The following is a 52172-nucleotide window of genomic DNA, read 5'->3' as shown; positions in this document are numbered from 1 at the left end:
TCCAGGGCGCCAGGTGCGGGTGTTCCTTGATCAGGTCGTCGACCGTCACGTAGAGTGCGGTAGCGAGGGAGTCCAGGTTATTCAAACTTGTTGCCACACAACGAGTCTGGACTCCCTCGCTTTCATGTCGACCGCGAGGGGCCCGACCCGACCCCAATCGACCCCTAGGAATCAACCATCTAGTGGTGGGTGGGGGCTAGGGAAGGCCGGTCCCGGCCGGACCCCGCGCCGGGACACTCCCGGAAGCGGGTGATCCGCGCCCATCGGGCCGACCCCGATCGCCCGGGGCCGCTCCGCCGCCCATTACAGGTCCAGCTTCGCCAGTTCCGTGCGCGAGGAGACGCCGAGCTTCGGGTAGGCGTTGTACAGGTGGTATCCCACCGTCCGCGGGCTGACGAACAGCTGCTCGCCGATCTGGCGGTTGGTGAGGCCGTCGGCGGCGAGGCGCACCACCTGCAGTTCCTGCGGTGTAAGGAGTTCGGCGAGGTCCGGTTTGGACTCGACCGCCGTCGAGTCGCCCGCCGCGCGCAGTTCCCCTTGGGCGCGTTGCGTCCACGGCACCGTGCCGAGCCGCTCGAAGACCTCGGTGGCCTCGCGCAGGTGCGCGCGGGCCTCGTTGATGCGGCGCACGCGCCGCAGCCACTCGCCGTACAGCAGCTCGGTACGGGCCCGCTCGAACGGGTCGATGTCGTCGGCGCGGTGCAGCTCCACGGCCCGCGCGAAATGCGTTCCGGCCTCGGCCTCGGTCGCGAACAGCGCCCGGCAGCGCTCCACGAGCGCCTCCCAGTAGGAGCGGCCCGTCGCGTCCGCCCAGTCGGCGAACCAGTCGAACGCCTCCTTGACCTCGGGGAGCCGCCCGGACCGGAACGCGGCCTCCACGAGCGTGGGCACCTGCATCAGGACCTCCATGGGCGTGACGCCCTCGGCAATCCGCAGGAGCCGCTCGAACGCGGCCTCGTAGCGGCCGAGCCCGAGCTCCAGGAGCCCCAGCGCGGTGTCGGCCGGGATCACCGAGTCCTCGGGCGCGTCCTGGATCGCGGCGGCCACGAGTTCGCGGCAGCGCCGCTCCTCGCCGCGGATGGCCGCGATCGGCAGCAGCACCCAGATACGGCCCTGCATGAGGGCCCGGCGGTCGTTCTGCTCGTGCGCCAGCTCGATCGCGCTGGAAGCGGACGCCTGCGCGTCCGCGTACCGTCCATAGTGGAACTGCGTCTGGGCCTGCACGAGCAGCGCCTGCACGAGCGGGCTCATCGCGCCGCGCTCACGGCACGCCCGCACCTGCTCGGCCGCCGCCTGGTACGCGGCGGGCACGTCGCCGGCGAGGAACCGCCAACGCGCGGCCAGGACCTGGTCGAACGCCTGGAAGTCCTCATGGAGCGGCTGGTAGTAGTCGTAGAGGGAGCGCAGCGCGTCGACCGCCTCGCCGGCGGTGTCGTCGGGCTGGCGGTTCAGCCCGGCCGCGGCGCGGGCGAGGCGGCGCACCCAGGCGTTGTTGGAGCCGCCGTACTTCGAGGCGAGCCCGGACGCGTACTTCACCTTCGTGAAATCGCCGGTCTCCCAGGCGTTCCAGACACCGCGCAGCAACGGGTAGCCGGTGTTCTCGTGGCCGGTCGCGGCGTAGTGCTCGGCCGAGTCCATCCACACGTCGAAACCCTTGGAGTTCCCCGCCCAGGAGAGGATCGTGGCGCGGATGAGCGCCGTGCGGGCGAGGAGCACGTGGTCGTCGGTGAGCCGCTCGGCGGCCTCGGCGAGTTCGACGGCCTTGCCGGTCATGCCTGCGACGTAAGCGCATTGGGCGGCCTCGGTGAGGCGCCGGGCCCGGCGGCAGGGGTCGGGGGTGAAGCTCGCGGCGCGTTCGAGGGCGGCCATCTCGGCGACGCAGCCGCCGCGTTCGGCCTCATAGGACGCAATCGCTTCGAGGGCGGCGGCGGCCTTCTCGTCCAGGCCCGTGGTGGCGGCGGCGAGGTGGCGGGCGGCGCGGATGTCGCCGTCGCCGAACGCCTCGGAGAGGGCCCGGTGCGCTTCGATGCGGCGGGCGCGGGGCGCCGAATGGTAGGCGGTGGAACGGATCAGGGGGTGCACGAACTCGATGCGGCCGCGGTGGTACCGCAGCAGATCGTCCACTTCGGCCGGTTCGAGGTCGTCCAGGCTCGCGCCCAGTTTCGCGGCGGCCTGGGCGATCACGGCGGTCTCACCGGTCTCCTCGGCGGCCGCGAGCAGCATGATCGTGCGGGTGCCCTCGGGGAGGGCGATGATGCGCTCGGTGAACGCCTGCTTGATGCGCGAGGTCGTGGAGTAGCGGCTGTTCGAGGTGTCGGCGCGCAGCAGCGACTCCTCGTTGTCCGCGGCCGGGAGCTCCAAGAGCGCCAAGGGGTTGCCCTCGGACATGCGCAGGATCCAGTCGCGGCCGGTGAACGGGATCTCGTCGGCGCGCATGTCCAGGATCGCCTGCGACGCATCGAGATCCAGCGGACCGAGCGTCAGCTCCGGGATGCCCGGGGCCGGGAAATCGGGGGCGAAGCCGTCCCGCACGACCAGGACCATCGTGATCGACTCGGTCGAGAGGCGCCGGGCGGCGAACAGCAGCGCGTTCGTGGAGTCGCGGTCGAGCCAGTGCGCGTCGTCGATGACCACGTACACCGGCTGCTTCGCGGAGGCGTCCACGAGCAGGTTCAGCAGGGCGAGCCCGACCTGCAGCGAGTGGGCGCGGCCGGTGCCGTCGCCCATGCCGAGCGCGGTCCGCAGGGCCTCGGACTGGGCCGCGGGAAGGCGGTCGATCCGGTCGAGCAGCGGGTGCAGCAGCATCTGCAGCCCCGCGTACGACCATGTGTGCTCGGCCTCGACGCCGAGGGTCCGCAGGACGGTGAACCCCTCGGCGCGCGGGATGACCGCGTCGACGATCGCGGACTTGCCGATCCCCGGCTCGCCGCGGACCACCAGCGCACCGCCGTGGCCGACGCGGGCGCCGTCGAGAAGGGCCTGGATCGAGTCGAGCTCCACGTCGCGGCCGTACAGAACCGGGCGGTCGGCCTGCTCGGACTCCTCCAGCAGCGAGGGGGCACCGCGTTCGGCGACGCCCAGGCGCGCGCGCGTGGGGTGGGCGATGGGTTTCACGGCGGCTCCATCCTCAGGACGACCGGGGACTCCCCCAGCGTAGCCACGGGCACCGCCGACTCGCATCTGTCATTCGACTGGGGTCGACTGGGGCGCCCGCCACCAGGTCGAACGCCCGCGCCGACCGGGATCCGCTCCCAGTCGCCGAGCCCAGTCGTCCGACCGGGGCGCGCGCGCCCTTCCGCGCCTAGCGTCAATGGCATGACCGCACCGACAGAGACCCAGATCCCAAGGGACGCAGCGCCCGCCCGGCGCACGCTCCGCTGGGCGCCGGCGCTGTGGGCGGCTTACGCGCAGGCCGTGGCCTTCGCTGCCGCCGCGGTGACCGCGTTCCTGGTCACCGACATCGCCGCCGGCCTTGACGCTTCGCCGGGGACCCGGCTGTGGCCGCTCGGCGCCTTCGCGATCGGACTGGTCGTGGCGGCGAACGCGACACGCCGCACCGGCGCCCTCGGACACGCCCGCTACACCGGGGCGATCGCCTTGGGCGCGTTGGCACTCGGCGCGCTCGCACTGGCGCTCGCGCCGACGTTCGGCTTCGCCGTGGTCGCGGCCGGGGTCTTCGGCATCGCCGCTGGGAAGACGATCGCGCTGGCGGGGCGGGTGGTGTCGGCCGCTGAGGTCGGGGACGGCTCGGGCTCGGTCGCGCTCTCCGCCGGGGCGCTCCTGGCCGGGATCGCGGCGGGGGTGGGGTCGCTGTTCGCGGTGCCGTTGTACGGCTGGCGGGGCGTGTTCGGCCTCGTGGTGGTCGCGGCGGTGCTGGCGGCGTGGAAATTCGCGGAATATGTCCCGGATGATGACGCCGCGTTAAGGAAATGTGACGTGAGATTCGTCTGAGTTCCATGGGCACTCTGGGGTTTCGATGTCACGATGAGGTCGTCCGGGTATTCGGAGGTTTTACCCGGCACGCGGGCACCGGCCGTCCTGTGGCGGTGTCCGGAAGAAGGCCCTGGGGAGGTTCGAGACCCCGGGGCCTTCACCATGTCCGCCTGCGGTTCCCGGCCGCGCTGCCGATCAGTGCCGACCCAGTTCGGTGCGTCTCAGGGCATGCCGCTTCGACCAGGCCGGCCATCCAGCTCCCTGCTTCCTGAAGACGGCTTCAGCCGCCTTCAGCCTGGCTTCAGGTTTCCCGCGTCAGACTCGTCCTGAGTCGAGTTTCGACTCGCATGTTTCGTCGAACGGGGCCCGGCGCGAAGGACGCCGGATTCGAGCGGACGGCCCACGATCTCCTGGGCGAGTTCGGCAGTGCGGATGAGGGCTTCGAGGTCCACACCGGTCTCCACACCCATGTCGTGGAGCATGTGGACCACTTCCTCGGTCGCCACATTGCCGGAGGCGCCCGGAGCGAACGGGCAGCCGCCGATCCCGCCGACACTGGCGTCGAACTCCACGACGCCGCGATCGAGCGCAGTGAGGAGGTTGGCCAGGGCGGTCCCGCGGGTGTCGTGGAAGTGCATGAGCATCGGCAGATCGGTGTCGATGGCGTCGAGCAGGTCCGTGACGCGGCGAGGGGTCCCCATGCCGGTGGTGTCGCCGAAGGCGACTCGACCGGCGCCCGCGGCCTCGGCCGCCTCCACGATCCGGGCGACCTTCGCGGGCGCGATGTCGCCCTCGAAGGGGCAGCCGAAGCTCGTGGCGATGATGACCTCGACCGAGGCCAGGCGCTCGCGCGCCTGGGCGCAGATGTCGGGCAGTTCGGCGAGCGACTCGGCGACACTGCGCCCGATGTTGGCGCGGTTGTGGGTCTCCGAGGCCGAGACGACCAGCTCGACGGCGGTGAACCCGGCGTCGAGGGCCCGCTGCACACCTCGGGTGTTCGGGGCGAGGGCGCTGTAACGGATGCCGGAGTGCTTCTCGACGGCCGCCCACACTTCGGCGGCGTCGGCCATCTGCGGCACGGCCTTCGGGCTGACGAAGCTCACGGCCTCGATGCGCGAGAGCCCGGTGCGCGAAAGCGCGTCGATGAGCCGGATCTTGTCCGCGGTCGGCACAGGGGGTTCGTTCTGCAGGCCGTCGCGAGGAGCGACCTCGCGCAGTGAGACCCGATCCGGCTGGTGCATGTCCGCCTCCCCGCGGCCGCGACCCATTGCGGCCCACCAGCCCATGCTAGCCCCCGATCCCGAAATACGGGACGGACGCCGACAGGAAAGGAGTCGCCTTCACGACCAACGACGAATAGAGACCGGAAGCGGCCGAGCGCTGCGCAACGGCCGGCGCAACCGGACGGGGAACTCGACGCCCGCAGCGCGGGCGCTAGAAGCGCGCCTGATCCTTGCGATCGCTCCGGCTCGGTCGAGCGACCTCGACCAAGCCGACAGGCGGGCAGACCGCGTCTTCCGGATGCGGCATCGCCCCGGCGATGCGCAAGACGGCAACGAGTACTCGTGGTCGGTGGTCTCCGGCGGCGAGCATGCCGACCGAGATGGATCGGCGCTGCCCCGACGCGGACGCGCGCCGGCGTGGCAACGAGCGCGGGCCATGGCGCGCGCATCGCGGGTGGTGGCGAGGCGGGTGGGCGGGGCGGGGGGAGGGCCCCGAAGCGGTCGCTGCTCGCCGAGCTAGCCCGGGTCGAGGACCCGCGACGCTGCCGCGTGCCGGGCGAGGCGCCCGGGCCGAGGTCTGTACGGCTGGCCTGGGTCGAGGAATCGCGGAGCGGCCGACCGGCGGGTCGAGGCCCGCAATGCTGCCGCGTGCAGGCGGTTTGCGCTGGTCGGGAACCTGCGGACCGCTGCGTACCAGGCGGCTAGCCCGGGTCGAGGGCTCTGAGGGCTGCTGCCCGCAGGAGGGCCGCGGTCTCGTCGGCGCTGACCTCGTCGCCCAGGGACAGGTACGGGGTCGAGTTCATGAGGCCGAAGGCGCCGTGCGCGAGGACGCGGGCCTGCTCGGGTTGGAGGCCGGGGCGCAGGCGGCACAGGACGCCCACCCACTCCTCGACGTACACGCGCTGAAGCTTGCGGACCTGCCGCCGCGGCTCCTCCGGGAGCCGGTCGAGCTCGTGCAGGTGGAGGATGACGATCTCCGGCGAGTCGATCACGACCTCGAGGTGGAAGTCCACCAGCGCCTCGAGCGCAGCCTGCGGGTCCTCCGAGTGCAGCGACGCCCAGTGCCGCCCGCCCGCGAGGAGCCGCTCCGAGACCGGGATGAGGGCGTCGGCGAGCATCTGCTCCTTGCCGCCCTTGAAGTGGTGGTAGAGCGCGGGCCCGGTGATGGAGGCGGCCGCGCCGATGTCGTCCATCGACACGCCGTGGTATCCGTGCTTGGCGAGCAGTCTGACGGCGACATCGAGGATCTCGCGGCGGCGTTTCGAGCCGCCCCGGCTATCGGCATTCATCTCCACCTCGATGAGGCTACTCGTGCGTACTCGGCCGAGCAGGGAGCAAAAGCCCACTTTCGCCAGGGCGCAGGACGTGAATCGCCCCGGACGCGGGCCGGCCGCACCCCCGCCGGTGAATGCGGGAGTGCGGCCGAGTGTCGAGCAGTGGCTGTTCGTCGCCGTGCCGCGCTAGGTGAACCGCTGCGGGAGACCGGACACATCGCCTCCCGCGGCGCTCGCCTATGGCTCGTTCGGCGGCATCGGGCGGTCGCTCTCGACGCCCGGGCCGGCGCTCGTGCCGCGCGGCCGGGCGCCCTCGGCCATCGCGCCGCCCATGGTGCCCGCCTCGCCCCTCGCGCCCGCCGCCGGGGCCTGGGTGTCGGTGCGGGCCCCGTACCGGTCGGAGCTGTAGGTCTGCGACATCGACGAGGTCGCGTCGCCGCTCGCCCCGTTCGAGGTCTTCATCTTCCCGGCCTCGTCCTCGGCGCTGTGGAGCATCCGCTCCCAGCGCTCGCGCATAGGGCCGACGAGTCCGCCGCCGACGCCGACGATGACGACGCCCGCGACCATCGCGAGCACGGTCCACATGATCGGCGTGGTGACCGTGGTGGCGATGCCGACCTGGCCGAACGCGGCGACCGCGCCGAAGAAGACGATCGCGACCTGGCAGATCCGCGCCACCGTCCTGCCGTAGCTGGTCTCTTCGAGCGTGCCGCTCACCAGGCCGTACACGGCGTTGGCGATCGCGAACGCCACCACGACGATGACGAGCGCGATGAACAGCTGCGGCAGCCAGCCGACGAGCTGGTTGAGCAGGGTCGACACCGGGTTGTTCCCGAACGCGCCGAACGCGAGCTGCAGGGTGAACAGCAGCAGCGCGAAGTACACGAGCTTGCCGAGCAGGTCGCTCAGCTCGAATTTGCCGGTGAATCGGCGCAGGCCCGATTTGTCGCCGACCTTGTCGAGGCCGACCTTGTGGAGCAGCTTGCCGACGAGTTTGCCGATCCACTTGCTGACGATCCAGCCGACGATGAGGATCGCCAGGAACGCCAGCGCGCGCGGCAGGAACGCTACGACGCTGTCCATCATGTTCTGGAAGCTCTGCGAGATGTCCATCTCCGCAGGCTAAGCCGGTTACCGCCGCTATTCGGGCGGTTTGGCCGAGAAACATCCGTCACTTGTGCAACTCGAAACGGCCATCGGGGACGTCGCGCCCTACGTGGGCCAAGTGCGCCAGTGCATCCACGACTTCGACGGGGTGGGGCCGCGCTGGTCCTGGTAGCGGGAGAAGTTCGCGCCCGCGCCGTACGGGTTCTCGGCGGGGCTGGTGAGGCGGAAGACGCAGAGCTGGCCGATCTTCATGCCGGGCCAGAGCGTGATGGGGAGGTTCGCGACGTTGGAGAGCTCGAGGGTGACGTGCCCGGAGAAGCCGGGGTCGATGAACCCGGCGGTGGAGTGGGTGAGCAGGCCGAGGCGGCCGAGGCTGGACTTGCCTTCGAGGCGCGCGGCGAGGTCGTTCGGGAGGGTGAAGACCTCGAGGGTGGAGGCGAGCACGAACTCGCCGGGGTGGAGGACGAACGGCTCGTCGTCGCCGACCTCGACCTCGGCGGTGAGGTCGTCCTGCTGCTTGGAGGGGTCGATGTGGGTGTACTTCTGGTTGTTGAACACCCGGAAGCGCCGGTCGAGGCGGACGTCGATGCTGGAGGGCTGCACGAGTTCGTCTTCGAACGGCTGGATGCCGAGGCGGTCGTTCTTGACGGCATCGAGGATGTCGCGGTCGCTAAGCAGCATGCGCCCAGGTTAAAGGTGGCCCTTGGGCGCAGACCCACTGGCCCGGGGGGTGGGTGCGCGGCTCACGGTCCGGCGGGCGGGAGGGCGTAGCCGACGGTGCCGAGTTCGTGGTACTCCCAGCCTGCGGGGACGAGGTTCGCGCATTCGTCGAGGTCCTCGGCGCAGACGATGGCGTCCATGGACGCGGGGTCGGGCGGGGTCTGGCCGGGGACGATCGACTGGAGGGCGTAGAGCTCGGCGTCCTCGGGAAGGAGGATCCACCACGGGTACTCCCAGGAGTCGTTGCCCTGGACGATGCCGACGCGCTCGGGGTCGGCGGCGGCGACCGCGGCGGCGGCCTCCTCGTACTGGGGCAGCCATTCCTGGCGGCGCACGAAGCGCTCTTCGAGGTCGGTGACGCTGAAGACGGACCAGGTGCCGGCGAGGCGGCGCGGGTAGCCGTAGGCGACGGTGAGGAGGCCGGCGAGGGAGGCGACGACGGCGATCACGGTGACGAGGACGCACGCGGCGCGGCGGCGGCCCCGTTCGCGGGCGGTCGCGGCGAAGCCCTTGACGAGGGCGGCGGCGAAGAGTCCGGCGGCGGGGGCGCCGAGGACGACGAGGAACATGACGAGCCGGTTCACCCAGGGCTGCCAGGAGACGGTGCAGACGACGCCGATGAAGGCGACGGCGAGCGCGGCGGCGTAGGCGCGGCGCAGCCCGGGGCCTTTGACCGCGAACCAGACGAGGCCGGCGAGGGCGGCGAGGCCGGTGATGGGGAACGCGGCGCGGTCCTCGTCGGGGTACCAGGCGCGCACGGGGAACGTGCTGGTGCCGAAGGTGATCCGGGGGTCGTTGGGGTCGACGCCCATGAGGTTCGCGAGGCCGTTGATCGCGGCGGCGAAGGCGTCCGAGAGGAAGAAGAGGGGCGTGTCGAGGTTGGTCTGGGCGATGCGCAGGCCGTTGACGAGGAGCAGGCGCGGGTCGAGGGTCTGGACGCCGATGGATTCGCGCAGGATCTCGGGGCCGAGGGGGTGGCCGAAGGCCTGCTGCATGCGCAGCATGAACGGCCCGACCAGGAGCAGGGCGATGGCCAGGACGGCGAGTGACGCGGCGATGGTGCCGGTGCGGGCGGTGGCGGTCCGCGAGGCGTCGGCGCGGGAGCACCGCTGGGGGCTGCGGCCGCAGAGGCAGGGGCGGCGGCGCCTCCCGTCGCGCATGAGCCGGCCGACGCCCCAGATGAGGAGGAGCGGGGCGGCGGCGAGCAGTCCGGTGCTCTTGGTGACGGCGATGAGGCCGAGGGCGAGTCCGAGGTAGAGCGCGTCGGAGCGGGGCGCGGGGGTGCACAGGAGCGTCTCGCCGGGCCGGGTGAACTCGTCGAGGACGATCGTGGCGAGGCACGCGACCCAGGCGGCGGCGACGAGGTCGACCTGGGTGCTGGAGGCCTGGAGGAGCACTTCGGGGGTGGTGGCGAGGATGAAGACGGTGGCGAGCTGCGCGACGGGGCCGCCGCCGAGCTGCGCGGCGATCCGGGAGGCGGCGAGGGCCGCGCCGATCGCGGCGAGGAACTGCAGGAGGTTGTAGGCGCCGTCCCCGCCTGAGAGGAGCCGCAGGTGGGTGAGGAGGTATTCGGAGCCGGGGCCGATGTCGACCTGCCGGTGGATGTCCGTGGGGTAGACGGCGACCGAGGCGTTCTGGATCCAGTGCTCGATGCGCGGCAGGTGGTAGGTCTGGGAGTCGAAGTTGTTGGGGGACGAGCTGATCGCGAGGACGGCGACGCTGATGGCGAGGATCGCGATGACGCATCCGAGACCCCACTGCCAGGCGGGGGCCGCGGCGGCGGCGGACTTGGTGCGCCGCCAGGTGCGGCGGGTGGCGCCGCGGCGCGAGCGCAGTTCCTCGCGGAGCGCGTCGAAGGGCTGGCCGCGCCCGCCGGAGCCGCCATCAGGGGTTACGTCCCGAACAGCGCGCACGAGCACGGCGGCGACCACGGCGACGGTGGCCGCGACCCATGCGATGAGCACGGTCAGGGTGGTCAGCGCAGTGAAGGCGGAGGCGGCCTCCACGACGCCGATCGCGTACGCCCCCAACAGGATCGATGCCCGCACGACAGCGAGCCGCGCAGGGGCGAGGACGGCCCCGTCGCGGGGGCGGAGGGCGTAGGCGAGCGCCGGAAGCAGTATCAGGAGCCACATGACGAGCAGCACGCGTCCATTCAACACGACCAGGTTTCAACACGACCCGTCCGGCCGATGCCGTCCTGGCATGAGCGCGTTATGGTTGTGCAATCTTGTTCGATCCGCGGGATGGGGCAGCAATGCTGTTGTCGATTCTCGTTCCGGTCTTCAATGAGGAACGCCTCGCTGCCGGAACGTTGAAAGAGCTGCTCGCAGTGGAGTTCCCCTGCGAGACCGAGATCGTTGCCGTCGACGACGGCTCCCGCGATCGCTCCTGGGAGGTCCTCCAGACCTTTGAGGACAATCCACGGGTGCGGTTGATCCGCCACGACCGCAACAAGGGGAAGGGCGCGGCGATCCGCACGGCGGCCAAGGCCGCCCACGGCGACCACGTCGTCGTGTTCGACGCGGACGGCGAGTACGACGCCAACGACCTGCCGCGACTCCTCACGCCGGTCCTCGACGGCAAGGCCGAGGTGGTCTACGGTTCGCGCTCGTTCGGCTCGCACTCGGCCTACTCGTTCTGGTACGTGATGGGCAACAAGGGCATCACCCTCGCCGCGAACATCCTGTTCAACTCCTACATCTCGGACCTGGAGACCTGCTACAAGCTCCTCCCGCGCCAGATGTACCTGGACTTGAACATCCGTTCGGGCGGCTTCGGCATGGAAGCCGAACTGACGGCGAAACTCCTCAAAATGGGCATCCGCCCCTACGAGGTGCCGATCTCCTACACGGCGCGCAGCCGCGAAGAGGGCAAGAAGATCACCTGGACGGACGGCGTCCAGGCGCTCTGGCTCCTCGGCCGCGAACGGGTCCGCCGCTCCAAGCGCTAGCAGCCCCTCACTCGGCGGCGGTGCGCCATTCCTGCTGCTCGTCGCCTTCGTTGCAAGGGCTGAGCGTCGGCGCGCCCTCGACCGCGGCCAGGCAGAAGTTCCCGCCGCCCTCCGCGCGGACCTTCCAGAAGTCGGCCTGCTCCGCATCGTCCGTACGCACGTACGTGAACTCCCAGGTCGTGCCGTCGCACCCGGCCGCGAAGCCGAGCTGCTCGGCGTCCCACTCGATGCAGCCGAGCGGTTCACCGTCCGCACCCGTGTCCGTGGCGCTGATGCGCAGCGCCTCGCCTTCGGCGGCGAACGCGAACTCGTCGATCCCGTCCTCACCGCACGCCCCCATCGCGGTACTCGGCGCGGCCGCGTCGGCGTAGCCGAGCAGGCAGTCCCCGCTCGCCGCGTTCACGAGCGGCCCGGTCCCCGGGGCCGCGGGCGGCGTCCCGGCGGGGGCCGCACTGGTCGCCGCTTCGCTGTCCTCCGCCTCCGGCGATGACGAGGCACCGCCCGTAGGGTCGGCGTTCGCGCTCTGCCCTTCCGGTTCGTCCTCGCCGAAGAACTGCATGGCGCCCAAGGTCACTGCGACGGCGGCGACCACCGCCGCGAGCCCCAGCAGCACGCCCCGGCCGCGGCGCTGCCGAGGCTGCGGCGGTTCCGGCGCGACAGCGGCCGGCATGGGCGCGGTCGAGCGCGGCGGCGAGGACGACACCAGCAGGTCCACTGTGGTGCGATTGGGTTCGGGGGGCGACACCGGTTTCGCATGGGCGGCCGCGACTCGGCACTCCTGGGCGAACATCGCCGCCGAGGCCGGGCGGTCCTCCGGGTCCTTCGCCATCGTCCAGTCGATCAGCTCGGCCACCGCGGACGGCACGCCCGCGGGCAGCGGCGGCGGGGCCTCGTGCAGGTGCCCGGTGATCACGGCCGCGGGCGAGTTCCGGTCGAACGGCCTGGCGCCGCTGAGGCACTCGTAGGCGATGACGCCGAGCGAGTACAGGTCCGAGGCCCCGGTCAGCGCCTCTCCGCGCAGCTGCTCCGGCGAGGCGTAGCCGACGGTGCCGAGCACGGTCCCCGTGGCGGTCAGCGCGGCGCTGTCGCGGCGCAGTGCGATCCCGAAGTCCAGCACCGTGGGCGCGCCCTTGGCGTCGATGATGATGTTGGCGGGCTTCACGTCCCGGTGCACGATCCCGACCCGGTGCGCGGCCTCGAGCGCGTCCGCGATCTGCGCGAGCAGCGGCAGCGCCCGGTGGGCGGGCATCGGCGCGTGCCGCTCGATGACGGCGTGCAGCGACGGGCCCTCCAGGTACTGCATGACCAGGTAGGTGATCGCCTCGCCGTGCTCGTCGCGTTCGGCGCGGATGTCGAAGACCTCGACCACGCCGGGCGCGTGCAGAGCCGCCACGGTGCGCGCCTCCTCGACGAAGCGCTGCCCGAAGCGCTCGTCGTCCGAGAGCGCCGCATGCAGGACCTTCAGTGCGACGATGCGGCGGAGCATGGTGTCCTCGGCCCGCCAGACCTCGCCCATCCCCCCGGCGCCGATCCGTTGCTGGAGCAGGTAGCGGCTGCCAAGCAGCACACCGGGTCTCGTGAAGAGCATGGCGCCGATTATGACCGGCTCCGGCCACTACGGCGCGTTCATTCCGCATCGGCAATGCGTGACGTGCCGGGCTCCGATCGCGAGGAGGAGTGGGGGCAGCCTGGTCGGCAGCGCCCCGCCGCATACCAGGGGCAGGCGGCGGGTTGCGGCCGTGTCCCTGGTGCGGTCGGTTTCGGTCAGGGTTCAAGCAGTCAGCGACGAAGAGGCGGGATCGGGGCGCGGGTTGGTGGCGGGGCTGCGGGTTCGTTTCGGGACAGGCGGGCATCAGGCTTGGGGAGTTTTCTTGCGGCGCAGTGGGTCCGGGCGGAACATGAGGGTCTTGTACGCCTGTGGGTGATGACGGCCGGGGTCTGGTTCGGAGATAATTGAGGTACGTACAGGGACAGGAAATTTGTACAGGTGTCGGGGTAGGTGCAAGCAGACTACGACAAGCCTCTGGCCGATCCGACAAACCGACTTGTTTCGAGGCACTCAGCCCCATCGGGGTTCCAGATCTCATCCCTTGCCATCGTCCGCAGCTGTCCGCGCCCCCGAAGGGCCGTGACTGGGTGGACGATCCTGGTCCGGATCACCCTCACCAGAAGGAAGCGCCTCACACGGAGGCATCTTCAAACGAGTAAGACCCGCCAGCGCGAACGGCAGCGCCCGGCCAAGCAATTGAGGACTTGGCCCGGTGGCACCGCACACGTCCATGGCGAGCACCATCCCGTCCGAGCGCCACCATGCGCGCTGGAGGCCCTGCCTGCAAGGACGGATCCAAGCCAGGTCTTCGCACGATCGGCTACGAGAGCGTGAAAGGAGATGAATCGACAATGACGGATGCGGCTATGCCCCTGAACCGGCGCATCGAAAACCACCGCGACCGCGAACCGATCTTCGCGACTACACGCATCCGACCGGCCATCGCCATGCCGCACAATAACAGCGTCGGCGTGCCATCGCGACGCCCCGCGACGGCGGCGCCAACCGGCCACTGCCGCCAGCCAGTCCGGCCCGCCACCCCAGCAGCGACAGCGACTCTGGCGCTGGCCGGGGTCCCTGATGCGGCCCTGCGGCCCCAACTATTGCAGGGAACCCGAATCCCGTCAGCGCCGTCGCTGACTGCTTTGACCGCTACCAACCGCGCGACCCGCCACCACAGGCACGACAACGACCCCGTCGCCGGCCAGGATCCCAAGTGCGGCCCTCGCGACGACAGGGCACCCGAAACCCGCCACCACCGTCGCCGATCGCTCTGACCGCCATCGGCGACAGCGCTCGCAGCGGCATCATTTCCTCAATCCGATCCTCGCCGTGCTGTCGCCGACTGCTTGAACCGGGACCGGAGACCGGCCCGACCTCGCCATACGGACAGGGCACTGGTCCAGTCTCCGCCGTTTCGCGCAGGCCACCGCCCGGCCCCCGCGTGCGCGTCTGGCACACCAGCAGCACGAGCACCGAACACCGAGCACCGAGCACCGAGCACCGAGCAGCCCGATCGTGGTGGCGAAGCAGGCGACCGATTTCAGTCGTCGAGCAGGACGACGTCGAGGCGGCGCGGGCCGTGCACGCCCTCGACGCGCTGCAGCTCGATGTCGCTCGTCGCCGAAGGCCCCGAGATCCAGGTCTGCGGGGCCGTGGGGTCGAGCATCGGCAGCGCCTCCGCCAGGTGGCCCACGATCTGTTCCCGCCGGACCACCACCACATGGTGGTCCGGCACCAGTGTGATCGCCCGGCGGCCTTGGGCCGCACCCGTGTCGAGCATGATCGTGCCGGAGACGGCGACGGCCGCGGCGCAGCCGGTGAGGACCGCGTCCATGCCGTCGAGGTCCGCAGTGGACAGACCGGTGTCGGGGACGAACTCGGCCCCGCCGATCCGCCAGTCCGCGGGGAGGTCGGCGGGTACGACGACGCGCTGCGCGCCGCCGAGGGCCGCGCCGATCGCGGCGAGGCCGTGGTGGACGTTCGCCTTGTAGTCGACCAGCCGGTCGATGAGCATCGCCGTGATGTCGGTGCCCGCATCCAGCAAACGCCGGTATGCGCGCGGCGACCCAGGGGCCGCGCCCGCCCCGTCCAGGGCTTGGCGCATCCGCGCCAGGATCTCCTCGCGCGCCGTCGATCTCGCGGTCATCGCCCCCGCTCCTTCCACCAGTCCCGGAAGTCCTCCTTCGGCGGCACCGGCAGGTCCCGGCTCACCGTCCACCGCGAGCCCGGCCACGGCAGCCGGCGCATGAATCCCTTGCGGCGCCATGGCATCGACCCCAGGCGCGCGCCCCGCAGCGCGGCCCGCCACAGCCGCGGCCGGGCCATCACCGCCGTCGCCGCCCGCATCGCGGCCTGCTCCCCCGCCTGGTGCGGGCCCTGCTGGCGCAGGTGCACGAGCACTTCGGGGATGTTGATCTTGACCGGGCAGACCTCGTAGCAGGCCCCGCACAGGCTCGAGGCGTACGGCAGGTCGTCGTGGCGCCCCGGTTCGAGCTGCGGCGCGAGGATCGCGCCGATCGGGCCCGGGTAGACGTGGCCGTACGCGTGCCCGCCGGTGCGCTCGTACACCGGGCACACGTTGAGGCACGCCGAGCAGCGGATGCACGAGAGCGCCTGGCGCCCCACCTCGTCGGCGAGCACGTTCGTGCGGCCGTTGTCGAGGAGGATCACGTGCACGTCCTTCGGCCCGTCGCCGCCGCGGGAGCCCGTCCACACCGAGGTGTATGGGTTCATTCGCTCCCCTGTGGACGAACGCGGGAGGAGCTGCATGAAGACCTCGAGGTCCGTGAAGCGCGGCAGCAGCTTCTCGATCCCGACGATGCTGATCAGCGTCTCCGGCATCGTGAGGCACATGCGGCCGTTGCCCTCGGACTCCACGACGACCAGCGAACCGGTCTCGGCGACGGCGAAGTTCGCGCCCGAGACGGCCACCTTCGCGGAGAGGAAGCGCCGTCGCAAGTGGAGCCTCGCGGCCTCGGCCAGCGCGGCCGGCTCGTCCGTGAGACCTGCCGGCGCGTCGCCCATCTTCTGGTCGAAGATCTCGCGGATCTGGGTGCGGTTGTAGTGGATCGCGGGCACGAGGATGTGGCTGGGCTTGTCCTCGGCGAGCTGCACGATGAGCTCGGCCAGGTCGGTCTCGTAGGCCTTGAGGCCGACAGCCTCGAAGTGCTCGTTGAGCTCGATCTCCTGGGTGGCCATGGACTTGACCTTGACGACGTCGTCCGCGCCGGCCTCGCGCACGAGGCGTGCGGCGATCTCGTTGGCCTCCTTGGCGTCCCGTGCCCAGTGGACGTGGGCGCCGGCGGCGGTGGCGTTGCGTTCGAACTCGACGGCGAGTTCGGGGAGGCGGTGCTGCACATCCGCTTTGATGGCGGCGGCGGCGTCGCGCAGTGCCTCCCAGTCGTCGAGTTCCCCGGCGACGGCGGCGCGCTTGGCGCGGATGGTGCCGGTGGCGTGGGCGAGGTTCTTGCGCAGCTGGGGCATGCCGAGTGCGACCTTGGCGGCCTTGGGGAACGGTGCGTCGGCGGGGATGAGGGAGGCGGCGGGGACGAACGAGGGCTCGGCGCTCATGCGGTGCTCGCGAGGATCTCGGCGTAGTGGATGGGGCGCGGGCCGCGCCGCTCGGCGGCGCCGGCCGTGTGTTGGAGTCGCGAGATGCCGCCGCCGATGTGGGTGAGGCACGAGTTGTCGGCGGCGGCGAGGTATTCGGCGCCGGTGGCGGCGGCGTTGCGGCACTTGTCCGCGAGCATCGCGGAGGAGACCTCGCTGTTCTTCAGGGCGAAGGTGCCGCCGAAGCCGCAGCACTGGTCGGCGGCGGGAAGGTCGACCAGTTCGATGTCCTCGACGGCGCGCAGGAGCCGCATCGGCTTGTCGCCCAGGCCGAGTGCGCGGGTGCCGTGGCAGGTGGGGTGGTAGGTGACGGTGTGGGGGAAGCGAGCGCCCACGTCTTCGACGCCGGCGACGTCGATGAGGAACTCGGAGAGTTCGTACACGTGGTCGCCGATGTCGGACCCGATGAGGTGCGGGTACTGGTCGCGGGCCATGGCGGCGCAGGAGCCGGAGGGGGTGACGATCGCGTCGTAGTCGCCGAAGACGGTTTCGAAGGCGCTCGCGAGTGTCGCGGCGTCCTGCTTGTAGCCGGAGTTGGCGTGCATCTGGCCGCAGCAGGTCTGGGCTTCGGGGAAGTCGACGTCGTAGCCGAGCCGTTCGAGGATCTGGACGACGGCCTTGGGGGCCGCGGGGAACAGCGCGTCGTTCACGCAGGTGATGAACAGGGCTACGCGGGGCATCGCGCCCGCGTCCCTGCTCCGGTGGCCGTGGGGCCGCGCCGATCGTCTCTGGGTCTGGTCATGGTTTCGCCTTGGCGCGCTTGGGTTTGGGGGTCGGTTCGGTGCGGGCCGCTTCGAACGCGGCGCGGTGCCGGGTCCGGGAGCGTTCGAGGTGGCGGCGCATCGCCTCCTCGGCGGCAAGCGGTTTCTTGGCAATGATAGCCTCCGCGACCGCGAGGTGCTCCACCTCGGTCTCGCCGATCGACTCGGGCTCCATGTAGGCGCGGTGGAGGTGCAGGTGCGCGTCCAGGCGGCGGATCGCCTTCGTGAGGACGGTGCTGCCGGAGTTCGCGGCGACCTCGGCGTGGAAGCGCGAGTCGGCCTCGGTGAACTCGAGCTGGCTGAGCTTCGCGTCGTGCGCGTACTCGGGGGTCCGCGCCATCGAGCGCAGCCCGTCCGCGGTGGTCCCCATGTCGTGCCGGTCGGTGCCCCGCTCGGCGGAGCGGCGCGCGGCCAAGGGCTCCATGAGCATCCGGAGGTCGAAGAGGTCGTCGAACTCGGTGATGGTGAGCAGCGGCGTCACGGTGTACCCGACCAGCGGCCGGCGGGCGAGCAGTCCTTCGGCCTCTAGGCGCGCGAGCGCCTCGCGGATCGGGGTCTGCGAGATGGCCATGTGCTTCGCGAGCCCGTCGATGCTCAGCTTCGCGCCGGGCTCGAGGATGCTCTGGAGGATCCGCGACTTCAGTTCGACGTAGGCCTCGTCGGCGAGCGTATGCCGTTCGGGCCACACCTGTATTTCTCCCATAGGATATATCCTATAGGATATGCGTTCGAGGGCCGGGGATTGCTCCGCGGTTTTCTTGAACCACCCCATATGCCCGTGTTGGAGGACCCGTGGTCGCAGACTCGCATTCGCTGCCCTCGCACACGCTGGGCGGCACCGATGTCGCCGTGACCGCCGTCGGGCTCGGCTGCGCGCCGCTCGCGGGGCTCTTCGCGCCCGTCGACCCCGCCGTCGCCGCCGCCACCGTGGAAGCCGCCTGGGACGGCGGCATCCGGCACTTCGACACCGCCCCGCACTACGGCGCCGGACTCTCCGAAGAGCGGCTCGGGAGCGCTCTCGCCGGAAGGGACCGCGACGCGTTCACCCTGTCCACCAAGATGGGCCGCGTCCTCGTCGACCACGAAGGCCCCTGGGACATCTGGGGCGAGCCCAACGGCAAGGCCGCCGTCTTCGACTTCTCCTACCGCGGCGCGCACGACGCCCACCTCGGCAGCCTCGAGCGCCTCGGCACCCCACGAGTCGAGATCGGCCTCATCCACGACCCCGACGACCACCGGGCCGAAGCCCTCGCCGGGACCCACAAGGCCCTCACCGAACTCAAGGCCGCCGGGCGCATCGGCGCCGTGGGCATCGGCATGAACTCGACCGATGCCGCCGCCGACCTCCTCGCGCAGGCGGACTTCGACGTCGCCCTCATCGCCGGCCGGTACACCCTGCTCGACCAGTCCGCCCTCGACCGGCTCTACCCGCTGTGCACCGAGCGCGGCGTCTCGGTGATCGCCGCGGGCGTCTTCAACTCCGGCGTCCTCGCGGACCCGAAGCCCGGCGCGCACTTCAACTACGCCGAGGCCGACCCGCGGCTCCTCGCCCGGGTCCAAGCGCTCAACGCGATCTGCGAACGGCACGACACGCCGCTGCGCGCCGCCGCGCTCCAGTTCCCCGCCGCCCATCCCGCCGTCGCGTCGATCCTCGTCGGCGCCCGCACCCCCGCAGAGGTCGACGACGCCCTCGCCATGTACGCCCACCCCATTCCCGGCGCGCTGTGGCACGACCTCAAGCGAGCCGGGCTCCTGGCCGAGGAGGCACCCGTACCGTCATGAGCGCTCCGCAAGTGATCGACGCCCACCACCACGTCTGGACCGCCGACTACCCCTGGCTCAGCGCCCCCGAGCTGGCGCCGATCCGCCGCGACTACGGCGTCGCGGACCTCCGCGCCAACCTCAAGGCCGCCGGGGTCGACCGCACCGTCCTCGTCGAGGCCGACTGGGGCCACCCCTCCGAGACCATCGAGTTCCTGCACCTCGCCGGGGCCGTCGAGGAGATCGCCGGGGTCGTCGGCTTCATCGACCTCCTCGACCCGCACCTGGCGGGCACGTTGGCGCGGTACGCGAACCACCCCCGCGCGCGCTTCCTCGTGGGCCTGCGCGACCAGGTCCAGGGCCGCCCCGACCCCGACTTCCTCGCCCGGCCCGAGGTCATCGCCGCGCTCAGGCGGATCGCGGGCACGGTGCCCACGTTCGACCTGATCGTGCGCGTCGACCAGCTCCCGGCCGCCGCCGAGGCCGCCGCGGCCGTGCCCGAACTGCAGTTCGTGCTCGACCACCTCGGCAAGCCGCAGGTGCGCGACGGCGACGCCGGCCTCCTGGCCTGGCGCGAGGCCGTGGCCCCGCTCGCCAAGCAGCCCAACGTGACCGCGAAGCTCTCCGGGCTCGTCACCGAGGCCGACTGGCGGCACTGGACCCCCGCCGACCTGCGGCCGTTCACGCAGGCCGCCCTCGAACTGTTCGGCCCCGACCGCCTCATGTTCGGCTCCGACTGGCCCGTCTGCGAACTGGCCGCCACCTACACCCGCGTCAAGGACGCCCTCACCGAAGTGCTGGGGCGCACCGACCCCGACGTCTTCGGCGGCACCGCCGCCCGCACCTACCACCTAGGAGAGCAATGAAGTACCTGCGCATCGGCCGGCCCGGCTACGAGACCCCCGTGGCACTCTCGGACGGCAAGTACTACGACCTCTCCGGTCCCATCGGCGACATCGACGGTGAATTCCTGCAGCGCGGGGGCATCGGCACCACCGCGGGCTTCCCGGAGATCGACATCGCGGGCGAGCGCATCGCCCCGCCGATCGCCAAGCCCTCCGCGATCGTCTGCATCGGCATGAACTACGCCGCGCACTGCGCCGAGTCCGGCGCCGAGCCGCCCGCCGAGCCCGTCGTGTTCTACAAGCACCCCAACACGATCGTCGGCCCGAACGACGACGTCGAGATCCCCCGCGCGTCGACCCGCACCGACTGGGAGGTCGAACTCGGGGTCGTCTTCAAGAAGCGGGCGTCCTATCTGGAGTCCGAGGAGGCGGCGCTGGACTGCATCGCCGGGTTCCTCGTCGCGAACGACCTCTCCGAGCGCGAGTTCCAGATCGAGCGCTCCGGCGGCCAGTTCTCCAAGGGCAAGGCCTGCCCCACCTTCACCCCGCTCGGCCCGTACCTGGTCACGCCCGACGAGATCGGCGACCCGCAGGCACTGCGCATGTGGTCCAAGGTGAACGGCGAGATCCGGCAGGACTCGAACTCCAAGGACATGATCTTCTCGGTGGCCCGCATCATCCACCACATGTCCCAGTTCATGGCCTTCGACCCGGGCGACCTGCTGCTCACCGGCACCCCCGAGGGCGTCGCGCTCTCCGGCCGCTTCCCCTACCTCGCGGCCGGGGACGTCGTGTCCGTGGGCATCGAAGGCCTGGGGCACACCGAGAACCCGACGGTCCAGGCGTGACGATCACCGCGGTGGACGTCCTCGACGTCCGCTTCCCCACCTCGCGGAGCCTCGACGGTTCGGACGCGATGAACCCCGACCCCGACTACTCAGCCGCGTACGTCGTGCTCCACACCGACGACGGCCACGAGGGGCACGGGTTCACGTTCACGATCGGCCGGGGCAACGACATCTGCTGCGCCGCCGTCGAGACGCTCAGCGAGTACGTGGTGGGCACCGATGTGGACGGTCCGGCCGCGCTCGGCGACCTCTACAAGCGGCTCACCCACGACTCGCAGATCCGCTGGCTCGGCCCCGAGAAGGGCGTCATGCACCTCGCGGCCGCCGCGCTGGTGAACGCCGCCTGGGACCTCGCCGCGCGCCGCGCCGGCCTGCCCCTGTGGCGGTACCTCTCCGGGCTCAGCCCCGAGGAGATCGTGGGCTGCGTCGACTGGCGGTACCTCTCCGACGCCCTCACTCCCGAAGAGGCCCTTGCGTTCCTGCGCGAGGCCGAAGCGGGCAAGGCCGAGCGGATCGAGGCGGTCGAGCGGGACGGGTACCCGGCGTACACCACCTCGCCCGGCTGGCTCGGCTACGACGACGAGAAGGTCGTGCGCCTCGCGCGCGAGGCCGTCGCCGCCGGCTACACGCAGATCAAGCTCAAAGTGGGGGCCGACCTCGAGGACGACCGCCGCCGCTTCGCCGCCGCGCGGTCGGCCGTCGGGCCCGGCATCCGGATCGCGGTCGACGCGAACCAGCGCTGGGACGTCGACCAGGCCGTCGACTGGGTGAAGGCCCTCGCCGAGTTCGACCCGTGGTGGATCGAGGAGCCCACGAGCCCTGACGACGTGCTCGGCCACGCCGCGATCCGGGAGCGCCTGGCGCCCATCAAGGTCGCGACCGGCGAGCACGTCCACAACCGGGTCATGTTCAAGCAGCTCCTCCAGGCCGGGGCGATCGACTTCCTGCAGCTCGACGCCGCGCGCGTCGCCGGGGTCAACGAGAACCTCGCGATCCTGCTGCTGGCCAGGAAGTTCGACGTGCCGGTGTGCCCGCACGCGGGCGGGGTGGGCCTGTGCGAACTGGTCTGCCACCTGTCGATGTTCGACTACACCTCGGTGAGCGCGACCATGGAGGACCGCGTGATCGAATACGTGGACCACCTGCACGAGCACTTCACCGCACCCACCCGGATCGTGGACGGCCGCTACCGGGCCCCGACCGAGCCGGGCTTCTCCGCCGAGATGAAGCGGGACAGCCTGGTCCGGTTCGCCTACCCGAACGGTCCTGAATGGAGGAGCAACTGATGAGCACCACCACCGGCTTCGAAGGCCTCACCGCCGTGATCTCCGGAGGCGCCTCCGGGATCGGCGCCGCCGCCGCCGACGCGTTCGCCGCCAAGGGCGCGAACGTCGCGGTGCTCGACCTCAACGCGAGCGACGCCCACTGGTCCCACCGGTGCGACGTGTCCGACGACAACCAGGTCCGCCTGGCCGTCGCCGCCGTCAAGGAGCACTTCGGGGGCGTCGACATCGTGGTGAACAACGCCGGGATCGGCGCCGTGGGCACCGTCGAGGAGAACTCCGACAAGCAGTGGTTCCGGGTGCTCGACGTGAACCTCCTCGGCATGGTCCGCCTCTCGCGCGCGTGCCTGCCGCACCTGCGCGACTCCAAGGCCCCCGCGATCGTGAACACGACCTCGATCGCCGCCCTCACGGGCCTGGTCAAGCGCGCCCTGTACTCGGCGTCGAAGGGCGCGGTGCACTCGCTCACGCTCGCGATGGCCGCCGACCATGTGGCCGAGGGGATCCGCGTCAACTGCGTCAGCCCCGGCACCGCCGACACGCCGTGGGTGCAGCGCCTCCTCGAGCAGGCGGAGGACCCGGCGGCCGAGCGCGCCCGCCTGGAGGCCCGCCAGCCGACCGGCCGGCTCGTCTCCCCCGAGGAGGTCGCGGCCGCGATCGTCTACCTCGCCGACCCCCAGAACAAATCCCTCACCGGCACCAGCCTGGCCGTCGACGGCGGCCTCGCGGGCCTGCGGATCGTCCGCTAGCGTTCTCTTAGGATTCCCTCCAATACGCCTGCGGTGCACGGGTAATGCGAGAACGCAAATTCGCAATCGGTTGTCTCGCCCCGCCGAAAGCGAGGAGGTTCACGGCTGACACCCATCGTCATGCCTCGATGCGTCTTTCCTGCGAGCGGATCACGGCGAGCCAGTCGCGACCGTGTCGAACTCGGAAGCACGCGGCGCGAAGGCGCCGCACGGCGAAAGGTACTCACATGGGCAGCGAGAAGATCGCTTCGATGAAGCGCCGCATCAAGTCCGGCGCGGCGATGGCGGGTGTCGCGGTGATCGCGGGCCTCGGCCTCACCGCCGGCTCCGCGCAGGCCGAGACGGAGGGCGACGCCGAGATCCTGGCCGGCGGCTGCGCCTCGGGCTACGTCTGCGGCTGGGAGAACTCCGGCTACGGCGGCGACAAGTGGGTCAACTGGCGGGTCGGCGGCGTCGGCTCCACCTACGAGATCGACTGGTGGAACGGCGACAACGAGATCTCCTCGATCTCGAACGAGTCGAACAAGATGCTCCGCCTGTACGCGAACGACGGCGCCACCGGGGCGTACTTCTGCCTCGGCCCGGGCGTCGACATCCGCAACCTGAGCGACCTCGAGCCGGACCGCAACGACTGGATCGAGAGCATCCGCGTCGTCTCGGCCTGCTAAGGGCCGCAAGCACTGACGCTCTCGCGAGCACACCGGCGGACGGGTCGTGGACCCGTCCGCCGGTCGCGTGTCCGGGCCCGGATCAGGTGAGGCGGAAGCGGTCGCGGTAGGCCGTCGGGGTCGTGTCGAGGATGCGGCGGAAGGCCCGGACGAGGGTGTCCGTGGTGCCGAAGCCGCAGGCGGTGGCGACCCGCTCGAGCGTGTCGTCCGAGGTCTCCAACCGGTTGCGGGCCGCTTCGACCCGGGCCGACTCGAGGTACGCGCGCGGCGTCATCCCCAACTCGGACTTGAAGATCCGCGTCAGCTGGCGCTCGCTCACATGCGCCTCGGCGGCCAGCCCGGCCACCGTGAGCGGCTCGGCCAGATGCAGGGTGATGAAGTGGCGCAGCACGTCCACGCGCCGCGTCGTCGACACCGGCGCGAGCGCCACGCTGAACTGGCTCTGCCCGCTCGGCCGCTTGAGGAACATGACGAGCTGCCGGGCCACCTTCAGCGCCAGCGCCTCCCCGAAGTCGTCCGCGACCAGCGCCAGCGAGAGGTCCAGGCAGGCCGTGATCCCCGCGCCGGTCCAGACGTCGCCGTCGCGGATGAAGATCGGGTCGGCGTCGACCTCGATCTCCGGGTGCTCGGCGGCGAGCTGCGCGGCGGTCGACCAGTGGGTCGTCGCGCGGCGGCCTTCGAGCAGGCCCGCGGCGGCCAGGATGTGGGCGCCCACGCAGACCGACGCGAGTCGGCGCGTGCGCCCGGCCAGCCGCCGGACCCATTCGACCGCAACGGGATCGGCGATCGCGCGGACCCGCTGCGCGTCGTCCGTCTCGACCGAGCCGGGCACGATGAGGGTGTCGATGGAGCGCCGCGCGACCTCGTCGAACGTGGCGTCCGGCAGCACCCTGACCCCGGCCGAGGTGGTCACGGGCTCCATCGTCGCGGCGGCGAGCACGACCTCGTAGCCGCTGTCGGCGCCCAGTTCGCGGTGGAGCAGCGCGAACACCTCCGGCGGTCCGGTGACGTCGAGCAGGTCGATGCGGTCGAACAGCACGACCACGACCAGGCGCTTCGCAGGGCTCACGGCTCCTCCAGGGTCGGCAACGCATGTCGGTTTCTGCACCTTACCTGTCATTGCCGACATCGGCGAATCGCCGTAGCGTTGGACCAGGCCCGCTACGGCGGCCCCGACACGACACTGACCAGGAGGAACACCGCCATGCCTTCAGCCACGATCCGCACCCTCAGCGGCGCCGACGAGACCCCGGCCGCGCTCGCGGACGCGACCCTGATCCTCGTCGACTACCAGAACACCTACACGCGCGGCGCCATGGAGCTGACCGGCTGGGGACCGGCGCTCGACAACGCCGCCGCCCTGCTCGCGGCCGCCCGCGAGGCCGGAACCACCGTGATCCACGTGCAGCACGACGGCGGCCCGGGCAGCGACTACGACATCAGGGCCGACATCGGCGCGATCCACCCGTCTGTCGCCCCCGCCGAGGGCGAGGCGGTCGTGGTCAAGGGCGCTCCGAACTCGTTCGTGGGCACCGAACTCGGCGACCTCGTCGACGCCGCCGGGAACACCGACGTGATCGTCATCGGGTTCATGACCCACATGTGCGTGGCCTTCACCGCGGAGGGCGCCGCCCTGCGCGGCAACCGCCCCACGGTCGTCGCTGACGCCTGCGCGAGCCGCCCGCTCGCCACGGCCGTCGCCGAGGTGAGCGCCGAGCAGCTCCACCACAGCGCCCTGGCCACCATCGCGGACGCTTACGGTGTCGTCGTCCCCACCGCCGCCGACCTCAAGTAGCGGATGGCGCCGATGCCGTCGGCGCGGCGGAAGGACGGCCATGCCTCTGAACAGTCGCCGCGTACCGGCCGCACTGCTGCGCCGCCGCTTCGGCGCGCGCGGCTCAGCTTCCGGAGCCGGGGGCCGATGCCCTTGGGGCGCTGTCCTTTGCGGCGATCGCCGCCGCGACTTCCTTGACGGCGCCGCGGATGAGGTCGCCGTACGGGCCTTCGGGGAGCGCCGGGACGGCCTTCTCGGCGGCGTCGATGTGGGCCTGCGCGGCCTCGAAGGAGGCCAGGCGGCGGTAGTCGTCGGCGAGGTTGAGGTGCAGGGACGGGTAGAAGCCCGCGAGCTCGAGCCCGGCGTGGTGCGCCTGCACGCGCTCGTCCGTGGCGGCGTCGGCGGCGTCGAGCGCGCGCACGTCCCAGGCGAGGGCCTGCGCGGGGTCGTCGTAGAGGTCGGCCATGGAGTGGGCGAGCGTGCACCGGTGCAGCGGGTCGCCGCTGACGCCGATCCGGGCCCAGAGCTCGGCCAGCCGCGCCCGGGCGGCGGCGAGGTCGCCGTTCTGGCCCTCCATGACGGCCCGGCCGATGGCCTCCATGACCGGATCGGGTGCGGCGGATGCGTGGATCATGCCCCGATCATCCGCGATGGGTGCGACATTCGCCCTCCGCACCGCCCCGTTTCACCTGCCGTCCCTGTTCCGCCGCAAGGTGATCGCGATCTGATTTGAACCCGGGGGACCTGGAGGGAGCGCCGGGTCACACTCGCGGATAGGCTTGGGAGCATGGATACTGCGTCGTTTCTCCGCCATTTCCGGCGCGAGCTCGACGCGTTCGGCGCCTGCCTGGCCGGCGGTGACCTGGACGCGCCGATCGAGCACGGGGACGAGGAGCGGACCCTCGCCGAGCTCGCCGCGCACGTGGGCACGGCGAACCTGTTCGCCGCCGCGGCCGTCACCGACTGGGACGGCCGGACCGATCCGCCCGACGAGGACCCGCCGAAGGTCCCCGAGGACCCGTACGAGCTCACCCGCTGGGTCGACGGCACCGGCGAGGTGCTGCTCATGTCGCTCGACATCGACCCGGCCGCGCCCGCGTGGGGGTACTACACGCCGCCGACCGCCGGGTACTGGCAGCGGTCGCGTTCGGTCGCGATGATGCTGCACCGGTGGGATGCCGAACGGGCCCTTGGCGAAGCGGGCCCGCTCGACGCCGACCTGGCGTGCGAGGGGATCTCCGAGGTCTTCGATGTGCTGGCGCCCAGGCAGATCGGGCGCGGCAAGGCCTGGCCGCCGGACGTGTGCATCCGCCTGGAGGCGAGCGACACCGGCGACTGGTGGGTCTTCGGCCCGGGCGAACCGGTGGCGGACATCGCGGGCACCGCGGGCGATCTCCTGCTCCTGCTGCGCGGCAGGCGAACTCCGGCCGACGACGTGTTCCAGTGGAGCGGCGATCGCAACGCCGCGCTCGCGGTCCTCAAGGGGCCCTTGACCTGACACGGACCCATACGGGCGGCCCCGGGTACCCTCCCGATCCCACCTTCACCACTACCAGTGAAAAGGACACCCTCCCACACGGGTCCGACAAAAGCCTCTGACCTGCGAAAACATTCGCAAATCTGCTCCGTCAGGCCGGGAGGGACGCGGTCTCGATCACCTCGTCGAGGATCTCACGGGTCCGCTGCAGGTCGGCGATGGCGCGGTCGATGCGCTCGCGCTCGGCCGTGAGGTCCGCCGCGAGGGTGGCCGTGGCCGCCTCGTTCGGGCCGCCGTCGTGGTCGCGCATGCACGGCAGGATGCTGTCGATGACGCGGCTGTTCAGCCCCGCCGCGTACAGCACCTGGATCCTGATCACCCGGTCGACCGCGTGCTCGGCGTACTCCCGGTGCCCGCCCGAGGTACGGTCGGACTCGAGCAGCCCCTGCTCCTCGTAGTACCGCAGGGACCGGACGCTGACGCCCGTGCGGCGGGCGAGTTCACCGATGCGCATGGCGTACCCCACATTTCCTTGAACCTGACATTGGTGTCAGGTTCTACGGTACCGGCATGACGAACGAAACCGCACCCTCGCAGACCGGGCCTTCGCCGACCGCGGCCCACCGCCTCTTCTCCCCCGCCCGCCTCGGCGCGCTCGACCTGCCGAACCGCGTGGTCATGCCCCCGATGAGCCGCAACCGCGCGGCCGCCGGCGGCGTCCCCACGCCCCTCATGGCCGAGTACTACGCCCAGCGCGCCACCGCCGGCCTCATCGTCGCCGAGGCCAGCTCCCCCAGCCAGGTCGGCTACACCTACCCCGACATCCCCGGCATCTTCACTGACTCCCAAGTGGACGGTTGGCGGCAGGTCACCGACGCGGTCCACGCCGCGGGCGGCCGCATCTTCCTCCAGGTCGAGCACGGCGGCCGCATCGGCCACCCCGACACCAGCGGCCTGATCCCGTTGGCGCCCTCCGCGATCCCGCTGCCCGGGTACATCCACACCCCGAACGGCCACGGCGAACCGCCCGTCCCGCGCGAGATGAGCAAGGCCGACCTCCAGGACACCCTCGCCGACTTCACCGCCGCCGCGCGCAATGCGATCCGCGCCGGCGCCGACGGCGTGGAAGTCCACGCGGCCAACGGCTACCTGCTCAACCAGTTCCTCGCCACCAGCACCAATCACCGCACCGACGAGTACGGCGGCTCGGTCGCGGGCCGCATCAAGTTCGTCGTCGAGGTCGTCGAAGCCGTGGCCGCCGCGATCGGCCCCGAGCGCACGGGCCTGCGCCTCTCACCCGGCAACCCCCACAACGGGATCGACGTCGACGACGCCGATGAGTTGTTCCCGGCGCTGCTCGACGCCCTCGCGCCGCTCGGCCTCGCCTACCTGCACCTCGCGTACGCCTCGCCCACGCCGCTGTTCGCGGCGATTCGCGAGCGCTGGCAGGGCATTCTGATCGCGAACCCCTCGAATCCCGAGGCGTCCGAAGCGGATCCGATCCCCGCCGACGGCGGTCTGGCCGCGGCGGAACGCATCCTGGACGCGGGCGCGGACCTGGTCGCGCTCGGCCGCCCGTTCATCGCCAACCCGGATCTGGTCGAGCGGCTGCGCACCGGTGCGCCCGTCACTCCACTGCGCACGGACCTGCCGCTGTACGGCGGTGGCGCGGCAGGCTACACCGACTATCCTGTGATCTCCGCCTCCGACACGCGCTCCGTTTCGGCTTGAGCCGCAGGCGATGCCGCTCACAGGTCCGGTCACGGCCGCGTTTCGGTGGAACGTGACCGGTATCGCGGAGTATCGGCGCAGCTCAACCAAGCTGCGTCCCAAACCACACCATATATACCGACCTGATAACAAATTCGGTCCAGTTCGGGTGTGGCGGCACCAAAATTCACTTTCGCAGGCGAACATCCATCTATGCCTTCTGAATCGAACCGGCCTGCCGCCGCGCGCAGGAGCGCGGGGATCACGGACCGAGGTGTGACTGTCCGTGACGATGCGTTCGTCGGACAGATCATCACACCGCTGCGCCGCTACATCCCCGTGGGCTGGTTCGACTGGGAGCCGTACGGGAAGCGCCCGAGGAGCTGGTGGCCGGACCTCTTCATGTTCCTCGGGTTCCTCGCGCTCGCGTACCTCGTGAGCTACCCGTCGTGGCTCGTGCAGCTCGACTGGGACATCCGGGTGTGGGCCGCGACCGCGAACGACGTGGACTGGCTCAGGAACCTCGCCAAGGGCGGGGCCGAGTTCGGCCAGGCCCGCACGGTCGCGACGGTCACGCTCCTCATCGCGATCTGGTGCGCGCTCCGGTCGCGGTCGATCCGGCCGCTGCTGATGTACGTCATCTCGTTCATCACCCTGGCGAGCATCCTCGGCATGAAGCACCTGCTGGGCCGCCCGCTCTCGCAGCACCCGTTCGCGCTGCGGGAGGTCTCGCCCGAAGGGCCGCTGCTGTTCACGTACCACCCCGAGGGCGGCGGGCCGAACATCACCGACGCCACCGCGTTCCCCTCGGGGCACGCGGTGAACTCGATCCTGCTGTTCGGCCTCATCGTGATGCTCATCGGCCACGTGATCCCGGCGTGGGCGCGCTGGACGCTGCTGCTGGCCCCGCCGGCGATCGTGTTCAGCTCGCAGATCTTCCTGGGCCAACACTGGTTCTCGGACGAGCCGGCCGGGTTCCTGCTGGGCCTCATCATCATCCGCAGCGCGAAGCGCGTGCCCTGGCACACGATCCCGCTCGGGCCGCTGAAGGTCTTCGACCCCGCGACGCGGCGCACGATCCTGATCTCGGTGCTGCTCATCCTCGGCGTCATGCTCACGCCGACGCTGCACCTGGTCCCGGCGCTCATCGCGGCCGCGGTGCTGCCGACGCTGGGCCTCATTTGGCTGTGGCTCAGCACGAAGGCGAAGCAGCACCGGGACGCGCTCGAAGAGGCCGAGGCCGAAGCCCCGGCCTCAGATCAAGCTGACGCCGACGCCGACGGCGAGGGCGATCCGGGGATCCCTAGCCAGCCGTCAGATATGAGCCCGCGAGCTTGACGCCGGCGTCGCCCGCGGCGATCTCGCCGATGGTCCACGCCTCGACGTGGCGGGCGGTGAGCACCGCAAGCGAGCGGTCGACCTGGTCGGGCGCGACGATGGCGACCATGCCGATGCCCATGTTGAAGGTCCGCTCCATCTCCTCGTCGCCGATGCCGCCGATGCGCTGCACGACGTCGAACACGGGGTTCGGCGCCCAGGTGCCGCGGTCGACCTCGATCTGGAGGCCTTCGGGGACCGAGCGCACGAGGTTCCCGGCGATGCCGCCGCCGGTGATGTGCGCGAAGGCGTGCACGTCGCACTCCTTGGCGAGCTCGAGGCAGTCCTTGGCGTAGATGTGGGTCGGGGTCAGCAGCTCCTCGCCGAGGGTCCGCTGGTTGCCGAACTCGGGCACGACGGTGCCGAGGTCCATCTTGCCGACGCCGAACAGGGCCTCGCGCACGAGCGAGAAGCCGTTGGAGTGGACGCCGGAGGCGCGCATCGCGATCGCGACGTCGCCGGGCTTGACGCGCTCGGGGCCGAGCAGCTGGTCGGCTTCGACGACGCCCACGCCAGTGGCGGAGATGTCGTAGTCGTCGGGCTTCATGACGCCCGGGTGCTCGGCGATCTCGCCGCCGATGAGCGCGCAGCCGGCGTACCGGCAGCCGTCCGCGATGCCGCCGCCGATGGCGGCGATCTTCTCCGGCACGACCTGGCCGGTGGCGATGTAGTCCAGGAGGAACAGCGGCTCGGCGCCGCAGACGACGAGGTCGTCGACGACCATCGCAACGAGGTCGATGCCGACCGTGTCGTGGATGTCCAGCTTCTGGGCGATCACGAGCTTCGTGCCGACGCCGTCGGTGGAGGAGGCGAGCAGCGGCTTCTTGTACTTCTCGGTGTCGAGCGCGAACAGCCCGGCGAACCCGCCGATCCCGCCGACCACCTCGGGCCGGACGGTCTTCTTGATCAAGGGCTTGAGGGCGTCGACCGCCCGGTCGCCGGCGTCGATGTCGACGCCCGCGGACTGGTAGGAGATGCTCCTCGGAGTGGTGGTGCCGCTGCTCACGCTGTGGTCCCTTCCCGCACTTGCGTGCTCGCTTCGGTCGATCGCTGAACGCCCGGCTTCGCTGCCTGCGGCGCTTCCATGAGGTGCTTGCCGATGAGGTCGGAAGCGGGCAGTTCAATGGGGTAGTGGCCGTCGAAGCAGGCCATGCAGAGCCGGGACGCGGGCTGCTCGGTGGCGCGGACCAGGCCGTCCATCGAGACGTACCCGAGCGAGTCGGCGCCGATCTGGGCGCGGATGCCGTCGGTGTCGAGGGCCCCGGCGATGAGCTCGGCGCGTGTGGCGAAGTCGATGCCGTAGAAGCACGGCCACTTGACCGGCGGCGCGGAGATGCGGATGTGGACCTCGACCGCGCCCGCTTCGCGGAGCATCCGGACGAGGGCGCGCTGGGTGTTGCCGCGCACGATGGTGTCGTCGACGATGACCAGGCGCTTGCCCTTGATCTGGTCGACGAGCGGGTTGAGCTTCAGGCGGATGCCCAACTGCCGCAGCGACTGCGAGGGCTGGATGAAGGTGCGGCCCACGTACTGGTTCTTGGTGAACCCCTGGCCGTAGGGGATCCCGGACTCCTCGGCGAAGCCGATGGCGGCCGGGATGCCGGACTCGGGGACGCCGATGACGAGGTCCGCCTCGGCCGGGAACTCCCGGGCGAGGGTGCGGCCGACCTCGACGCGGGTGGCGTAGACGTTGCGCCCGGCCAGCTTCGTGTCGGGGCGGGCGAGGTAGACGTACTCGAACAGGCAGCCCTTGGGCTCCGGGTTCGCGAAGCGGGTGGAGCGCAGGCCGTGCTCGTCGATGGTGAGCAGCTCGCCGGGCTCGACCTCGCGCACGAAGTGCGCGCCGATCGTGTCGAGCGCGGCGGTCTCGGAGGCGACGGCCCAGCCGGAGGCGAGGCGGCCGAGGACGAGCGGGTGCACGCCCTGCGGGTCGCGGGCGGCGTACAGCGTGTTCTCGTCCATGAAGACCAGGCAGAACGCGCCGCGCAGCTGCGGGAGCACGCGCTCGGCGGCCGCGGCGACGGACTCGTCCGGGTGCGCGGCCAGGAGCGCGGTGATGAGGTGGGTGTCGGAGGTGGTGGTGCCCATGTCGATGCCCAGGCGGTCGACCTCTTTCATGAGGTCGGCGGTGTTCACCAGGTTGCCGTTGTGCGCCAAGGCGATCGCGGTGCCCGTGGTGGTGGACCGAATGGTCGGCTGGGAGTTCTCCCAGGTGGGGGCGCCGGTGGTGGAGTAGCGGGCGTGGCCGATGGCCAGGTGGCCCTGGAGGGGCGCGAGCGTGGACTCGTCGAAGACCTGGGCGACCAGGCCGAGGTCCTTGTAGACGACGGTGCGCGCGCCGTCGGAGACAGCGATGCCCGCGGCTTCCTGGCCGCGGTGCTGGAGCGCGTAGAGCCCGAAGTAAGTGAGTTTCGAGACCTCTTCCCCGGGGGCCCAGATGCCGACGACGCCGCAAGCGTCGCGGGGGCCGGGATTGTCGGGATCGAGTTCCGTGGTGAGTCGACCGTCACCTCGGGCCACTGCAACTCCTCAGTTTGCTGGGCTGTTTCGATGGCTTACGAGCTGCGCCATCTGCATACACCGATGGCTCGCAAGCTTCGCCATCTGGCGGAACCGCCAGTCTCAGTCTATCGGACCTGCGGGAAGTCGCCACCGTCCAACGACGGCGGGTGTGGGCCGGACCCCTCGGAAAAGCCTTGCTGAAGAGGTGAAACTCATCGCATAACGACCTACGGGGCGAGAACCGACCCGCCCGCTCACCCGTCCGTGAAAGCCGTCACCCCAATGAGTGGCCATGCCCGGGAACAACCATGCCCGCAAACCGGGAACGGCAAACCATGAGCCGCGCACCGAACCGCGAACCCGCCGATGCGGGGCCGCCCGCCCGCCTTCCGAGCCCCTGCGCACGGCCGCCGAGGCGGGCGACGACGCGGCGCGTTGGTGTCCACACCGCCGAATCGGGCCGGTCCGCCGCGCCGGACCGGGCTACCTGCCTGGCGGCACGGCGGGCTGCGAGGAGGAGGCCATGCGGGATGCCGGGTACACCAAGCTCACCCGCATCCAGGCCGACGACGGGTCTTCGAGCGCGGCATCGACTCGGTCTCTCGGCGGTGTTCTCACTGTCGAGTTCGGCCCCGCACCTGTTCGGGGAGCGGCGTGTAGACGCCGATGCCGATCGGCTCGGCGGGCACGACGCCGCTTCGACCGGGTGCCGGACGCGCTTCGTCGGCCTGCCGGTCGACGAGCACCGAACGCGCCGACCGCAGGTCGGGCCGGCGAATGCTCCGGTGCCCGCCGCGTCTCGGGCGCTGCCCGGCCCCGGGCATCGGCTTGTTCGAACAGCGGGATGTCGTACCCCGATGCGACCCTCTATATCGGGGGCCCAAGGGAACACCGCGACCGTGTTCTCGGCGTCCCCGCCGCCAGACCCCTCGAAGTGAGACGCCGTGCCGGGCTATGCCCGGCACGGCGTTTCGTGTCTCGACTCGTATCTCGTCTGGTGCGCGCGCTACCAGGAGCGGGGGCGGTCGTCCCACTCGCCCCAGTTGCGGCGGTCGGTGCGCTTGGAGTCCGGGTCCTCGCCCTCGCCGTTCGGCTCATTGCCGTACGGCGCGGCCGGCGGCTGCGGCTGGTCGCCGTACTGCGGCATCGCGCGGGTCGCCCCGTACTCACCCGTGGGCGGCGGAGGCTGCTCCTGCGGTGCGTACGGGTCGCGGCGCAGCGACTGGCTCGGATACGCGTCGCCGCTCGGCGGGGCGCTCCTGGGCGCACTGGGCGGGGCGCTCGGCGAACCGTGCGCGCCGTAGCTCGGCTGGCTGCTGTGCGACCCGTAGCTCTGCGAGCCCGGACCGTACTGCGGCGCGCTCGGCGAGCCCTGCGGACCGTAGCTCTGGTCCCGGGGCGCGCTCGTAGCGCCGTAACCCTGGTCCCGGGGCGCGCTCGGCGCGCTGAAGCCCTGGTCCCGCGGTGCGCTCGGCGCGCCATAACCCTGATCGCGCGGTGCACTCGGCGCCCCGAAACCCTGGCTCTGCGGCGCGCTTCCCGGCTGCTGCGGGTCGAACATCGAGCCGGTGGCGGGCGGCGGCGTGGGCGCCGGGTGCGGTCGCGTCGAACCGAGGTCGCCGTAAGGACTGGGCGAGCCGGTCGGGGACGGGCCCGGGTGCGGCCGGGTCGCGGCCGGGTCGTACGGGCCGGACGCCGGGCTCGGGGAGGCCGAAGGTCCCGGGTGCGGCCGGGTGGAACCCAAGTCGCCGTAGGGGCTCGGCGGTGCGGCCGGCGGCGGCGAACCGAGGTTCGCCTGCGGCATGATCTGCGTGGCGTCCGAAGCGCCGGGCCCGCCCGGCTGCTTGACGACCGGGAGGATCGTGGTGCCGTCAGGGCCGACCTGGCCGCCCGGCATCCCCGGTGCGGCGCCGAACCCGCCCTGCGGCATGACCTGCGTCGAATCCGAGCCGCCGTAGGCGGGCCCGAACTGGGTCGGCGCGGCCGGGGCCCCGCCGACGAGGCCGCCGGGGTGGATCATCGTCGGCTCGTCGGCCTCGGGACCCGGAGCGGCCTGGTAGACGCCGGGCGTCCCGACCTGGGCCGCGGTCGGCTTGTGGTCCGGCGGGGTGTCCGGGGCGAAGCTCTCGCCGTCGTCGTCGTCCTTGTCCTTGCCGCCGCGCAGCAGGAAGAAGATGCCGACGATGCCGCCGATGACCAGCAGCGCGCCGATCACGATGAGGAAGATCAGCGTGGACGACATGCCGTCGTCCGCCGGCGGGGCCGGGGTCGGCGACTCGGAAGTCGGGGATTCGGCCGCCGTCGTCGGTTCGGCCGACGGCTCCGCCTGGACCTCGGTGAGCGTGACGTTCAACGTGTAGCTTTCGCTGCCTTCGCGAACGTTGAGCGTCTCCTCCTTGTCCTCGAAGCCCTCCGCGGTGATCTTCAGCGTCATGTCGCCGGGTGCGATCGGCTCGGAGGAGTCGCCGGTGAACTCGTACGAGCCGTCGTCGTCGGTGGTCGTCTTGTGCGTCTCGCCCTCACCGTCGGTGAGCTCGAGCTCGGCGTCCGCCACCGGCTCGGCGTTCGAGGTGACCTCGCCGCTGATCGTGGAGACCGTCGACACGGTCGAGGTGCCGACCACGTTGATGCCGGTCGACTGGCCCTGGTTGTTCACCTCGACGGTGAAGTTCCCCGAGAGCTGCTCGCCGGCCGGGAGCTCCGCCTCGAGGACCGTGGTCACCGTGAACGAGATGGTCCGCTGCCCGCCGGGTTCGACCTGCGCGCACGTCACCTTGTCCGCGTCGTCGCGCGTACAGGCGCCCGCGCCGCCGTCGTTGTCCACGCCGGCGATGACGTCATTGAGGCCGTCGACCTTCGCCTTGACAGTGATGTCCTGGGGCGCAACGGGGTTGTTGTTCATCACCGTGAAGGAGACGACCGCGGACTGGCCGCCGACGCTCACCGGGTTCGGATTGAACGATCCGTTGAACCATCCCGTGGGGTCCTGTGCGACCGCGGCCTGCGGGAATGCGAGGATGCCGAGGAGCACACCGCCCGCCGCGGCGAGGCCGGCCAGGCGAGTGCGCAGGCCACCCCGTCCTCCGCGCCGGGACCGCGGGACGCTAGTCTGGGTCCCGCTCGGTACGGCCGCTACGGTCATCTACATCCCCTCCTGGGCATGTGCCATCCAGCACCGCTCGCGGCCATCTGCCACGGGCAGGCACGACGAACCCACGGAAGCGGGCCGTCGTCGCCACTATGCCTGGTCTCAATTCGGTCACGGGACCGGGGTGCGGGCACCGCGGCGTCCGTGAGCCCGCTCTTCCGGGCACTCGGCCTGGCACACAATTGCAAGAGCACGCCCGTTCGGCGACGTGCCGTAACGGGCAGTCTAACGTGGTTCGGAGGTCTCCCCGTGGACGCTGTGGTCGATGCCATGGCCGCGATCGACAACGGCGAGGCGCCCGACCGGGAGGCCCTCAAGGGCGCGGTCCGGGCCCTGCTGCAGGCGCTGGCGGAGAAAGCCCCTGGTCACACTGTGGAGGTTCGCGTTCCTCCGTACGGCGCGGTCCAGTGTGTCGAGGGCCCGCGGCACCGCCGCGGCACCCCGCCGAACGTCGTGGAATGTCAACCGCTCGTGTTCCTGCTCCTCGCCACCGGCCGCACCCAATGGCACGAAGCGCTCAAGTCCGGCACAGTATCGGCCTCGGGCCAGCGCGCCGACCTGAGCGAGCTGCTCCCGATCGCGGCCCTGACGGGCGAACCGCTCGACGAATAGCGAGGCTGCTCCTCGCTCGCGGGCCCACTCCTCGGCGATTCGCCCCCCTGCCCACGGACAAGCCGCTCGGCGATCAGCCCGGCTGTCGCGATTCGCGCGACTGCTCCGGTCGCCGCGGCCGTCGACGAACGCGCCCTGCTTGGCTGCCGCGAATCGCGCAACTGCTCCTTGCCCGCGAGTCGACTGCGCATCACATGGCCGTGCTGTAACTCGCGGCCGGACGTACCGCCCGCCGAATCGCCCGGCTTCTTCTTATTACCTACGGAAACTGCCCTGGAACCGAAGCTCCAGGGCAGTGCCCAAAATCCTATAGGATATATCCTATCGGGTTTTACTCGCCGAGGTGGAGGCCGATGCGGCCCTTCCAGGACGCCTCGAGCTCCTCGCGGCCGATGTCGAAGTGGTCGCGCAGGTGCAGGCCGTCGGTGTTCGCGTCGGTCACGCCCAGCGGCGTGATCGGCAGACCGCGCTGCTCGCACGCGGTGCGCACGGCCAGCTCCTGGCCGCGCGGGATCACCACGAGCACGCGCCCGGACGACTCCGAGAACAGGTACGTGAACGCGTCCGCGCCCTCGGGCAGGAGGATCTGCGCGCCGAGCCCGGAGAAGCAGATCGCCTCCACCAGCGCCTGCGCGAGCCCGCCCTCGGAGAGGTCGTGCGCGGCGGCGAGCTGCTCGGTCCCGGCCAGGCGCGAGAGCAGCTCGGCGAGTTTCATCTCGTGGTCGAGGTCGACCTTCGGCGGCACGCCGCCGAGGTGGCCGTGCTTCACCGACGCCCACTCGGAGCCCGAGAGCTCCTCTTCGGTGGTGCCGACCAGCGCGATCGTGTCGCCGGTCTTGCCCAGGCCGAGCGGGATGCGGCGGGCCACGTCGTCGATCACGCCGAGCACGCCGATGACGGGCGTCGGGTGGATAGCGTCGCGTCCGGTCTGGTTGTAGAACGAGACGTTGCCGCCGGTCACGGGGATGCCGAGCTTCTGCGCGCCGTCGGCGATGCCGGTGACGGCCCGCTCGAACTGCCACATGACGTGCGGGTCCTCCGGCGAGCCGAAGTTGAGGCAGTCGGAGATGGCGATCGGGGTCGCGCCGGTGACGGCGACGTTCCGGTAGGCCTCGGCGAGCGAGAGCTGCGCGCCCACGTACGGGTCGAGCCGCGCGAAGCGGCCGTTGCCGTCGAGGGAGATCGCGATGCCGACGCCGGTGCGCTCGTCGAGGCGCACCACGCCCGCGTCGTGCGGCGTGCCGAGCACCGTGTTCCCGAAGACCGAGGAGTCGTACTGCTCGGTGATCCAGGACTTGTCGCACAGGTTCGGGCTGGCGGCCATGTCGAGGACGGTCTGGCGGATCTCGTCGGCGGTGGTCGGACGCGGCAGCGTCTCGGCCCGGTCGACGGCGATGAGCCCCAGGTCGTTCGGTTCGGCGATGGGCCGGTGGTAGACCGGGCCCTCGTCGGCGAGCGACTTCGGCGGCACGTCGACCACGGTCTGGCCGTGGAAGTCGACGACGAGGCGGCCGGTGTCGGTCACCGTGCCGATCTCGGTCGCGAGCAGGCCCCAGCGGCGCGAGCGCGCGAGGACTTCCTCGGCCTTGGCGGGGTCGACGATGAGGAGCATGCGCTCCTGCGACTCCGAGGCGAGGATGTCCTGCGGCTCCATGCCCTTGGCGCGCAGCGGGACGCGCTCGAGGTCGACGTGCATGCCGCCGTCGCCGGCGGCCGCGGTCTCGCTGAGCGCGCAGGTGAGGCCGGCGCCGCCGAGGTCCTGGACGCCGACGACGAGGCCGGCGTCGAAGAGCTCGAGGCAGACCTCGATGAGCAGCTTCTCGGTGAACGGGTCGCCGACCTGCACGCTCGGGCGGGCGTCGCCTTCACCGGTCTCGGAGAAGGTGGCGGAGGCGAGGACGGAGACGCCGCCGATGCCGTCGCGGCCGGTCTTGGCGCCCATGAGGATCACGGTGTTGCCGACGCCGCTGGCCTGCATGGACTGGAGGCGCGAGCGCGGCATGACGCCGACGCTGAGGGCGTTGACGAGCGGGTTGCCCTGGTAGCAGGCGTCGAAGTAGGTCTCGCCGCCGATGTTGGGGAGGCCCACGCAGTTGCCGTAGTGGCCGATGCCGTCGACCACGCCCGGGAGGACCCGGGCGGTGTCGGGGTGGTCGATGGCGCCGAAGCGAAGGGAGTCCATGACCGCGATCGGGCGGGCGCCCATGGCGATGATGTCGCGGATGATGCCGCCGACGCCGGTGGCCGCCCCCTGCTTGGGTTCCACATAGGACGGGTGGTTGTGGGATTCGACCTTGAAGGTGACCGCGATGTTCTCGTCGATGGCGACGACGCCCGCGTTCTCCCCGATCCCGGCCAGGAGGCGCGGGGTCTTCGGGTTCTTCTCGCCGAACTGGCGCAGGTGCACCCGGCTCGACTTGTACGAGCAGTGCTCGGACCACATGATCGAGTACATGGCGAGCTCGGACTGGGTGGGGCGGCGCCCGAGGATCTCGCGGATCCGCTGGTACTCGTCCTCTTTCAGGCCCAGTTCGGCCCACGGCTGCTTCTCGTCGGGGGTCGCGTCGGCGACCCCGACGGTGTCGATGGCGACGTTGAGCTGGCTCATCGGCTGACTCCACTGGTGTCGGCGGCCCCGGTGAGGTGGGCCAGGACGGAGGCGACGATGCCGAGCCCGTCGTTCGACGGGCCGGTCAGCTCGTCGACGGCGTGCTCGGGGTGGGGCATGAGGCCCACGACGTTCCCGGCCTCGTTGGTCACCCCGGCGATGTCGCGCATCGAGCCGTTCGGGTTGTCGAGGTACCGGAAGACGACGCGGCCGTCGGCCTCGAGCCGGTCGAGGACGGCCTCGTCGGCGACGTACCGGCCCTCGCCGTGCTTGGCGGGGAAGACCACTTCGCTGCCCGGCTGGTAGAGACGCGTCCACGCGGTGCGGGAGGTCTCGACGCGCAGGCGCGCGGGGCGGTTGCGGTAGCGCAGGTGGGCGTTGCGCACCAGCGCGCCCGGCAGCAGGTGCGATTCGCACAGCACCTGGAAGCCGTTGCAGACCCCGAGGACGGGCATCCCCTGGGCCGCGGCGGCCTTCACGGTGTCCATCACCTGCGAGAAGCGGGCGATGGCGCCGCAGCGCAGCGCGTCCCCGTAGGAGAACCCGCCGGGCAGGAACACGGCGTCGACGCGGCCGAGCGCGGCGTCGTCGTGCCACAGCCCCACCGGCTCGCCGCCGGCCAGGCGCACCGCGCGGGCGGCGTCCCGGTCGTCGAGCGAGCCGGGGAAGGTCACGACCCCGACGCGCGCACTCATGAGCCCTCGATCGACAGCGAGAAGCTCTCGATGACCGGGTTGGCCAGGAGCTGGTCGGCGATCACTCGCGACTGCTCCTCGACGTTCTGGGCGTTCTCGTCGAATTCGATCTCGACGCGCTTGCCGATCCGCACCGACGACACGTCGTTGACGCCCAGCCGGGGCAGCGCCCCGAGGACGGCCTCGCCCTGGGGGTCGAGGATTTCGGACTTCAGCATCACGTCGACCACTACACGGGCCACGGGCGCACTCCTGTCGGTCACATGGACGGGACAACAGGGCAAGCATATTCACCGGCCCTGACCAGGGCCAGTGCCGAGCTACGAGGACGGTGCCAGGTCACAGCGAGTCATAGGATGTTTCCCGGTCGGTAGGACGCGGCCTCAGGGTGCGATTTCGCCGCCGCGGCCACCCTTTCGGCGACGCGGTCCACCTGATCGCCTGCGGCGCCGATGAATTCACCCGGATTCGCTACAAGGGCGTCCAGGCCGGCCCGGTCGAGGGGCAGCCGCGGGTCCTCGGCGAGGCGGTCGAAGAGGTCGTTCTCGCGCTGGCCGCTCTCGCGCATGGCGCGGGCGACGGCGACGGCGTGCTCCTTGATGGCCTCGTGCGCGTCCTCGCGGCCCCCGCCCTGCTTGACGGCCGCCATGAGGACCTTTGTGGAGGTCAGGAACGGCAGGTAGCGGTCGAGCTCGGCGCCGATCACGGCCGGGTAGGCCCCGAAGTTGTCGAGGATCGTGAGGAAGGTCTCATACAGGCCGTCGACGGCGTAGAACAGGTCGGGGAGGGCGACGCGGCGGACCACCGAGCAGGAGACGTCCCCTTCGTTCCACTGGTCGCCGGCGAGCTCGCCGAGCATCGCGGCGTACCCGCGCACGACGACGGCGAGGCCGTTCACTCGTTCGGAGGAGCGGGTGTTCATCTTGTGCGGCATGGCGGACGAGCCGACCTGGCCGGGCATGAACCCTTCGGTGGCGAGCTCGGCGCCGGCCATGAGCCGGATGGTGATCGCGGCGGACGAGGGGCCGGCGACGGCCTGGACGAGCGCGGACCCGACCTCGTAGTCGAGCGAGCGCGGGTAGACCTGGCCGACCGAGTCCATGACGCGGTCGAAGCCGAGGTGGCGGGCGACGCGGGTCTCGAGGTCGGCGAGTTTCGCGGTGTCGCCGTCGAAGAGGTCGAGCATGTCCTGCGCGGTGCCCACGGGGCCCTTGATGCCGCGCAGCGGGTAGCGCTTGAGGAGGTCCTCGATGCGGTCGAGGGCGGCCAGAAGCTCCTCGGCCCAGGTCGCGAACCGCTTCCCGAGGGTGGTGGCCTGCGCGGGCACGTTGTGGCTGCGCCCGGCCATGACGAGGTCGCGGTGCTGCGCGGCGCGGGCCGCGAGGCGCACGAGGGCGGCGACGAGGCGGTCGCGCACCAGCTCGAGGGACTGGCGGACCTGCATCTGCTCGACGTTCTCAGTGAGGTCGCGGCTGGTCATGCCCTTGTGGATGTGCTGGTGGCCGGCAAGGTCGGAGAACTCCTCGATGCGGGCCTTCACGTCGTGCTTCGTGACGCGCTCGCGCATCGAGATGGAGGCGAGGTCGACCTGGTCGAGCACGCGCTCGTAGTCGGCGATCACACCGTCGGGGACGGTGACGCCCAGGTCGTGCTGGGCCTGGAGGACGGCCAGCCAGAGGCGCCGCTCGGCCTTGATCTTGCCGACGGGGTCCCAGATGTCGCGCATCGAGGCGGAGGCATAACGCTCGGCGAGCACATTCGCAGTCACGCGCCCATCATGGCACTGCGCTCGCTTGCGCGATCAGGGTCGGCCGCCGACCGTGACCCGCACGGCGATCCCTCGGCGTGAGACGCGCGCGGCAGCGTGGGCTCGCCCGGTCGGCGGCTGCGCGGCGGCACCGCTCACCCCGGCGACTCGCCCCGGCGGTCCGCCGGGTCCTCGAGGCCGCGCGAAAGCGGGCCGCTTTCGCGCGGCCTGAAACCGTGACCGCCGCTCGTCGGGACCGCTCGTCGGGGCCGCTCGCCCGGGACCACTCGCCCGGGCCGCTCTCCCGGGCCGCTCGTTGCAAGGCGCGCATGCCCGCCCTACTAAGGGTGGGTCACTGTTAAGGCCATCCCTAGCCCCCACCCACCCTGGGGACCGTACGTCCCACGATGCCGCCCGGGTCCGACAAAAACCGGCCCCCGCGGCCGCCCTGTCACCCGAAAGTGTGAGGAAATGCGGTCCCGAGTGCCGGGAACCACTCGGCGTGGCGGTTAACCAGCACGTATCCGCCACGTAAACTGGCGGTGTGCGAGTACTCCTGATCGGCTCCGGCGGCCGCGAGCACGCCCTTGCGGCGTCGCTGGCCGAGGACGAATCCGTCACCAAGCTCATCTGCGCCCCGGGCAACCCCGGCATGGCCGCCCTCGGCGACTGCGTGCCGGTGAACCAGACCGACCCGGCCGCCGTGGCCTCCCTGGCGGTGACCTCCGCGGCCGACCTCGTCATCGTCGGCCCCGAGGCCCCGCTGGTCGCGGGCGTCGCCGACGCGGTCCGCGCCAAGGGCATCCCGGTGTACGGCCCGAGCGGCCAAGCCGCCCTCATCGAGGGCTCGAAGGCCTTCGCGAAGGAGGTCATGGCCGCCGCGGGCGTCCCGACCGCCGCCGCGCGCGTCTGCAAGACCCGCGAAGAGGCCGAGGCCGCGCTCGACGAGTTCGGCGCGCCCTACGTCGTCAAGGACGACGGCCTCGCCGCCGGCAAGGGCGTCGTCGTCACCGACGACCGCGCCCAGGCCCTCGCCCACGCCCTCCAGTGCGAACGCGTCGTCATCGAGGAGTACCTCGACGGCCCCGAGGTCTCCCTCTTCGTCGTGAGCGACGGCCAGCACGCCAAGGCGCTGCTCCCCGCCCAGGACTTCAAGCGCATCGGCGACGGCGGCACCGGCCCCAACACCGGCGGCATGGGCGCCTACACGCCGCTGCCGTGGGCCCCGGACGACCTCGTCGCCGAGATCATGGAGCGCGTCGCCGAGCCGACCCTGGCCGAGCTCGCCGGGCGCGGCATCCCGTTCGTCGGCACCCTCTACTGCGGCCTGGCCCTGACCTCGAAGGGCCTCAAGGTCGTCGAGTTCAACGCCCGCTTCGGCGACCCGGAGATCCAGGCGATCCTCGCCCTCCTGGAGACCCCGCTCGGCGGGCTCCTGTACGCGGCGGCGACCGGGAAGCTCGAGTCGTTCGGCCATCTGTGGTGGCGCGAAGGCGCGGCCGTCTGCGTCGTCGTCTCCAACGAGGGCTACCCGGGCGACACCGTCACCGGCCGCCCGCTCTACGGCGCCGACGAGTCCGGCGTCTTCCACGCCGGCACCGCGCTCGACGCCTCCGGCCAGCTCATCGCCACCGGCGGCCGCGTCCTCAACTGCGTCGGCACCGGCGCCTCCATCGCGCAGGCCCGCCAAGAGGCCTACACCCTCGCCGAGGGCGTCAAGCTCGAAGGCGGCTACTACCGCAAGGACATCGCCGCGGGCATTTAAGAAGGCACAGCTCAGCAGCGCAACAAGAAGGGCCGGACGCGATGCGTCCGGCCCTTCTTTGCCGTTGAACCGGTGCCCTTCTGTCCCTTGTCGACTACGCGGCGAAGGGGTCTCGTGCGGACGGGCAGGACATGCACCTGGGGCCGCCTCGGCCGGAGCCGAGTTCGGAGCCGGGGATCGTGAGGACCTTGATGCCGGCACGTTCGAGGCGGGCGTTGGTGACCGTGTTGCGCTCGTAGGCGACCGCGATGCCGGGGGCGAGGGCGAGGGTGTTGTTGCCGTCGTCCCACTGCTCGCGTTCGGCCGTCACGACATCGCGCGCGCCGGTGTGGATGATCTCGATCCGGTCGACGCCGATCGCGTCGGCCGCCGCGTCCAGGAACCGCCTGGGGCCCTTGATGCGCAGGCTCGCCCCGCCGTCAGTGCTGGTGAGCGTGTACGCCTCCAGGCGCTGCTCGGCCGGGGCGTACATGACCATGCGGTCGCGGTCGACCATCGTGCAGACCGTGTCCAGGTGCATCGTCGCCCGGCGCTGCGCGATCGGGACGACCAGGACCGTGTGGATGCGGCCCCGTTCGAAGGCCTTGCGCGCCAAGCGCTCCGCGCCCGCCGGGGTGGTGCGCTCGCCGACGCCCACGGCCAGGACGCCCGGCGCCAGCGCCAGCACGTCGCCGCCTTCCAAGTGCTCCAGCGAAGGGTCGTACAGCTTCGGCACGTCGGCGAAGCGGGGGTGGTGGTGGTAGATCAAGCCGGTCAGGGTGGTCTCGCGGCGGCGCGCGGGCATCGCGAGGCTGGTCACGGCGACCGCGTCGCCGATCCAGACCGAGGAGTCCCGCGTGAACATCATGTTCGGCAGCGGGTCGATCACGAACTCGGTCGGGCGCATCATCTTGTGCCGCAACGAGACGGAGGTACCGAACTCCTCTTTCGTCAAGCCCTCCACGAGGACCGAGGCGAGCCGTTCCGGTTCGAGGTCGGCCAGGTAGGCCGCGAGTTCGCGTCCGAGGGTCTGCCCCAGGCGCGGGTCGGCGGTCACCGAGACGCTCACGGCCTCGCGCGCTTCGGGCAGCTCGAGGCATTCCGCAAGCAGCGCACCGACGTACAGGACCTCGACGCCGTGCTCGAGGAGCGTGCCGGCGAACCGGTCGTGCTCGGCCTGCGCCCGTTCGACCCAGGGGATGCCGTCGAACAGCAGCGCGCCGTTGTTGCGCGGGGTCAGGCGGCGCAGTTCGCCCCCGGGGCGGTGGAGCATGACACTGCGCAGGCGCCCCACCTCGGAATCGACACCGAAAGCGGGCGCGTCGTTGGCACTCATGATCTGAGGGTAGACGCGCGGGGGACGAAGATCAACTTATCTCTGTTAACGTGGACAGACTGAGCGTTACGACTACCCCCGGGACGCCCAATTGACGCAACTCGAACTCGTCATCCCACTCCGGGCCACCGCGCCCGGACCCGATGGCAGAAGGCTGGATCCGGCGCTGGCCACGTGGCGCACGGCCGTGTCCGCTTCGGCGGACGCCTGCATGCTCCTGGCGGCCGACACCCGGATCGTCGCCATCTCCCGCTCCGCCCGGCATGTGCTCGGTTTCAGCATCGAGGTGGAGGTCGCGATGCCGCGGTTCCTGGACGCGGGCATACGGTTCCTGGACTTCACGGCCGGGGCGCATCCGCTCGTCGACTCCGAGCTCGCCCGGCTCGCGCCGGTGCAGACGCTCCAGACCGATTCGCTCGAGCGCAGTCTCATGCGGATCGATCACCGCGGGGTGCACCGGACGTTCGACGTGACGGCCTCGCCGCTGCACTCGCCGCCGCGCCTGGACGCGATCGGGTCACTGACGTTCATGACGCCCATGGGCCCCGCCTGAGCGTTCCTCGCATCTTGTGCGAAAAACGGAATGTCGGACCCATCGCGTATTTTTAGTCCAGGGGTCCCCTAAGGGGACATATCCGTTATTGGGGTTATTTCATCCTTTAGTCGGCGTTGAGGTCGTAGATCAGCGCGGTCTCGGTGCGCTCCACTTCGACGCCGAACGGCTCCGCTTCGGTGTCCAGGCCCGCCCAGTCGCTGCCGGGCAGTGAGCCGGGGAGGACCACGACGGTCTCGATGCCGGCCTCGCGCAGGGCGTCGACCGCGTCTTCGCTCGGGAAGCCCATCGACATCGAGCGGATGCCCGCCTGCTCGTCGGGGGTGAACGCCGCGACCCCGTTGGCCACCTCCGGGAACCCGTCGATGCTCCAGTACTGGACCCGCGTGTCGCCCCCGCCCGCAGGCAGGAACAGCACCGGACCCTCCAGTTCGGACATGTCGACCGGCGCCTCCGGCACCTCCATGTACGGCGCGACCGTGAGCCCCTCCCACAGGACGAGCCCGATCGGGAGGAACAGGAGCGCGTGGACCCGCTTGGGCGCCTTGACCTTCAGGCGCTTGTCGATCCGGGCGCGGTGCGCCACGTAGTCCGCCTCGTCGGCGATGCGCGTCAGCGTCCCCGCCGCCAGCACCGCCAGAATCAGCGTCAGGTAGATCGCCAGGCGTCCCGGCGTGCGGATCGCGTCCCAGCCCGGCGCGTACTCGTACAGCAGCGCCCACGCCCACGAACCGTCGTCGAGGAAGTTGGGGCCCATGGCGACCGCGAACACGACGGCCGCGCCGAGCGCCAGCCAGACCCGCTGCCAGCCCGTCCAGCACGACCAGATCAACCCTGCGACGGCGAGGGCGAACAGGGTGAAGCCGACGAGCAGCGCCTGCTCGGGCGCCCACGTCAGCTCCGCGCGCGCCGCCTCGTGCGCCGCGCCCCAGACCCGCGACTCCTCCGGGGCGATGATGAAGCTCTGCCACGTCGGGCTGAACCAGCTGATGTACTCCACATCGCGCAGCGCCTCGGGGTAGGCGCGGGCGACGACCGCGTGCTTGTCCGCGATCCACAGCACCCCGAGGGTGAAGACCGAGCCGCCGATGCCGTTGGCGGCCAGCGTCTGCCAGCGCAGCCGGGGGCGTTTCGCGAGCCAGTGGAGGCCCACGACCACACCGATGCCGAGGAGCAGGTAGACGAACGGGATGCCGAGCCCGGCGCCGATCGAGAACTGCCACAGGGCGGTGAGCCAGCCGGCGAGGATCCAGCCGGGGCGCTGGCGCTCCGGTTTGAAGCCGCCGCGGAGGGAGTAGCCGTGGCCGCGCGCGAGCATGGCGAGGGCGAGGACGATGCCGCCGCTGGAGAGCACTTGGAGGTGGCCGGCCTGGCCGAGTTTCCAAGGGGCGTAGGCGAAGGCCGCGGCGGCGACGGCTGAGCCGGCGACGCGGGCGCCGAGTTGGCGCAGGAGGGCGTAGGCGCCGAGGAACGCGAGGGCGAACGTGCCGATGTAGAGGACGTTGTAGACGACGAGCGCGCTGGTGGGGCTGGTGATGAGGAGGGCCGCGGGGGCGTAGCCCATGAGGGTGTCGGTGAAGAGGTAGGCGTCGTCGAGGGGCCAGAAGCTGTTGGTGTCCCAGATTCCGGTGGGGTTCTCGCGGAGGACGTGGCCGACCCAGCCGAGGATGTACGTGAGGAGGAGCGGGTCGCCGGTGTCGTGCGGGATGCGCTCGGTGAGGTGGCGCGCGAGGGGCCAGGTCATGGCGAGGGCGAGGAGGACGCTGCAGAGTCCGGCGAGGGTCCATTCGCTGCGGGCGGCGCGGCGCAGGGCGCGGCCGAGGGCGCGCCAGCGGCCGGGGCGGTGCGTCTCGGGCGGGTCTTCGCCGCCGGCGAAGCGCTGCCAGCGCTCGTGGTCCTTGATGTTGCTGTCGCCGGTGCCGGTGCGGGGGGCTTCGGCGCCGCCGCGCGCGGGGGTGGGGGCCTCGGGCTCGCGGGCTGCCGCGGGCTCGGTGTCGGGCGCAGGTGTGGCCATGGTGTTCTCGCGGTCCTCGCTCGGGGCTGTCTCGCCCATCCTACGGACGGGTGCGCGGCTCCTTACGGGCGCATGAGGACGGATCTGGGCGTGGCGGCGGATTGGGGTCGGCCGGGGCCGTCACCTTTCCCGCGCCCGCTCGTTGAACGCTGGTGAGACCTGATTCCCGCTATTCGATCAGGTCGGTACCCGGACAAAGACGCAGTTGGAGAGACGCACGCATGGGAAGTCACACCACGAAGCCCGGCAAGCAGTCCCGGGCCCAGACGCGTCCTCCGCTGCCGTACCCGGTGAACGACGGCCGGATCGCACCTGCGGTCCAGGAGGCCATGGACCGGCGCGCGCATCGGCGGAAGTCGCGCCTGGCCGCCATCTCGGCGGCCTCGATGCTCGCGGTCGGCGGTGCCGCCGGGGTGAGCATCGCGACGGCGGACGAGCAGGAGTCGGGCAGCAGCAGTGAGGTCGTGTTCAGCGGCGACTGCGGCACGCTGGGCGTGGTGTCGGCGACGTCGTACCCGGACGCGACCGAGTTGACGGTGGACCAGGGTTCGCAGGTGCGGTACAGCAACGACCTGGGCACTGACGCGAAGCTGCACGTGGGCGACGAGGTGTACGAGATCGGTCCGGGGTCGAGCCAGGTGTTCGAGATGAACCGCTCGGCCGAGGTCGCGATGGTGCCGAACTGCCACGGGCTGTTCGCCGAGTACGAGTCGGCGCAGGTGCGCGTGGTCGAGGCGCAGGCGGACGGCTCGCAGTCCGGCGAGGACGAGTCGGGCGGGGATGTCGAGCTGCCCCCGGCCGGCGGCGACGAGGGCGGGGACGCCGAGGACGACTCGCAGGACGAGGGCGCCGGTGTCGCCGATGACGGCGCGGAGGCGCCGCAGGGCGAGGAAGCCGAAGACCCGGCCGCCGCGGTGGAGGAGCCCGCGGTGGACGAGGAAGTGAACGCGTTCGGCCTGCCGCCGTCGGAGGACTCCGGTGCGGGCGGCGACGCCCCCGCCGTCGAGGACGAGGTCGTGGCGGTCGACCCGGCGGCCGTGGCCGACGGCGCGAACGGGCTGCTCGCGCTCCTGGCGATCATCTGCCTGGTGGGCGTGGCCGCCGCGGTGGCGCGCACGCTTCTGAAGCAGCGGGCGACGGCGTGATGCCGGTCCCCGCCCCGAGCCCGGCGCCGCAGGCCGCCGCGACCGCTCCCGCACACAACTCGGCCAGGCAGGTCCACGGCGCGCAGCCGTGGGTGCCGTCCGGCCGGGTGCGGAACCGGCGCGACCGGCAGCGTGCGGCCCGGTGCCTCACCGGCCCCGACCAGGCCCGCGTCTCGCGGGCCTCCAGGTTGCGGCGCGGTGCGGTGGAGTCTCCGTGAGGCACTGCGGTGCAGGCGGTCGTTGATGGTCATTTCCTCCCCAGGTCCCACTGCGAACGCCGGTCCCAGTGCCTCACGGCCCGCCGGATGAAGTCTTGAGTGCAGCGCCCGCCGGTCCGGCGGGCGCTTCGCGTTTGGGGGGCCGGGCCGTGCGAGGGACCATGGAGAGAGCAGTATCACCGCGGTGATCCAGGCGGCGTTGTGCAACCGTTACGGAACTCTCAATCAATCCTGCTTGTGGTCGCTTCGACGACTGCTTTAGCGTGGGCCGAGCAGTACGTCTCCGACCCCCGCACCCGAAGTCAGGTTCCTGTTGTGACCTCCCAGCCCAAGCACGCCCCCTCGCGACGGCTCTGGCCCTTCCTCGCCGTCCCGGCCATCGCCGTGCTCGTCGCGGCCGTCATCTACGTGATCGACCTTTCCGGCGACGACGGCGGCACCGGCGGTTCCGCCGACGGGACCCTGCCCGGCTCCCAGGAGTCCGCGGGCGACTCGTCGCTGCAGCCCTCGGAGGAGGAGTTGCACGCGGCGGCGCAGGGCCGGCTCCAGTCCGACCTCGACGCGGCGGTCGGCGAGTACCTCGCGGGCCTCGAAGACGAGAACTTCTACGCCTCGGTCGCGGTGGACGACGCCGAGTTCCAGCTCGCCTATGAAGGCGAGGTGCAGCACGACACGGCGTCGGTCGTGAAGGTCGAGATCCTGACGATGGTGCTGGAGCACTACGGGACGCTCGACGAGGTGCCGGACTGGCTGCTCGACAGCGCCGAGTCGATGATCAAGGACTCGAGCAACGATGCGACGAACGAGATGCTGTACGGCGGCACGTTCGACGACGGGCACGACGCGATCCGGCAGGCGCACATCGACTTCGGGCTCGCGAACACGAACCCGAACGAGACCGAGCAGTGGGGGAAGACCCAGACGACCGCGGTGGACCAGCTGCGGGTGCTGGAGCTCGCCCTGTACGAGAACGGGGGCGTGCTCGACGCCGAGCAGGTCGAGTACGCGCGCTCGCTCATGGGCGACCTCTCGGACGCGCAGCAGTGGGGCGTCTCGGCCGCGGCGGCCGAGGACGAGACCGTGTGGATGAAGAACGGCTGGGACACGCGCGACGCGATGGGCGGCGAGTGGGTGGTGAACTCGATCGGCGTGATCAACGGCGAGTCAGAGGAGCCCATCAAGATCTCGATCCTCACCGGCGGTTCGGCGAGCCACGACGAGGGCATCGAGCGGGTCGAGGCGCTCGCCGAGATCATCCGCGGGGTCGTCGACACCGACCCGTACGCGTAGGCGTCCGCGGGGGTTCTACCCTCGCGGGATGAGCGATCTGATCTCCGCGCTGACCGGTCGCGGGCTCGAGCCCGTGACCGATGCCGACGTCCTGGCCGCGCACTCGGTGGACCACGCCGCGCTCGTGCTGCCCGGCCGGGCCGCCGCGCTCGTGCGGGCCCGTTCGACCGAGGAGGTCAGCGCGGTCCTGCGGGTCGCGGCCGAGTTCGGCGCTCCCGTGGTGCCGCAAGGGGCCCGCACCGGTCTCGCCGGTGCCGCCACTGCGGTCGACGGCGCGATCCTCCTCGACGTCTCGCCGATGGACCGGATCCTCTCGATCGACCCGGTGAACCGCCTCGCGGTCTGCCAGCCAGGCGTCCTCAACGCCGCGATCACCGTCGCCGCAAGCGAGTTCGGGCTGCGCTACAGCCCCGACCCGGGCTCGTGGCAGATCTCCACGATCGGCGGGAACATCGCCACGGCGGCCGGCGGCATGTGCTGCGTGAAGTACGGGACGACCCCGGAGTACGTGCTCGGCCTCGAGGTCGTGCTCGCCTCCGGCGAGGTCATGCGCTGCGGGCGCGAGACCGCGAAGGGCGTCGCCGGGTACGACCTGGTGCGGCTCTTCTGCGGTTCCGAAGGGACCCTCGGGGTCATCACCGAGGCGACGGTGAAGCTCTCGCCGGTGCCGGCCGGGCGGCTCTCGCTCGCCGCGGTCTTCGGCACCACCGCCGACGCGGGGCGCGCCGTCACCGCGATCATGGCCGCCGGTGCCCAGCCGAGCCTGCTCGAACTCATCGACAACGTGCACCTGCGGGCCCTGGAGGCGTTGCGCCCCATGGGACTGCCGACCGAAGCGGCCGCGCTGCTGCTGGTGGCGGCCGACGCGAACCCGGCCGAGGAGCTCGCCGCGATCGAGGCGCTCTGCACGGAGGCCGGGGCCTCGGAGGTCTACCGTGCGACGGACGCCGCCGAAGCCGACGCGCTCCTGGAATCCCGGCGGAACGCCTACCACGCGATGGAGCGGCTGGGCACGGTCCTGGTCGACGACATCGCGGTGCCGCGCTCGCGCCTGGCCGAAGCGCTCGACGGCGTGCAGGCCGCGGCGGCGCGCCACGGCGTGGTCATCGGCGTCATCGCCCATGCGGGGGACGGGAACCTGCACCCGAACATCATCGTGCACCCGGAGGACCCGGCCTCGCTCGAAGCCGGGCGGGCCGCGTTCGACGAGATCCTGGAGATGGCACTCGCCATGGGCGGCACCATCACCGGCGAGCACGGGGTGGGAATGCTCAAACGCGATTGGCTCGCAAAGGAACTCGACCCGGTGAATCTCGCGGTGCAGCGTCGCATCAAAAGCGCGCTCGACCCGCTCGGCATCCTCAACCCCGGTAAAGTCCTTGCAGGTTGAGCGGGATGGACTCACACTTCTGGTGCGGCCGATACGGTTTCGTGTCGTTCCTGTTACACGTTAATGGGGCCGCAGCGCTTGCCCATTCGCTGCGGCCCCGATAAAGTGGAGGAGCTCCACTTTTCATTGGCACCAGTAGGGCTGTGCCCGATTGCCCTTACTGGTTTCGTGCCCCCGGATTGTTCCGTGCCTCCCGGAAGACTGCCCATGTCCGTCCGTTTGGCTTGTCGGCGTGACCGGAACACTCATTACTATGAGGACCGTCTCTGGGCGTGGCCTGTGTTGAGCCTGAGAAGAACCTGGGAAACGATGTCAAACCGTTACTCGGGGACCTCGAAGCCCGCGAGTTTGTCCAGCTCAGCGGTGACGTCGGGGCGCTGATCGACAGGCTCACCGTCGATCTGGGTGATGAAGGCCACACCTCGTACGGAGGAGCTCAGCCACGCCCCTTCGGCGTTCTTCAAGTCCCCCACCGAGATCAGCTTCTCCACGGTCTTCAGGCCCGCCTTCGGCGCCTGCTCCAGGAGGTACGCGCTGGTCGTGCCCGGCAGGATGCCCGCCGATGTCGGCGTGGTGCAGAGGGTGTCGCCCTCCAGCCACAGGAGCGACGAGGTCGGACCCTCCAGCGCGAAGCCGTCGGCCGAGACCCACAGGGCGTCGTCCGCTCCTTGCGTCTTCGCCCAGCGGGTCACCGCCATCATCGACGCGTACGAGAGCGCTTTGACGCCGCCTAGAAGCCACGGGGCTTCGCCCCGCGCATCGGCATTCACCCCCAGGGTCGCCGTGGCGATCTTCAGGCCGTCTCGGCGCGGCAGGATGCGCTCGCGCGGCACGGGGTCCACCGTCGCGTAGACGGTGAGCGGCCCGCCGTGCTCGCGGCCGCGGGTGGCGACCAGGCGCAGCGCGCCCTCGCCGTCGGCCCGCTCCCGCCAGGCCTCCAGGGCCTGCTCGGCGAGCTCGGCCATCGCCGCCTTCGCGGGCAGCTCGAACTCCATGCGGCGCGCCGAGTTCGCCATGCGGTCGAGGTGCTCCGAGAGCAGGAACGCCTCGCCGGCGCGGACGTTGATCGTCTCGAAGACGCCGTCGCCACGGAGGACTCCGAGGTCGTCGGCGCACAGGAGCGGCGCGTCGGAATCGACGACGCCGCGGTGCAGTACTGCGGTCACTAGTGCCATGCGCCCATTCTGCTCCTCGGAAGGAACGCCGTGGCGGCCGCGAGGCCGTGTCGAACGGCGCGCCTGCGGACGCTCCGGTCGCGACGAGCCCCGGGCGGCCGAGAGCCGCGGGTCCCGGGCACTGGGCATCGGGCATCGAGCTGTGCGGATTCCCCGGGCGATCCCCCGTCCACAACCCCCACCCACCACTAGATGGTTGATTCCTAGGGGTCGATTGGGGTCGGGTCGGGCCCCTCGCGGTCGACATGAAAGCGAGGGAGTCCAGACTCGTTGTGTGGCAACAAGTTTGAATAACCTGGACTCCCTCGCTACCGCACTCTACGTGACGGTCGACGACCTGATCAAGGAACACCCGCACCTGGCGCCCTGGA

At 71.1% G+C, this 52172-nt stretch carries 42 protein-coding genes; 18 read left to right on the top strand and 24 right to left on the bottom strand.

Annotated features, from left to right (window positions below):
• Positions 1–303: 303 nt before the first annotated feature.
• The gene (locus O2L52_RS24495; RefSeq protein ID WP_270118847.1) at positions 304–3114 is read right to left on the bottom strand and encodes a helix-turn-helix transcriptional regulator; all 2811 of its coding nucleotides are present in this window, start codon (positions 3112–3114) and stop codon (positions 304–306) included.
• A gap of 201 nt (positions 3115–3315) precedes the next feature.
• On the opposite strand from O2L52_RS24495, the gene O2L52_RS24490 reads away from it, so the two are divergent.
• Positions 3316–3951: a hypothetical protein gene (locus O2L52_RS24490; protein WP_270118846.1), complete on the top strand. Its 636-nt coding sequence runs from the start codon at positions 3316–3318 to the stop codon at positions 3949–3951.
• 272 nt (positions 3952–4223) lie between these two features.
• Here O2L52_RS24490 and O2L52_RS24485 read toward each other — a convergent pair whose 3' ends face one another.
• From O2L52_RS24485 to O2L52_RS24465, 5 genes are all read right to left on the bottom strand, one after another.
• Positions 4224–5174: a hydroxymethylglutaryl-CoA lyase gene (locus tag O2L52_RS24485; protein ID WP_270118845.1), complete on the bottom strand. Its 951-nt coding sequence runs from the start codon at positions 5172–5174 to the stop codon at positions 4224–4226.
• A gap of 683 nt (positions 5175–5857) precedes the next feature.
• On the bottom strand, positions 5858–6445 hold the full coding sequence (locus tag O2L52_RS24480) for a TetR/AcrR family transcriptional regulator (protein ID WP_270118844.1): 588 nt from the start codon (positions 6443–6445) through the stop codon (positions 5858–5860).
• A 222-nt stretch (positions 6446–6667) separates the two neighbouring features.
• Complete coding sequence (locus O2L52_RS24475) at positions 6668–7543, bottom strand: mechanosensitive ion channel family protein (RefSeq protein ID WP_270118842.1); 876 nt, start codon at positions 7541–7543, stop codon at positions 6668–6670.
• A gap of 99 nt (positions 7544–7642) precedes the next feature.
• A complete protein-coding gene (dcd, locus tag O2L52_RS24470; RefSeq protein ID WP_270118841.1) occupies positions 7643–8218 on the bottom strand; it encodes a dCTP deaminase in 576 nt (191 codons plus the stop codon).
• A 62-nt stretch (positions 8219–8280) separates the two neighbouring features.
• Entirely contained in the window at positions 8281–10404 is a 2124-nt protein-coding gene (locus O2L52_RS24465) for a hypothetical protein (protein WP_270118839.1), read from the bottom strand.
• Between the two features lie 110 nt (positions 10405–10514).
• On the opposite strand from O2L52_RS24465, the gene O2L52_RS24460 reads away from it, so the two are divergent.
• Positions 10515–11210 (top strand): glycosyltransferase family 2 protein, encoded by a 696-nt coding sequence (locus O2L52_RS24460; protein ID WP_270118838.1) that lies wholly within the window; start codon positions 10515–10517, stop codon positions 11208–11210.
• A 7-nt stretch (positions 11211–11217) separates the two neighbouring features.
• On the opposite strand, the gene O2L52_RS24455 is transcribed toward O2L52_RS24460, so the two are convergent.
• From O2L52_RS24455 to O2L52_RS24435, 5 genes are all read right to left on the bottom strand, one after another.
• The gene (locus tag O2L52_RS24455; protein WP_270118836.1) at positions 11218–12798 is read right to left on the bottom strand and encodes a serine/threonine-protein kinase; all 1581 of its coding nucleotides are present in this window, start codon (positions 12796–12798) and stop codon (positions 11218–11220) included.
• A 1504-nt stretch (positions 12799–14302) separates the two neighbouring features.
• The gene (locus O2L52_RS24450) at positions 14303–14908 is read right to left on the bottom strand and encodes a LutC/YkgG family protein (protein WP_270118834.1); all 606 of its coding nucleotides are present in this window, start codon (positions 14906–14908) and stop codon (positions 14303–14305) included.
• On the bottom strand, positions 14905–16332 hold the full coding sequence (locus tag O2L52_RS24445; protein ID WP_270118833.1) for a LutB/LldF family L-lactate oxidation iron-sulfur protein: 1428 nt from the start codon (positions 16330–16332) through the stop codon (positions 14905–14907). The genes O2L52_RS24450 and O2L52_RS24445 overlap by 4 nt, the downstream gene beginning before the upstream one ends.
• Entirely contained in the window at positions 16329–17051 is a 723-nt protein-coding gene (locus tag O2L52_RS24440) for a (Fe-S)-binding protein (RefSeq protein WP_270118832.1), read from the bottom strand. Before O2L52_RS24440 ends, O2L52_RS24445 begins: the two co-directional genes overlap by 4 nt.
• A 58-nt stretch (positions 17052–17109) precedes the next feature.
• Complete coding sequence (locus O2L52_RS24435; RefSeq protein ID WP_270118831.1) at positions 17110–17835, bottom strand: GntR family transcriptional regulator; 726 nt, start codon at positions 17833–17835, stop codon at positions 17110–17112.
• 89 nt (positions 17836–17924) lie between these two features.
• Between O2L52_RS24435 and O2L52_RS24430 the strand changes: the two genes are divergently transcribed.
• The 6 genes from O2L52_RS24430 (at position 17925) to O2L52_RS24405 (ending at position 23286) form a co-directional block, all read left to right on the top strand.
• Entirely contained in the window at positions 17925–18914 is a 990-nt protein-coding gene (locus tag O2L52_RS24430) for an aldo/keto reductase (protein WP_270118830.1), read from the top strand.
• Positions 18911–19759: an amidohydrolase family protein gene (locus O2L52_RS24425; RefSeq protein WP_270118829.1), complete on the top strand. Its 849-nt coding sequence runs from the start codon at positions 18911–18913 to the stop codon at positions 19757–19759. Before O2L52_RS24430 ends, O2L52_RS24425 begins: the two co-directional genes overlap by 4 nt.
• The gene (locus tag O2L52_RS24420; RefSeq protein WP_270118828.1) at positions 19756–20586 is read left to right on the top strand and encodes a fumarylacetoacetate hydrolase family protein; all 831 of its coding nucleotides are present in this window, start codon (positions 19756–19758) and stop codon (positions 20584–20586) included. Before O2L52_RS24425 ends, O2L52_RS24420 begins: the two co-directional genes overlap by 4 nt.
• Complete coding sequence (locus O2L52_RS24415) at positions 20583–21872, top strand: enolase C-terminal domain-like protein (protein ID WP_270118827.1); 1290 nt, start codon at positions 20583–20585, stop codon at positions 21870–21872. The genes O2L52_RS24420 and O2L52_RS24415 overlap by 4 nt, the downstream gene beginning before the upstream one ends.
• Positions 21872–22618, top strand: coding sequence for an SDR family NAD(P)-dependent oxidoreductase (locus O2L52_RS24410; protein ID WP_270118826.1), 747 nt, complete (start codon positions 21872–21874; stop codon positions 22616–22618). Before O2L52_RS24415 ends, O2L52_RS24410 begins: the two co-directional genes overlap by 1 nt.
• A gap of 227 nt (positions 22619–22845) precedes the next feature.
• Entirely contained in the window at positions 22846–23286 is a 441-nt protein-coding gene (locus tag O2L52_RS24405) for a peptidase inhibitor family I36 protein (protein WP_270118825.1), read from the top strand.
• An 82-nt stretch (positions 23287–23368) separates the two neighbouring features.
• Here the strand turns inward: O2L52_RS24405 and O2L52_RS24400 are convergent, their stop codons facing one another.
• Positions 23369–24355, bottom strand: a complete 987-nt coding sequence (locus tag O2L52_RS24400; RefSeq protein WP_270118824.1) for a GlxA family transcriptional regulator — start codon at positions 24353–24355, stop codon at positions 23369–23371.
• Between the two features lie 135 nt (positions 24356–24490).
• Between O2L52_RS24400 and O2L52_RS24395 the strand changes: the two genes are divergently transcribed.
• Positions 24491–25081 carry an isochorismatase family protein gene (locus tag O2L52_RS24395; RefSeq protein ID WP_270118823.1) on the top strand — a complete coding sequence of 197 codons (591 nt, stop codon included), beginning with the start codon at positions 24491–24493 and terminating at the stop codon, positions 25079–25081.
• Positions 25082–25184: 103 nt separating this feature from the next.
• Here O2L52_RS24395 and O2L52_RS24390 read toward each other — a convergent pair whose 3' ends face one another.
• A complete protein-coding gene (locus tag O2L52_RS24390; RefSeq protein ID WP_270118822.1) occupies positions 25185–25694 on the bottom strand; it encodes a hypothetical protein in 510 nt (169 codons plus the stop codon).
• Positions 25695–25847: 153 nt separating this feature from the next.
• On the opposite strand from O2L52_RS24390, the gene O2L52_RS24385 reads away from it, so the two are divergent.
• Entirely contained in the window at positions 25848–26558 is a 711-nt protein-coding gene (locus tag O2L52_RS24385) for a maleylpyruvate isomerase family mycothiol-dependent enzyme (protein WP_270118821.1), read from the top strand.
• Between the two features lie 130 nt (positions 26559–26688).
• Here O2L52_RS24385 and O2L52_RS24380 read toward each other — a convergent pair whose 3' ends face one another.
• Positions 26689–27051, bottom strand: coding sequence for a MerR family transcriptional regulator (locus O2L52_RS24380; RefSeq protein WP_270118820.1), 363 nt, complete (start codon positions 27049–27051; stop codon positions 26689–26691).
• 56 nt (positions 27052–27107) lie between these two features.
• On the opposite strand from O2L52_RS24380, the gene O2L52_RS24375 reads away from it, so the two are divergent.
• The gene (locus tag O2L52_RS24375; RefSeq protein ID WP_270118819.1) at positions 27108–28268 is read left to right on the top strand and encodes an alkene reductase; all 1161 of its coding nucleotides are present in this window, start codon (positions 27108–27110) and stop codon (positions 28266–28268) included.
• Between the two features lie 255 nt (positions 28269–28523).
• Entirely contained in the window at positions 28524–29585 is a 1062-nt protein-coding gene (locus O2L52_RS24370) for a phosphatase PAP2 family protein (protein ID WP_270118818.1), read from the top strand.
• On the opposite strand, the gene purM is transcribed toward O2L52_RS24370, so the two are convergent.
• From purM to O2L52_RS24355, 3 genes are all read right to left on the bottom strand, one after another.
• Positions 29551–30672, bottom strand: coding sequence for a phosphoribosylformylglycinamidine cyclo-ligase (purM, locus tag O2L52_RS24365; protein WP_373897034.1), 1122 nt, complete (start codon positions 30670–30672; stop codon positions 29551–29553). The genes O2L52_RS24370 and purM overlap by 35 nt on opposite strands.
• A complete protein-coding gene (gene purF, locus O2L52_RS24360) occupies positions 30627–32144 on the bottom strand; it encodes an amidophosphoribosyltransferase (protein ID WP_270118815.1) in 1518 nt (505 codons plus the stop codon). Before purF ends, purM begins: the two co-directional genes overlap by 46 nt.
• Positions 32145–33132: 988 nt before the next feature.
• Positions 33133–35157, bottom strand: a complete 2025-nt coding sequence (locus O2L52_RS24355) for a carboxypeptidase regulatory-like domain-containing protein (RefSeq protein WP_270118814.1) — start codon at positions 35155–35157, stop codon at positions 33133–33135.
• Positions 35158–35544: 387 nt separating this feature from the next.
• Between O2L52_RS24355 and O2L52_RS24350 the strand changes: the two genes are divergently transcribed.
• A complete protein-coding gene (locus tag O2L52_RS24350; RefSeq protein WP_344473815.1) occupies positions 35545–35886 on the top strand; it encodes a sterol carrier family protein in 342 nt (113 codons plus the stop codon).
• Positions 35887–36217: 331 nt separating this feature from the next.
• Here O2L52_RS24350 and purL read toward each other — a convergent pair whose 3' ends face one another.
• The 4 genes from purL to purB form a co-directional block, all read right to left on the bottom strand.
• Positions 36218–38494, bottom strand: coding sequence for a phosphoribosylformylglycinamidine synthase subunit PurL (gene purL / locus O2L52_RS24345; protein WP_270118812.1), 2277 nt, complete (start codon positions 38492–38494; stop codon positions 36218–36220).
• A complete protein-coding gene (gene purQ, locus O2L52_RS24340) occupies positions 38491–39189 on the bottom strand; it encodes a phosphoribosylformylglycinamidine synthase subunit PurQ (RefSeq protein WP_270118811.1) in 699 nt (232 codons plus the stop codon). The genes purL and purQ overlap by 4 nt, the downstream gene beginning before the upstream one ends.
• Positions 39186–39431, bottom strand: coding sequence for a phosphoribosylformylglycinamidine synthase subunit PurS (gene purS, locus O2L52_RS24335; RefSeq protein ID WP_270118810.1), 246 nt, complete (start codon positions 39429–39431; stop codon positions 39186–39188). The genes purQ and purS overlap by 4 nt, the downstream gene beginning before the upstream one ends.
• 107 nt (positions 39432–39538) lie before the next feature.
• Positions 39539–40957 carry an adenylosuccinate lyase gene (purB, locus tag O2L52_RS24330; protein WP_270118809.1) on the bottom strand — a complete coding sequence of 473 codons (1419 nt, stop codon included), beginning with the start codon at positions 40955–40957 and terminating at the stop codon, positions 39539–39541.
• A gap of 523 nt (positions 40958–41480) precedes the next feature.
• Between purB and purD the strand changes: the two genes are divergently transcribed.
• Positions 41481–42701 (top strand): phosphoribosylamine--glycine ligase, encoded by a 1221-nt coding sequence (purD, locus tag O2L52_RS24325; protein WP_270118808.1) that lies wholly within the window; start codon positions 41481–41483, stop codon positions 42699–42701.
• A 94-nt stretch (positions 42702–42795) separates the two neighbouring features.
• Here purD and O2L52_RS24320 read toward each other — a convergent pair whose 3' ends face one another.
• On the bottom strand, positions 42796–44016 hold the full coding sequence (locus O2L52_RS24320; protein ID WP_270118807.1) for an arginine deiminase: 1221 nt from the start codon (positions 44014–44016) through the stop codon (positions 42796–42798).
• Between the two features lie 91 nt (positions 44017–44107).
• Here O2L52_RS24320 and O2L52_RS24315 point away from each other — a divergent pair, with 91 nt between their 5' ends.
• Positions 44108–44569 (top strand): hypothetical protein, encoded by a 462-nt coding sequence (locus O2L52_RS24315; protein ID WP_270118806.1) that lies wholly within the window; start codon positions 44108–44110, stop codon positions 44567–44569.
• A 106-nt stretch (positions 44570–44675) separates the two neighbouring features.
• On the opposite strand, the gene O2L52_RS24310 is transcribed toward O2L52_RS24315, so the two are convergent.
• Positions 44676–46622, bottom strand: coding sequence for a hypothetical protein (locus O2L52_RS24310; protein WP_270118805.1), 1947 nt, complete (start codon positions 46620–46622; stop codon positions 44676–44678).
• A gap of 182 nt (positions 46623–46804) precedes the next feature.
• Here O2L52_RS24310 and O2L52_RS24305 point away from each other — a divergent pair, with 182 nt between their 5' ends.
• The 3 genes from O2L52_RS24305 (at position 46805) to O2L52_RS24295 (ending at position 50626) form a co-directional block, all read left to right on the top strand.
• Positions 46805–47728 (top strand): ICP22 family protein, encoded by a 924-nt coding sequence (locus O2L52_RS24305; RefSeq protein ID WP_270118804.1) that lies wholly within the window; start codon positions 46805–46807, stop codon positions 47726–47728.
• Positions 47729–48261: 533 nt separating this feature from the next.
• Positions 48262–49236, top strand: a complete 975-nt coding sequence (locus O2L52_RS24300; RefSeq protein ID WP_270118803.1) for a serine hydrolase — start codon at positions 48262–48264, stop codon at positions 49234–49236.
• Positions 49237–49264: 28 nt separating this feature from the next.
• A complete protein-coding gene (locus O2L52_RS24295; RefSeq protein WP_270118802.1) occupies positions 49265–50626 on the top strand; it encodes an FAD-binding oxidoreductase in 1362 nt (453 codons plus the stop codon).
• 320 nt (positions 50627–50946) lie between these two features.
• Here O2L52_RS24295 and O2L52_RS24290 read toward each other — a convergent pair whose 3' ends face one another.
• Entirely contained in the window at positions 50947–51801 is an 855-nt protein-coding gene (locus O2L52_RS24290) for an aminotransferase class IV (protein WP_270118801.1), read from the bottom strand.
• Positions 51802–52172: the final 371 nt, after the last annotated feature.

It is taken from the genome of Glycomyces algeriensis, assembly GCF_027622855.1.
GTDB classification, from domain to species: Bacteria; Actinomycetota; Actinomycetes; order Mycobacteriales; family Micromonosporaceae; genus Glycomyces; species Glycomyces algeriensis.
Note: the sequence above shows the minus strand (reverse complement) of the source record. Positions and strands in the feature narration are given on the sequence as shown.

What these genes read in the sequence shown, in the direction of transcription:
- O2L52_RS24490 (WP_270118846.1), top strand. Translation starts at nt 3,316, where the DNA reads ATGACCGCACCGACAGAGACCCAGATCCCAAGGGACGCAGCGCCCGCC.
- O2L52_RS24485 (WP_270118845.1), bottom strand. Translation starts at nt 5,174, where the DNA reads ATGCACCAGCCGGATCGGGTCTCACTGCGCGAGGTCGCTCCTCGCGAC.
- O2L52_RS24480 (WP_270118844.1), bottom strand. Translation starts at nt 6,445, where the DNA reads ATGAATGCCGATAGCCGGGGCGGCTCGAAACGCCGCCGCGAGATCCTC.
- O2L52_RS24475 (WP_270118842.1), bottom strand. Translation starts at nt 7,543, where the DNA reads ATGGACATCTCGCAGAGCTTCCAGAACATGATGGACAGCGTCGTAGCG.
- dcd (WP_270118841.1), bottom strand. Translation starts at nt 8,218, where the DNA reads ATGCTGCTTAGCGACCGCGACATCCTCGATGCCGTCAAGAACGACCGC.
- O2L52_RS24460 (WP_270118838.1), top strand. Translation starts at nt 10,515, where the DNA reads ATGCTGTTGTCGATTCTCGTTCCGGTCTTCAATGAGGAACGCCTCGCT.
- O2L52_RS24455 (WP_270118836.1), bottom strand. Translation starts at nt 12,798, where the DNA reads ATGCTCTTCACGAGACCCGGTGTGCTGCTTGGCAGCCGCTACCTGCTC.
- O2L52_RS24450 (WP_270118834.1), bottom strand. Translation starts at nt 14,908, where the DNA reads ATGACCGCGAGATCGACGGCGCGCGAGGAGATCCTGGCGCGGATGCGC.
- O2L52_RS24445 (WP_270118833.1), bottom strand. Translation starts at nt 16,332, where the DNA reads ATGAGCGCCGAGCCCTCGTTCGTCCCCGCCGCCTCCCTCATCCCCGCC.
- O2L52_RS24440 (WP_270118832.1), bottom strand. Translation starts at nt 17,051, where the DNA reads ATGCCCCGCGTAGCCCTGTTCATCACCTGCGTGAACGACGCGCTGTTC.
- O2L52_RS24435 (WP_270118831.1), bottom strand. Translation starts at nt 17,835, where the DNA reads ATGGGAGAAATACAGGTGTGGCCCGAACGGCATACGCTCGCCGACGAG.
- O2L52_RS24425 (WP_270118829.1), top strand. Translation starts at nt 18,911, where the DNA reads ATGAGCGCTCCGCAAGTGATCGACGCCCACCACCACGTCTGGACCGCC.
- O2L52_RS24420 (WP_270118828.1), top strand. Translation starts at nt 19,756, where the DNA reads ATGAAGTACCTGCGCATCGGCCGGCCCGGCTACGAGACCCCCGTGGCA.
- O2L52_RS24410 (WP_270118826.1), top strand. Translation starts at nt 21,872, where the DNA reads ATGAGCACCACCACCGGCTTCGAAGGCCTCACCGCCGTGATCTCCGGA.
- O2L52_RS24405 (WP_270118825.1), top strand. Translation starts at nt 22,846, where the DNA reads ATGGGCAGCGAGAAGATCGCTTCGATGAAGCGCCGCATCAAGTCCGGC.
- O2L52_RS24395 (WP_270118823.1), top strand. Translation starts at nt 24,491, where the DNA reads ATGCCTTCAGCCACGATCCGCACCCTCAGCGGCGCCGACGAGACCCCG.
- O2L52_RS24390 (WP_270118822.1), bottom strand. Translation starts at nt 25,694, where the DNA reads ATGATCCACGCATCCGCCGCACCCGATCCGGTCATGGAGGCCATCGGC.
- O2L52_RS24385 (WP_270118821.1), top strand. Translation starts at nt 25,848, where the DNA reads ATGGATACTGCGTCGTTTCTCCGCCATTTCCGGCGCGAGCTCGACGCG.
- O2L52_RS24380 (WP_270118820.1), bottom strand. Translation starts at nt 27,051, where the DNA reads ATGCGCATCGGTGAACTCGCCCGCCGCACGGGCGTCAGCGTCCGGTCC.
- O2L52_RS24375 (WP_270118819.1), top strand. Translation starts at nt 27,108, where the DNA reads ATGACGAACGAAACCGCACCCTCGCAGACCGGGCCTTCGCCGACCGCG.
- O2L52_RS24350 (WP_344473815.1), top strand. Translation starts at nt 35,545, where the DNA reads ATGGCCGCGATCGACAACGGCGAGGCGCCCGACCGGGAGGCCCTCAAG.
- purL (WP_270118812.1), bottom strand. Translation starts at nt 38,494, where the DNA reads ATGAGCCAGCTCAACGTCGCCATCGACACCGTCGGGGTCGCCGACGCG.
- purQ (WP_270118811.1), bottom strand. Translation starts at nt 39,189, where the DNA reads ATGAGTGCGCGCGTCGGGGTCGTGACCTTCCCCGGCTCGCTCGACGAC.
- O2L52_RS24320 (WP_270118807.1), bottom strand. Translation starts at nt 44,016, where the DNA reads ATGAGTGCCAACGACGCGCCCGCTTTCGGTGTCGATTCCGAGGTGGGG.
- O2L52_RS24310 (WP_270118805.1), bottom strand. Translation starts at nt 46,622, where the DNA reads ATGGGCGAGACAGCCCCGAGCGAGGACCGCGAGAACACCATGGCCACA.
- O2L52_RS24305 (WP_270118804.1), top strand. Translation starts at nt 46,805, where the DNA reads ATGGGAAGTCACACCACGAAGCCCGGCAAGCAGTCCCGGGCCCAGACG.
- O2L52_RS24295 (WP_270118802.1), top strand. Translation starts at nt 49,265, where the DNA reads ATGAGCGATCTGATCTCCGCGCTGACCGGTCGCGGGCTCGAGCCCGTG.
- O2L52_RS24290 (WP_270118801.1), bottom strand. Translation starts at nt 51,801, where the DNA reads ATGGCACTAGTGACCGCAGTACTGCACCGCGGCGTCGTCGATTCCGAC.